This window comes from Primorskyibacter flagellatus, from assembly GCF_014638275.1.
In the GTDB taxonomy this organism is placed as follows: Bacteria; Pseudomonadota; Alphaproteobacteria; order Rhodobacterales; family Rhodobacteraceae; genus Pseudooceanicola; species Pseudooceanicola flagellatus_A.
On record NZ_BMFJ01000003.1, the window covers coordinates 110,831 to 167,747 of the forward strand.

At 63.0% G+C, this 56,917-nt stretch carries 55 protein-coding genes and 2 pseudogenes (2 of these 57 cut by a window edge); 33 read left to right on the plus strand and 24 right to left on the minus strand.

Annotated features, from left to right (window positions below; all coding sequences use genetic code 11):
- A protein-coding gene (locus IEV87_RS20035; RefSeq protein ID WP_188479593.1) for a L,D-transpeptidase family protein crosses the window boundary here: on the minus strand, positions 1-393 show its 5' portion. It extends 120 nt beyond the left edge of the window; the window shows 393 of its 513 coding nt (coding positions 1-393); it begins with the start codon at positions 391-393; its stop codon lies off the left edge, out of view.
- A gap of 63 nt (positions 394-456) precedes the next feature.
- Positions 457-2,805: a heavy metal translocating P-type ATPase gene (locus tag IEV87_RS20040; protein WP_188479594.1), complete on the minus strand. Its 2,349-nt coding sequence runs from the start codon at positions 2,803-2,805 to the stop codon at positions 457-459.
- Between the two features lie 182 nt (positions 2,806-2,987).
- Between IEV87_RS20040 and IEV87_RS20045 the strand changes: the two genes are divergently transcribed.
- Positions 2,988-3,272, plus strand: coding sequence for a hypothetical protein (locus IEV87_RS20045; protein ID WP_009503853.1), 285 nt, complete (start codon positions 2,988-2,990; stop codon positions 3,270-3,272).
- A 47-nt stretch (positions 3,273-3,319) separates the two neighbouring features.
- Here the strand turns inward: IEV87_RS20045 and IEV87_RS20050 are convergent, their stop codons facing one another.
- The 7 genes from IEV87_RS20050 to mntR all read right to left on the minus strand — a co-directional run bounded on the left by IEV87_RS20050 (position 3,320) and on the right by mntR (position 8,732).
- Positions 3,320-3,982: a L,D-transpeptidase gene (locus IEV87_RS20050; RefSeq protein ID WP_058249030.1), complete on the minus strand. Its 663-nt coding sequence runs from the start codon at positions 3,980-3,982 to the stop codon at positions 3,320-3,322.
- A 291-nt stretch (positions 3,983-4,273) separates the two neighbouring features.
- A complete protein-coding gene (locus tag IEV87_RS20055; RefSeq protein WP_188479616.1) occupies positions 4,274-4,795 on the minus strand; it encodes a c-type cytochrome in 522 nt (173 codons plus the stop codon).
- Complete coding sequence (locus IEV87_RS20060; RefSeq protein WP_188479595.1) at positions 4,788-5,282, minus strand: DUF411 domain-containing protein; 495 nt, start codon at positions 5,280-5,282, stop codon at positions 4,788-4,790. The genes IEV87_RS20055 and IEV87_RS20060 overlap by 8 nt, the downstream gene beginning before the upstream one ends.
- Complete coding sequence (locus IEV87_RS20065) at positions 5,282-6,211, minus strand: WD40/YVTN/BNR-like repeat-containing protein (protein WP_229737732.1); 930 nt, start codon at positions 6,209-6,211, stop codon at positions 5,282-5,284. The genes IEV87_RS20060 and IEV87_RS20065 overlap by 1 nt, the downstream gene beginning before the upstream one ends.
- A 17-nt stretch (positions 6,212-6,228) precedes the next feature.
- Positions 6,229-7,674, minus strand: a complete 1,446-nt coding sequence (locus IEV87_RS20070; RefSeq protein ID WP_188479596.1) for a multicopper oxidase family protein — start codon at positions 7,672-7,674, stop codon at positions 6,229-6,231.
- Positions 7,675-7,810: 136 nt separating this feature from the next.
- Positions 7,811-8,155: a hypothetical protein gene (locus IEV87_RS20075; protein ID WP_188479597.1), complete on the minus strand. Its 345-nt coding sequence runs from the start codon at positions 8,153-8,155 to the stop codon at positions 7,811-7,813.
- A gap of 124 nt (positions 8,156-8,279) precedes the next feature.
- Positions 8,280-8,732 (minus strand): manganese-binding transcriptional regulator MntR, encoded by a 453-nt coding sequence (gene mntR / locus IEV87_RS20080; RefSeq protein WP_009573580.1) that lies wholly within the window; start codon positions 8,730-8,732, stop codon positions 8,280-8,282.
- Positions 8,733-8,848: 116 nt separating this feature from the next.
- Between mntR and IEV87_RS20085 the strand changes: the two genes are divergently transcribed.
- A complete protein-coding gene (locus IEV87_RS20085) occupies positions 8,849-10,057 on the plus strand; it encodes a multicopper oxidase domain-containing protein (protein WP_229737734.1) in 1,209 nt (402 codons plus the stop codon).
- A complete protein-coding gene (locus tag IEV87_RS20090) occupies positions 10,054-11,235 on the plus strand; it encodes a metal transporter (protein WP_188479598.1) in 1,182 nt (393 codons plus the stop codon). The genes IEV87_RS20085 and IEV87_RS20090 overlap by 4 nt, the downstream gene beginning before the upstream one ends.
- 328 nt (positions 11,236-11,563) lie before the next feature.
- Here the strand turns inward: IEV87_RS20090 and IEV87_RS20095 are convergent, their stop codons facing one another.
- The gene (locus IEV87_RS20095) at positions 11,564-12,643 is read right to left on the minus strand and encodes a hypothetical protein (protein ID WP_188479599.1); all 1,080 of its coding nucleotides are present in this window, start codon (positions 12,641-12,643) and stop codon (positions 11,564-11,566) included.
- Between the two features lie 226 nt (positions 12,644-12,869).
- Between IEV87_RS20095 and IEV87_RS20100 the strand changes: the two genes are divergently transcribed.
- The 24 genes and pseudogenes from IEV87_RS20100 to IEV87_RS20215 all read left to right on the plus strand — a co-directional run bounded on the left by IEV87_RS20100 (position 12,870) and on the right by IEV87_RS20215 (position 37,943).
- On the plus strand, positions 12,870-13,754 hold the full coding sequence (locus IEV87_RS20100; RefSeq protein ID WP_188479600.1) for a recombinase family protein: 885 nt from the start codon (positions 12,870-12,872) through the stop codon (positions 13,752-13,754).
- A 143-nt stretch (positions 13,755-13,897) separates the two neighbouring features.
- Entirely contained in the window at positions 13,898-15,091 is a 1,194-nt protein-coding gene (repA, locus tag IEV87_RS20105; protein WP_132998387.1) for a plasmid partitioning protein RepA, read from the plus strand.
- Positions 15,075-16,007, plus strand: a complete 933-nt coding sequence (gene repB, locus IEV87_RS20110) for a plasmid partitioning protein RepB (protein WP_188479601.1) — start codon at positions 15,075-15,077, stop codon at positions 16,005-16,007. The genes repA and repB overlap by 17 nt, the downstream gene beginning before the upstream one ends.
- 214 nt (positions 16,008-16,221) lie before the next feature.
- Entirely contained in the window at positions 16,222-17,433 is a 1,212-nt protein-coding gene (gene repC / locus IEV87_RS20115; protein ID WP_188479619.1) for a plasmid replication protein RepC, read from the plus strand.
- Between the two features lie 168 nt (positions 17,434-17,601).
- A complete protein-coding gene (locus IEV87_RS20120; RefSeq protein WP_188479602.1) occupies positions 17,602-17,847 on the plus strand; it encodes a hypothetical protein in 246 nt (81 codons plus the stop codon).
- A gap of 388 nt (positions 17,848-18,235) precedes the next feature.
- Entirely contained in the window at positions 18,236-18,721 is a 486-nt protein-coding gene (locus IEV87_RS20125; RefSeq protein ID WP_188479603.1) for a hypothetical protein, read from the plus strand.
- 39 nt (positions 18,722-18,760) lie between these two features.
- Positions 18,761-19,492 (plus strand): annotated as a pseudogene (locus IEV87_RS20130) (ArdC family protein); the annotation flags it as partial.
- Positions 19,493-19,666: 174 nt separating this feature from the next.
- Positions 19,667-21,016 carry a tyrosine-type recombinase/integrase gene (locus IEV87_RS20135; protein ID WP_188479533.1) on the plus strand — a complete coding sequence of 450 codons (1,350 nt, stop codon included), beginning with the start codon at positions 19,667-19,669 and terminating at the stop codon, positions 21,014-21,016.
- A complete protein-coding gene (locus tag IEV87_RS20140) occupies positions 21,013-22,800 on the plus strand; it encodes a hypothetical protein (protein ID WP_043754032.1) in 1,788 nt (595 codons plus the stop codon). Before IEV87_RS20135 ends, IEV87_RS20140 begins: the two co-directional genes overlap by 4 nt.
- Complete coding sequence (locus IEV87_RS20145) at positions 22,797-25,001, plus strand: integrase (protein WP_188479534.1); 2,205 nt, start codon at positions 22,797-22,799, stop codon at positions 24,999-25,001. The genes IEV87_RS20140 and IEV87_RS20145 overlap by 4 nt, the downstream gene beginning before the upstream one ends.
- A 51-nt stretch (positions 25,002-25,052) precedes the next feature.
- On the plus strand, positions 25,053-25,955 hold the full coding sequence (locus tag IEV87_RS20150; RefSeq protein WP_188479535.1) for an ArdC family protein: 903 nt from the start codon (positions 25,053-25,055) through the stop codon (positions 25,953-25,955).
- A gap of 56 nt (positions 25,956-26,011) precedes the next feature.
- A pseudogene (locus tag IEV87_RS20155) lies at positions 26,012-26,218 on the plus strand (zincin-like metallopeptidase domain-containing protein); the annotation flags it as partial.
- 90 nt (positions 26,219-26,308) lie between these two features.
- A complete protein-coding gene (locus IEV87_RS20160; protein ID WP_043754039.1) occupies positions 26,309-26,698 on the plus strand; it encodes a DUF3768 domain-containing protein in 390 nt (129 codons plus the stop codon).
- A 148-nt stretch (positions 26,699-26,846) separates the two neighbouring features.
- On the plus strand, positions 26,847-28,820 hold the full coding sequence (locus IEV87_RS20165) for a ParB/RepB/Spo0J family partition protein (RefSeq protein WP_043754041.1): 1,974 nt from the start codon (positions 26,847-26,849) through the stop codon (positions 28,818-28,820).
- Between the two features lie 70 nt (positions 28,821-28,890).
- On the plus strand, positions 28,891-29,484 hold the full coding sequence (locus tag IEV87_RS20170) for a hypothetical protein (RefSeq protein ID WP_043754043.1): 594 nt from the start codon (positions 28,891-28,893) through the stop codon (positions 29,482-29,484).
- On the plus strand, positions 29,484-30,140 hold the full coding sequence (locus IEV87_RS20175; protein WP_043754045.1) for a DUF6927 domain-containing protein: 657 nt from the start codon (positions 29,484-29,486) through the stop codon (positions 30,138-30,140). Before IEV87_RS20170 ends, IEV87_RS20175 begins: the two co-directional genes overlap by 1 nt.
- A 112-nt stretch (positions 30,141-30,252) precedes the next feature.
- Positions 30,253-34,512 carry a strawberry notch-like NTP hydrolase domain-containing protein gene (locus IEV87_RS20180; protein ID WP_043754047.1) on the plus strand — a complete coding sequence of 1,420 codons (4,260 nt, stop codon included), beginning with the start codon at positions 30,253-30,255 and terminating at the stop codon, positions 34,510-34,512.
- A gap of 125 nt (positions 34,513-34,637) precedes the next feature.
- Positions 34,638-35,024: a DUF6878 family protein gene (locus IEV87_RS20185; RefSeq protein ID WP_009803668.1), complete on the plus strand. Its 387-nt coding sequence runs from the start codon at positions 34,638-34,640 to the stop codon at positions 35,022-35,024.
- Between the two features lies 1 nt (position 35,025).
- A complete protein-coding gene (locus IEV87_RS20190) occupies positions 35,026-35,466 on the plus strand; it encodes a DUF6915 family protein (RefSeq protein ID WP_043754051.1) in 441 nt (146 codons plus the stop codon).
- Positions 35,467-35,564: 98 nt separating this feature from the next.
- Complete coding sequence (locus IEV87_RS20195) at positions 35,565-35,744, plus strand: DUF5983 family protein (protein WP_043754053.1); 180 nt, start codon at positions 35,565-35,567, stop codon at positions 35,742-35,744.
- An 81-nt stretch (positions 35,745-35,825) separates the two neighbouring features.
- Positions 35,826-36,104, plus strand: a complete 279-nt coding sequence (locus tag IEV87_RS20200) for a hypothetical protein (protein WP_188479605.1) — start codon at positions 35,826-35,828, stop codon at positions 36,102-36,104.
- A 117-nt stretch (positions 36,105-36,221) separates the two neighbouring features.
- Entirely contained in the window at positions 36,222-36,950 is a 729-nt protein-coding gene (locus IEV87_RS20205; RefSeq protein ID WP_048534142.1) for a DUF736 family protein, read from the plus strand.
- A gap of 215 nt (positions 36,951-37,165) precedes the next feature.
- A complete protein-coding gene (locus IEV87_RS20210; RefSeq protein ID WP_043755226.1) occupies positions 37,166-37,396 on the plus strand; it encodes a hypothetical protein in 231 nt (76 codons plus the stop codon).
- A 40-nt stretch (positions 37,397-37,436) separates the two neighbouring features.
- Positions 37,437-37,943 carry a JAB domain-containing protein gene (locus IEV87_RS20215; RefSeq protein WP_081979737.1) on the plus strand — a complete coding sequence of 169 codons (507 nt, stop codon included), beginning with the start codon at positions 37,437-37,439 and terminating at the stop codon, positions 37,941-37,943.
- A 43-nt stretch (positions 37,944-37,986) separates the two neighbouring features.
- Here the strand turns inward: IEV87_RS20215 and IEV87_RS20220 are convergent, their stop codons facing one another.
- Positions 37,987-38,376: a thermonuclease family protein gene (locus tag IEV87_RS20220; RefSeq protein WP_043755224.1), complete on the minus strand. Its 390-nt coding sequence runs from the start codon at positions 38,374-38,376 to the stop codon at positions 37,987-37,989.
- Positions 38,377-39,000: 624 nt separating this feature from the next.
- Between IEV87_RS20220 and IEV87_RS20225 the strand changes: the two genes are divergently transcribed.
- The 6 genes from IEV87_RS20225 to IEV87_RS20250 all read left to right on the plus strand — a co-directional run bounded on the left by IEV87_RS20225 (position 39,001) and on the right by IEV87_RS20250 (position 47,290).
- The gene (locus tag IEV87_RS20225) at positions 39,001-39,930 is read left to right on the plus strand and encodes a DUF2493 domain-containing protein (protein ID WP_043755221.1); all 930 of its coding nucleotides are present in this window, start codon (positions 39,001-39,003) and stop codon (positions 39,928-39,930) included.
- Between the two features lie 179 nt (positions 39,931-40,109).
- A complete protein-coding gene (locus IEV87_RS20230) occupies positions 40,110-40,922 on the plus strand; it encodes a hypothetical protein (protein ID WP_188479606.1) in 813 nt (270 codons plus the stop codon).
- 662 nt (positions 40,923-41,584) lie between these two features.
- The gene (locus IEV87_RS20235) at positions 41,585-41,791 is read left to right on the plus strand and encodes a hypothetical protein (protein WP_028093953.1); all 207 of its coding nucleotides are present in this window, start codon (positions 41,585-41,587) and stop codon (positions 41,789-41,791) included.
- A 567-nt stretch (positions 41,792-42,358) separates the two neighbouring features.
- Positions 42,359-42,952, plus strand: a complete 594-nt coding sequence (locus IEV87_RS20240) for a hypothetical protein (RefSeq protein WP_043753561.1) — start codon at positions 42,359-42,361, stop codon at positions 42,950-42,952.
- Positions 42,939-45,266 carry a relaxase/mobilization nuclease domain-containing protein gene (locus tag IEV87_RS20245; RefSeq protein WP_043753564.1) on the plus strand — a complete coding sequence of 776 codons (2,328 nt, stop codon included), beginning with the start codon at positions 42,939-42,941 and terminating at the stop codon, positions 45,264-45,266. The genes IEV87_RS20240 and IEV87_RS20245 overlap by 14 nt, the downstream gene beginning before the upstream one ends.
- Positions 45,267-45,274: 8 nt before the next feature.
- The gene (locus IEV87_RS20250) at positions 45,275-47,290 is read left to right on the plus strand and encodes a type IV secretory system conjugative DNA transfer family protein (protein ID WP_043753566.1); all 2,016 of its coding nucleotides are present in this window, start codon (positions 45,275-45,277) and stop codon (positions 47,288-47,290) included.
- A 70-nt stretch (positions 47,291-47,360) separates the two neighbouring features.
- Here the strand turns inward: IEV87_RS20250 and IEV87_RS20255 are convergent, their stop codons facing one another.
- From IEV87_RS20255 to IEV87_RS20315, 13 genes are all read right to left on the minus strand, one after another.
- Positions 47,361-47,924, minus strand: coding sequence for a hypothetical protein (locus tag IEV87_RS20255; RefSeq protein ID WP_052418489.1), 564 nt, complete (start codon positions 47,922-47,924; stop codon positions 47,361-47,363).
- On the minus strand, positions 47,917-48,186 hold the full coding sequence (locus IEV87_RS20260; protein ID WP_043753569.1) for a hypothetical protein: 270 nt from the start codon (positions 48,184-48,186) through the stop codon (positions 47,917-47,919). The genes IEV87_RS20255 and IEV87_RS20260 overlap by 8 nt, the downstream gene beginning before the upstream one ends.
- A 313-nt stretch (positions 48,187-48,499) precedes the next feature.
- Positions 48,500-49,579, minus strand: coding sequence for a type IV secretion system protein (locus IEV87_RS20265; protein ID WP_028093950.1), 1,080 nt, complete (start codon positions 49,577-49,579; stop codon positions 48,500-48,502).
- 6 nt (positions 49,580-49,585) lie between these two features.
- Entirely contained in the window at positions 49,586-49,984 is a 399-nt protein-coding gene (locus tag IEV87_RS20270; protein WP_028093949.1) for a hypothetical protein, read from the minus strand.
- The gene (locus IEV87_RS20275; RefSeq protein ID WP_028093948.1) at positions 49,981-50,175 is read right to left on the minus strand and encodes a DUF4177 domain-containing protein; all 195 of its coding nucleotides are present in this window, start codon (positions 50,173-50,175) and stop codon (positions 49,981-49,983) included. Before IEV87_RS20275 ends, IEV87_RS20270 begins: the two co-directional genes overlap by 4 nt.
- Complete coding sequence (locus IEV87_RS20280) at positions 50,162-51,160, minus strand: ATPase, T2SS/T4P/T4SS family (protein WP_028093947.1); 999 nt, start codon at positions 51,158-51,160, stop codon at positions 50,162-50,164. Before IEV87_RS20280 ends, IEV87_RS20275 begins: the two co-directional genes overlap by 14 nt.
- Before the next feature lies 1 nt (position 51,161).
- Positions 51,162-52,544, minus strand: coding sequence for a TrbI/VirB10 family protein (locus IEV87_RS20285; protein ID WP_028093946.1), 1,383 nt, complete (start codon positions 52,542-52,544; stop codon positions 51,162-51,164).
- A complete protein-coding gene (locus IEV87_RS20290; RefSeq protein ID WP_035366665.1) occupies positions 52,541-53,209 on the minus strand; it encodes a TrbG/VirB9 family P-type conjugative transfer protein in 669 nt (222 codons plus the stop codon). The genes IEV87_RS20285 and IEV87_RS20290 overlap by 4 nt, the downstream gene beginning before the upstream one ends.
- 123 nt (positions 53,210-53,332) lie before the next feature.
- Positions 53,333-53,989 (minus strand): virB8 family protein, encoded by a 657-nt coding sequence (locus IEV87_RS20295; protein WP_121066915.1) that lies wholly within the window; start codon positions 53,987-53,989, stop codon positions 53,333-53,335.
- Between the two features lie 10 nt (positions 53,990-53,999).
- Complete coding sequence (locus IEV87_RS20300; RefSeq protein WP_229737738.1) at positions 54,000-54,827, minus strand: type IV secretion system protein; 828 nt, start codon at positions 54,825-54,827, stop codon at positions 54,000-54,002.
- A complete protein-coding gene (locus IEV87_RS20305) occupies positions 54,827-55,960 on the minus strand; it encodes a lytic transglycosylase domain-containing protein (protein ID WP_373284075.1) in 1,134 nt (377 codons plus the stop codon). The genes IEV87_RS20300 and IEV87_RS20305 overlap by 1 nt, the downstream gene beginning before the upstream one ends.
- A 10-nt stretch (positions 55,961-55,970) precedes the next feature.
- Positions 55,971-56,138: a hypothetical protein gene (locus tag IEV87_RS20310; RefSeq protein ID WP_185959040.1), complete on the minus strand. Its 168-nt coding sequence runs from the start codon at positions 56,136-56,138 to the stop codon at positions 55,971-55,973.
- Positions 56,135-56,917 carry the end of a type IV secretion system protein B4 gene (locus IEV87_RS20315; protein WP_043753576.1) on the minus strand. It continues 1,593 nt past the right edge of the window, so the window shows 783 of its 2,376 coding nt (coding positions 1,594-2,376); its start codon lies beyond the right edge, outside the window; the stop codon is at positions 56,135-56,137. The genes IEV87_RS20310 and IEV87_RS20315 overlap by 4 nt, the downstream gene beginning before the upstream one ends.

A 56,917-nucleotide genomic window follows, 5' to 3' on the forward strand; every position in this document is an offset into this window, starting at 1 on the left:
CGGGCGTGGACCACCATGGATGAAGATGTCGCCGCCGGGGGAAAGGCCCTGCGCTTCGGCAAAGGCGATGTCGGCCTCGTTCGGATAAGAGATACCAACTGAAAGATGATACGTACTTTGAGGGTTGCGCTTATCGACTATGTAGGTGCCCTCCGGGGTCCGGCCGTCTCCCTCGAATTGCTTGTGACCCTCAGGAGCGAAACCCAGCCCGACCGGATAGGTTTGCAATACGCGATCGGCTCCGTCGAGAACAAGCAAGCGCTGCCCCTTATAAAGCCGAACACGGGTCACCTCGGGTCCGCCATAGCTGCGGAACTTGCTGGCACAGCCGGACAAAAACGCTGCCAACCCGCCTAACAGGACGGCGCGGCGGGGAAATCGGATGGTTTTCACTGCTCGATGCCTCTTTCGTGAGGTCTGATATGGACATTACGTTACCTTGCAAATGCTGCGTGATCAATGTCCGTGGGCAAGCGCGGCCTTTGTCATTTGTGGGCCAACCTGTTCACCGCCGGACGGCGGCGCCTTGGCCTCTTGGCTGTTAAGCAGGCGCAGGGCGTTGGCCACCACCAGCAATGACACTCCTACGTCGGCTGCAATAGCGCCCCACATCGATGCCAGTCCGAACGCGGTAGCGACAACGAAAACGCCCTTGGTCGCCAAGGAAATACCGATGTTCTGATGGATAATCGACATTGTCCGGCGCGAATGACCGATCAGCCAAGGCACCTTGCCGAGGTCGTCGGTCATCAGGGCAATATCAGCCGTCTCGATTGCCGCGTCCGAACCAACAGCACCCATCGCGATGGCGTAATGCGCACGTGCCATGGCGGGGGCGTCGTTCACCCCGTCGCCGATCATGGCCACCATGTCATGCGTTTCGACCAGTTCTTCGATGGCTGTCACCTTGTCTTCGGGCAAAAGCTCGGCGCGGACCTCGTCGATGCCGACATCGGCTGCAACGGCGCGCGCTGTCCGCTCGTTATCGCCCGTCAGCATGACGATGGTCTTCACGCCTTGCGCGTGGAGCTGTGCCACGATGCCCTTGGCGTCGGGTCGGATACGGTCGCGCAATTCCAAGATGCCGGTCACGCCGGTGTCGTCGCCCACGGCAACAAGGGTGCTGCCAGCCCCTTCGATGCGGTCGCGCAAATCCTTCGGAATGGCGTCGCCGAAACCCTTCTCCTCGGCAAACCGGTCCGACCCTAGCCAGATCGACCGGCCGTCAGTGCGTCCTTCAAGTCCCCTACCAGGAACGGTTCGGGTATCTTCCGCGGCGGACACCTTGATGCCGTCGGCTTCTGCCCGCGCGAGAATGGCGCGCGCCAAGGGATGCGAGGAACGTGCCTCCAGCCCAGCGGCGAGGGTCATCAGATCCTGCGCCGATGCTCTACCCAGCGGATGCACCGCCGCCACCTCGGGCTCGCCCATGGTGATCGTGCCGGTCTTGTCCATGGCCAGTGCAGTGGTCTTGCCCGGTGCCTCAACATATGCACCGCCCTTGATCAGCACTCCGGCCCGCGCTGAGGCGGTGAGTGCGGCGACGATGGAGACCGGTGTCGAGATGACCAGAGCACACGGGCAGGCGATCACCAGCAGCACGAGTGCATTGTAGAACCAATAATCCCAGGCCCCACCGAAAATGAGCGGCGGCAACAGGGCAATTGCGATGGCGAGAGCCATGACGATAGGCGTGTAGATGCGGGCAAATTTCGCCACCCACTGCTCCACCGGCGCGCGGCGGGCATGGGCGTCACCGACCATGCGGATGATCTTGGCCAACACGGTGTCCGAGGCGGCCTTCGTGGCGCGCACCGTCAGTGTGCCTTGGCCGTTGATCGTACCGGCATAGACTTCGTCGCCCCGTTCCTTTGGGACCAGCGCACTCTCTCCGGTGATTGGCGCCTGATCGACGGCCCCTACCCCATCGACAACCTCACCATCCAATGGGATGCGGTCTCCGCCGCGCACGACGAAACGTGCGTTGATAGCAACCGCAGAAGCCGGAACGTCTGCTTCCGAGCCGTCATCATAAAGAACTCTTGCCGTCGGCGGCGCGAGGTCGAGCAGAGCTGAAACCGCATTCCTCGCACGCCCGACGCTCCAGCTTTCGAGGTAGAGCGAGAGCGAGAAGAAGAACGCGACCGTCGCCGCCTCGAAAAATTCGCCGAGGCCAATTGCACCCGCGACTGCGACGACCATCAGCAGGTTCATGTCTGGCGACAGCCGCCGTGCGGACGACCATGCCTTGGGTGCCACGAGCCAGACACCGAACAGGATCGCAACCGCGAATAGCCCTGCCTCGACCAGTGGCATCGGCGCTTCGCCGTGCCCTGCGAAGAGGCCGAGTGCCCCGCCCATGCCGGTCTCGATGATGTGCCATAAAAATCCCGCGGCCCAAAAGCCGCCACTGAGCGCCGTAAACAGCCGCTGGCGTGCAAGATGGGCCGCTTGGTCGACCGACGCGTTTTCGGCATCCCAGGGCTTGGCGGTCATGCCGGTGCTTGCGACCAGTTCTGCAATTTCGCCGTCCGATAAACTCTTGGCGCTGTCGAGAATAGTCATCCGTCCATTGATCACGTCGAACGCAAGATGCTCGGCCCCACCGATCTTCGGGCCGACCACCTTGTTCAGGATTGCTACCTCCTCGGCGCAATCGAGGCCGGACACCTGAAAATTGCGCCCGCCCGCTGGCGCGGGCGTCGTCGGAACGATGTCGCCGCACGTTCCGGCGCTCCCGCAGCAGCTGCCGCCGCTTGTCTGGGCATCTTCGGCGTGATCGTGACGATGGGTGTCGGACGGCATGAATGGACCTCTGGATTCGGGTGCTTTACCATGACATAGCCCCTACAGTAGCTAGAGCTTCAAGAGCAAAATACGGTGGTATTTCAGTTTGTTTTATTGCTAGAGGGTGCGGTGACCGGCTCTATCACGCCTTGAAGCATGAAAAGCCGATGCAAAGAAAAACAGACACGAAAGGAAGCTTGATGCGGGTTTTGATGCTGAAGCAAAAAATAATGGTTGCAGTGGCGCTGTCGCTTACGGCCGGTTGCGCAATCCAGCCGACTGGACCGGGCGACTCGGCAGACCGGCGGGGCAACGTTCCCGAAGCTGTGATTGCAATGGCTGCCCCGGATCAGGATGTTGCAACCGCGCGCTTGGTGCCGGAAGACGGGTGCTACTGGTACGAACACAGCGGCCCCGTTGAAACGACCTTGCTGCCGCTGCGCACGGCGAACGGCAATCCGATCTGCGTCGCGCGGGAAGCGTGACGACGACCCGCACGTCACATCATTTCGCTCAAAGCTAATTACCTCATTCAACTTCTCGCGGTAACACTGTCCTCAGCCGAATAAAGATGTGCTGTCGATCCAATCTCGACGTTCGGATAAAGCTCGTTGATGTGTGCCATAACCATCCGCACGCAACCCGAACTCGCGCGCCCTCCGATGCTTCTCGGATAAGGTGTGCCGTGTATCCGAAGATAGGTGTCGCGATCTCCGACATAGAGATAGAGCGCCCGCGATCCCAAGGCGTTTTGAGGGCCGGGTTCCATCCCGTCGGCCCATCTTGCGTTTTCGGGATCCCGCTCGATCATGTTCTGTGTCGGCGTCCAGTGCGGCCACCTGACCTTGCGCTTGATGTTATAAACACCTGGCTCGTAGAGGTTGCCCCGCGCGATCGCCACGCCGTAGCGCATCGCGGTTCCACCCTCCTCAATGTGGTAGAGATATCGCGCAACCGCATCGACATGGATGTCTCCCGGCACGAGGCCGTCCTTCGCGTCCACACGCTGAGGCAAGAAACGTGGGTGTAGTCCCCAAGGGTTTGACGTGGCCGGATCGAAGCCGGGCGGGCTGACTTGCGCGTCCCATTCAGCCTTCTGCGCCTCGGTGGGCCAGCTATCGGCAAACACAGGGTTGGCAACAGTCACAGAAAATAGCGCTGTTGTCGTTTGAATGAAGTGTCGTCTTGTCAGCATGTCGTACCCTTTCGGTTCCCACCGGCGATAAATGGCAAGAACGATATACATTCTCGTCGACTAGATAGGATTTCTAGTGGCTAGAGGTTCAAGGGCAAATTTTCGTGAACGCATGCACGCGACCCTGGTAGCACACGCTTGCCTTGCGGTCGGGTTAACGGCCAACCAGGTCAGGTCCGAAGAAGCCCTGCTACGCAGGAGTCTGGGCGCGGAATATGACAGATATGCCGAATTGGTCCCCCGGTGGATCGGCTTTCGTCGAAAGACACCGTCCTGACAACCAGTCGATCTTCACTCGCCCGTGTCATTGGCCGAAACTTCGGCTTGGAACTCACGTTGTCGCTCAGGCCAGGTGCTCTTGATGTAGACGAGGATCGCCTCGATCTCTGCGTCTGTCAGATCCTCTCCGAAGGCCGGCATGTCGCTCTCGTATCCCGGCACGACGGCACCGACCCCGCCTTTAGTGATCTGAAAAAGCATGCGGTCTGAATGGTGCCAGGTGTGGCCTGTGTCATCATGCGGCGGGGCCGGCATTCTTCCGGTGTCAAGACGACGACGCCAATCGGGCTGGCCTTCGAGGTTCGCACCATGGCAACTGGCGCAGTTGTCCGCATAAAGCTGTTGCCCTGCCGTGATCTCGGCTGCAAGCACGGGCTCTCCCAAAAACGTCAGTCCCTCGACACGCGGGTCCACCGGTTCCGATTGGGCCAGCACCACGAGGCCGGTGGCCGCGAGCGTGGACACTAGGGCAGCGAGGTGCACTGACCGCCTGACCGTACCCTTCGCCAGTCGGTTTCTCGGCCCCTTATTCATCGGCATAGATTGAGATCCCTTCAGGGCCGAAGGCGAAGGTCCTTAGCGTGCCTGACTTGACCGCAGCCATCCCGGGTGCATTCGCGGGCATTCCCGGCAAGGTGATACCCGTTATCGCCGGACGGGTTTCCAGCAGCCGCTCGATGATGTCGACGGGGACGAGACCGCTGACATAGTAGCCGTCGATCTCGGCCAAGTGGCAGCCGATGCCCTGGGCGGGCACACCGACTTCGACCGAGCGTTTGTCGAAGTCGCGGTCATCCACACGCGTTACGGTAAAGCCGTGTTCTTCGAGATAATCCCCATAGGCATCACAGCAGCCGCAGCCCGGATCGCGCCAGATGATGATCTGCCTTTCGCTGCCCGCCAGACCGGGTGCCACATCGCCTGTCGCTTGCGCCCAGGCCGATGTGGTCAGGCCCACCATTCCGACAATGCCGCTGCCAATCAGACCAAGCGCGTTTCTTCTCTGCATCCTTTTTTCCATCATTGTTCTCCTGTTTCGATCCAGGTTGCGCCGCCGTCACGGCTGATTTTCAAGATGCCGCCCAACAGGGCAGCGATGTAGGTCTCGTCTCTGGGATGAACCGCAACGGCGGTCGCAGCTATGCTGGCCCGCTTTTGCCAGATGACTCCGCCGTCCTGCGATGCCCAGAGGCCCGAACGCAGCGCGGCATACATCACTTCCGGCGCCGAGGGGGCACTGGCCAGCGACAGGATCGGTTGACCGCCTGGCAATGGCGCTTCGGACGGTGGGGCTTCACCCGCAACCAATGCGTCCATCGCGTTGCCTGGCTGCACGTCCTGCCAGCGACAAAAGCAATCGGGCACCCGCGTTAGGCCAACCTCGGTGCCCGCATAGATCCAGATACCGCCCATGCCGGTTTCAAGCTCGACCGAAGCCAGAGCAAGAGGTTCGCGCTCTGCGTCGTCGAGCCAGGGGCGGTCCATGGCGAGCGACCAGGTTGCACCGGCGTCCTCGCTCTTCCACAATCCGTCGCCGCGAACCGAGGCATAGATCATGTCCGAGTTCCGCGAGGCGATGGCAACGGCATTGATCTCTCCGTCAGGCAGCCCGGCGTCGCTGACGCGCCACGAAGCGCCCCCATCTTCGGAAATACTGACACCGCCCACGGCGAGCCCCGCAACCACACGGCCGGGCCGGTCGCGATGGGTCGCCAGCGACAGCACGTTCCCCGGTGTCTTTGCCGCAGTCCAAGTCCGGCCGTCATCGTCACTGACGAGCAGCCCTCGACTCGCCAGCAGAATGGTATCGCCATCAAAGGCAAGTGCCGCTGGATCACCATCGCTCGCCGCGAGTGCGAACCCCGGCAACATCGAAGCGACGCCGATACTGAGTGCCGCGGTGAGTACCTTGCGCCGGTTTGGCCGACATCCAATCTCAATCGACTTCAATCTGCATGCTCCTCTGCTCATGCGACGCGGATCACGCCCATCATCCCGGCCGCCTGGTGCTCGAGGATGTGGCAATGGAACATCCAGTCTCCGGGATTGTCGGCGACCAGGGCGATTTCGACCTGCTCGCGCGGCGCGATCAGCACGGTGTCCTGCCATTCACGGAATTCGGTCGGCACGCCATCGCGGCTGATGACGCGGAAGGAGTGGCCGTGCAGGTGGATCGGATGGTCGAACGCCGTGGCGTTCGTCATTTGGAGGATATGGCTCGCGTCGCGCTCCAATGTCAGGAAGGGATCGAGCATGTGCCCTTCGGCCGCGACGCCATTGACGAACCACATGCCGCCGCCCACAACGCCACCCATCATACCGCCCATCATGCTGCCTGACTGGCTCAGGCCCATCTGGCGCTCGACCATTGCTCCCATCATGCCCCCGGTGAACAGGATTTCGTGACGACGGGCTGCGTTCAGATCAGGTTCGATCAGCGGATTGGCTGGAAGGGCAATCTCCCAATCAGGCGGCGTGGCACGCAAGGGCGTGTCGTCAAAGACGACATCCAGCAGGTTGAATTCATTGTCACGATAGGCGCGGTCGATAATTTGAACGGTGGTTCCGGGGTCGGCAAGGCAATCGAGCATGATGTCCGCACGCATCGCCGGGCCCAGAACCACGACACCGTCAGGCGCGGCGTGCGGAGTGACCGGCTGGCCGTCGAGCGCGATGACGCGCGCGGAAAGGTCGCCGAAGTCGAGCGCGAAGATTCGGGCGTTGGCGGCATTGATCAGCCGCAACCGGATGCGTTCGCCTTGCCGCACCACGAAGACATCGGGAACACGCCCATTTATCGTGACAGTATTGCCCAGACGGCCCGCATGGCTCATGTCCATGGCTGCGCCGAAGTCATCCGCAATCGCCGCGTCCCGCGTCAGCCGCCAGTCGTCAAGCAGCCAGGTGACATCGCGGTCGACCCGCGGCGGGTTGGATTCGTCAATGATGAGCGGTCCGGCCAGCCCACGTCCGACCTGCTCGAAACTGCGCTGGTGGGGGTGATACCAGAAGGTCCCGGCATCGATCGCGTCGAACTCGTAGGTAAAGGTTTCTCCGGGTGCGATCGGCTTCTGCGTCAGGTGTGGAACCCCGTCCATCGCGTTCGGCAGACGAAGTCCGTGCCAATGGACGGTGGTTTCCTCGTCCAGACCGTTTGTGACGACGATGCGCAGCCGATCGCCTTGCCGAACCCGTAGCTCCGGGCCGGGAACCTGACCGTTGAAGCCCCAAACGGGGGTTGCGGGATAAGGTTCTGGGACCAGCCTTGCCTGTCCCGGCGCGGGGCGCAGCGAAAAGCTGCGGATTTGCGGTTCGGCGCGCAGGGGCTTTCCGAAGGCCGTGGCGCCGATGCCCGCCAAGGAGGTTGCAAGAAAAGATCGGCGACTGAAAAGGGAACTGATTTGGTAGGACATGAATGAACACTCTCTGATTTCACTCTACGCCGCCAAAGCAATTGCTCGGCGACGTTCATGGCCCCGCGCAAACGCCCTTTTAGGGGCGTCTGGCACGGGGAAACACACCAAGCGCAATCAAGCGCCGCGTGTCAGATCAGAGGTAGACTCGAGGAGGTTGTTTGGCCGGGGGGCCGGATTCTCCGTGCGGAACGTCCACGAGCTGGATTTCATGGGCTGCGGTGGCAGCGATCGGGCTGGTACCAGCCGGGATCGAAAGAAGAGCGGCCATTCCCGCAGCATTGCACACAAAATCACAGACGGAACCCATCTTGCCGTCTTCCAAGCTGCCGCAGGCGTCGCAATCGTCCATGGCCATCATGCCGCCGTCCGTGGAGACCATTGACGAGGCCATGGCAATTGAGCCCGCAGACTGCGCGACCGCGCCGATGGCAAAAGCCACCAGCGAGAGAATGCAGATAAGGCGCGCCCAACGTCTCATGATCTTGATCTACTACCCGCGCGATCCGAATGCCAGCGGCACAAAATCACGTTTCTTGGAACATCCAAAGATTGGCTCGTTCAAATCCTCGGCCAACCGACTTGTTGCAGCGGCAACCACCTGCCTATGACCGCTGGGCAAACGCCGCGAACAGGGCAAGCGTGCGCTCGCTCACATGATGCTCGATCCCTTCGGCATCGCGTTCAGCCGTCTCGGGGTCTAGCCCGAGGCTCAGGAGAAAGCGCAAGACGATCTCGTGGCGGTGCCTGCATTCCTTGGCAAGCGCCCGGCCTTCCTCGGTCAGAAAGACCGAACGGTATTTCGCGCGAGTGATCAGGCCGTCCCGCGCCAGACGGCCAAGGGTTTTGGCGACCGTCGGCGCGGTAACGCCCATCCGGGCCGCGATATCGACCGGTCGGGCTTCGCCGTTCTCGTGGATCAACTCAGCGATCAATTCGACATAGTCTTCCGCCACCTCGCTGCGCCGCGCCTCGCGCACACCGATGAAGGCCTCGGCGCGGGATTCGACCGCACGTGCCTCTGCCTCGGTTGATTCAAGGTTCTCATCATCCGTCATGCCGTCACCCTCGCACGATCAGGATTGACTCGTAAAGCCTGAGCGATGATTATTAGCCTATGCTAACTTTTTGCGCCGGGACTTTGGCCTGCGTGTCATCTGAAGGGACAACGTCCATGCCTGTCGATACCAGCAAGCGAGGGCGCGAGGTGTCGTCCGCCGTGGAGACATCGCTGCCCACAGCGCCACCTGGCGTCGTCACGGAGCCAGTTTCGGCGTCGCGACGCGCGTTGTTGGTCGGCGGTCTGGTGGCTGCCGGCGGAGCGGCCGTGGCCGCGAGCCGCGCGCAATCCCAGGAAACGCCCGACCCGATGGCGGGGCATGCGATGCCCGGCGGGGCGGTCGATCCGTATTCGGCCCATGACAGTGGCATGGCGCATGGCAACATGACTATGGTCGGCCAGGTGGATCACGCGGGGAACGGCTTTAACCCGACGGCCATGCTGACCGACTGGGAGGTCGGCCGGACCGAGATCATGCCGGATGGTCGCACCTTGCGCACCTTTGAGGTCGAAGCCATCGACATGGAAATCGAGATTGCTCCCGGCGTCTTCTTTCCCGCCTGGACGTTCAACGGTCGCGTGCCCGGCCCCGCCCTGCGCGCAAAGGAGGGCGAACGGCTACGGATCGTCTTCCGCAACCTCGGTTCACATCCCCATTCCATGCATTTTCACGGCATTCACTCGGCGCGAATGGACGGCGTTCAAGGCGCCGGGCTGATCGATCCGGGCGAGGAGTTCGTCTATGAGTTCGATGCCAAGCCCTTCGGCTGTCATCTCTATCATTGCCACGCGCTGCCGCTGAAACGGCACATGCACAAGGGCATGTACGGCCTCTTCGTGGTCGATCCAGATCCGGCGCGCCACCCCGAATTTGCGGCCGTTGCCGCGTCGCGTGTGCTGGGCAGCCCGGAAAACGCCGAATGGCAGGAACTGGCGATGGTGATGAACGGCTTTGACACCAATTTCGACGGCGAAAACGAGGTCTATGCCGTCAACACGGTCGGCCAGGCTTACATGAACGCGCCGATCCGGATCGACAAGTCGCGCCCGGTCCGTATCTACCTCATGAATGCGACCGAGTTCGATCCGATCAACTCGTTCCATCTGCACGGCAATTTCTTCGACTACTACGACACCGGTTCGCAACTCACGCCGACCCTGCGCACGGTCGATGTGATCATGCAGTGTCAGGCGCAGCGCGGCATCCTCGAGTTCAGTTTCGCTGACCACGAGGATGGATTGTACATGTTCCATGCCCATCAGGCCGAGTTCACCGAACTAGGCTGGATGGGCTTTTTCGACGTGCGGGAGGCCGGAGCATGACCGATCAGTCCGAACACAGCCGCCCGCCAATGACCCGCCTGCTTTTCGTTCTCGTGCCGCTGGCCGTCATGCTGGGGGCTTTCGTGTGGATTGCCTCGCTCGATCCGCTGCGCGGCTTCAACAATGGCGCGCCCCCGGTCGAGGCGTTGACCGTCGAACGGACGATCCTCGATGGGTCGGGGATTTCGCTCAGTGTGCGCGCCGGCGGATCGGAAGCAATGGTGGTCGCGCAGGTCGCAGTGGACGACGCCTACTGGACCTTCACGCAGGAGCCCGCGGGGCCGATTGCCCGCGGCGCAGCGGTCTGGTTGCGAATTCCCTATCCGTGGGTTCTCGGCGAGGCCCATCACGTCAACCTGCTGACCAACACGGGCGCGACCTTCGGGCATGAGATCGGGGTCGCCGTCTCGACGCCAAGCGCCACCTGGGGGCAACTCCGGCTGCAGGCAGTGATCGGAGCGATCGTCGGCCTATTGCCGGTTGCGCTTGGTCTCATGTTCTTTCCGGCGATGAAGGGCGTCGGGCGAAGCGGGATGAACTTTCTGCTCGCGCTGACGGTTGGGTTGCTGGCCTTCCTGCTGATCGACATGACTGCGGAAGCGCTGGAGTTGTCCGGCGATGCGGCGGCGATATTCCAAGGCTCCGCCATGGTCTGGCTGGCGGCGCTGGCAAGCTTTCTGCTGCTGATGGCGATCGGGCGCTGGCGCGGCAACCCGGAGGGCCTTGCGCTGGCGTTCTACATCGCCCTCGGGATAGGGCTGCACAACTTCGGCGAAGGGTTGGCGATCGGCGGTGCATTCGCCGCAGGATCGGCAGGGCTTGGCACTTTCCTCGTCTTGGGCTTCGCCTTGCACAATGTCACCGAGGGTATCGGCATCGCCGCCCCGATGCTTCGGGCCCGGCCCACGCTCTGGATATTCGCCGCCTTGACGCTGCTCGCCGGTGGCCCGGCCGTCCTTGGAATGTGGGCGGGCAGCCTTGCCTACGCGCCGCAATGGTCGGCACTGGCTTTGGCCGTCGGGGCGGGTGCCATTCTGCAGGTCATGGTCGAGGTCAGCGCCTACCTTGTCCGTCAAAACCCCGACCGGCAGGCGGCGCTGATATCACCCTCCGTTCTGGCCGGGTTTCTGGGCGGCATCGCCTTCATGTACGCGACGGCAGCACTGATCAAGATCTGAGCCGGTGGTTGGCTGTCTAGGACTCATGGTGCGGTCGACCGGCTCTATAAACTGGCCCCGTCTGTCCACGGGGAGATCGCAATTTTCGTGCCCCAGTTTGTGCGCCCAAGAGACTTATTCTTTCGTGATTTCGAAATAAAGAATTTGAGGCTAGAGCGACTAGAGGATCCCACAGATAGGTGAAAACACCGCAAATCCATCTGACTACTATTTCTGAGCCGCACGTCGAAATCGACTGTCTCATATTTTTGGTCTGTCACGATTCTGGTCCTCCGTTGAACTATCAACAGATGTTACGCACCAAAACGAGTGCTTCTTTAGAGGTGTTTCATGGCATCGCCCGCCACATGCGGAAACGCACCTGTTCGGTCACCTCGCGGATTAGACCTTGCGCTTCCATCCAAGCAAGGTTGCGCTGGACGGCGGCGCGGCTGGCACCGGTCAGGGTCTCGGCCATTGGAGCGGAGACGACGGGCCATTCGGTCAGCACCGCGCGCAATGCAGGTGGTGTCTTGCCAGAGAGCGGTGCCATCATGTTGTCCGCCCGCGCTGACCATGCCTGGATATCGTCGAGGTGCCGCATCGCGGTCAGGCATGCTGTTTCCATTCCCTCGAGCCAACGCTGCAAGCGCTCGGCAGGTGGGCCACTGGCGCGCAGCCCCCCTGCCCCGCGCATAGCCAGAGGCGCAAAGATGGCCCCCCCATTCAAATTCGGGCCTTCGCTCGCGGCAATGCGTGCGGCGGTAACCGCCGCTTCCATCCGGTCGTCCTGTTGCCCGAGGCCCGCAAGGTTCCAGAGGTGAAACCCCATGCAGGCGCGTGTAATCGAATGCAGGTGGGCGGCTTGCGCCATCAGGTCAAGCCAACCGACCGCGCGATCCGCAAAGGGCTCGGCTTCATTGGCCATATTTTCAGGGTCACGGCGATCGAGGAAAGCGGATAAGTCCACCTCTGGACCGGGACCGCCTGTCAGACGGCGCACCGCCCATCCGACACGCGCGAGCGCTGCGATGTCGTCCTGCACCCCGGACAAGCGCATGGATATCCAAAGCGCCAGCCGATCCGGGCCAATTCGGTCACCCACAAACCAGCTGAGGTCTGCCGCCTCCATCAGGGCGAGCCTGAGCCGCCAGCCTTCCGGGCCACGGTGCAGACGGTCATCCAGCGCGCCAATCCGGCTAGCCACACGGGCAAGACGGGCGGCATTACCTGCCTCCGCCTTCCGCCAATCGTCGAGGACCGCGGTTTCACGCAACTCTGCCCTCGGTCCGGGCGGCAGATAATCCGGCTCCACTTCTATTGGACCGGGCAGGAACCACAGGTCGTCCTCGGACGTCTCTTCAATCCCCTCCGCATCAACTAGAGGACCGTCCAATTTACTATACTGCGTAGGTACTTGAGGCTTCATATGTGCAAAATATGGCGCTTTTGCATTTTACCAAAGTGTTTTGTTGGGGTGCGCCTGCACACCTTATATAGCACGCGCGCGCGGTGGTCTGCGATATCTCTCTGATCGCGCTCAGCATATGAAAACCAAGGGGTTTTTGATTTGCAGCACCACAAAGAGCGCCCTTGCCTCTGTTTACAAACGGTCGTTTATTGGCGGTATATGAAACTGCAAACGGCCTGTTTTGATGCCCCTGATAGGTTATGCCCGCGTATCAACCGAGGATCAGACCCCCCTGCCCCAGTCAGAGGCTCTGAAGACTGCAGGTTGCGTCGAGATATTTGAGGAGCAAGCCTCGGGCGGCAATCGTGCGCGGCCGGTGCTTGCGCGGGTGTTGGAACGCATCGGCAAGGGCGACACGCTCGTTGTCGTGCGGATCGACCGCCTGGCGCGGTCGTTGTCGCATCTGCTGGAGGTGATCGAGCGGCTCGAGGCCAAGGGTGCGTTCTTCCGTTCTATTCAGGACCCGATCGACACCGGATCCCCGCAAGGCAAGTTCACGCTGCAGGTTCTGGGCGCTGCGGCCGAGTTCGAGCGCGCCCTGATCCGGGAACGCACGAAGGCCGGCCTCGCCAGTGCCCGAACAAAGGGCCGCGTGGGCGGAAACCCTGGGCTCCGGGCCAAAGACCCAGCCGCTCTTCGCAAGGTCCGGCTGGCCCGACAGGACGGCTACATGGAGCGGTTGAACCAGACGGCGCAGGACTGGGTGCCCCACGTGCGCCGCTTGCGCCCCGAAATGGCTTGGGAGGACGTGCTGCGCGTCGTTAACGGCCCCCTGCCCCACGACCGACACTGGACGCAAAGCCGCCTGCTGCGCGCCGTCAACGCCTATGTCCGGGACGGCTTCCTGCCTGCCGAGGTGCTAACCCGCGCCGGGCGCCGCGAAACGGACGACCGCCTGCCCGCAATCGTCGCGGCCATCAAGGGCGCGGATCCCGACATCACGCTTCAGGCGATCTGCAGCCGCCTGGAGGCGATGCGCGAACGCACGCCCCGTGGGAGGACAAGCTGGCAGCCGTCTTCGGTGAAGATGCTGCTGGAACGAGCTGAAAGGTTGGGTCTGCTGGATTGAATTCAGCGGCCTCGGCTCTTGTGCCTGCTGCGATCAGCCACACTAAATCTAGAAAGAGCTTGCGCGAATCTCATCGCTCGGGCAATAGTCTCGAAAAATACCGCGCAATCACATAAAAAACGCGCCCACGGATCGAGGCATACATGAGCGAAGCTGAGCAGGACCTAGACATTGCCATCGGGCAGTACGCAGAGCTTCTCGCGTCGAACCTTCATGCGCAACGTGCCGCCCACTTTCCCCCAGACGCCAAAAAGGTCATGCGCACCTTGACCAGCGGTGAAGCCGCAGAGTTGCTTGGCGTTGATCATACCTACCTTCGCAAGCTTCATCGAGAAGGAAAGATCGCTGACGTCGAAACCACCGCTGGCAGCCACAGGCGATATACCCTCGATGATATCTGGGAGATTCGCCATGCCCTTGAGAAAAACGCGAAGAAGCCTGGAACCTACGTTCCGGGTCGCCGTGCCGGTGACGAGCTTCAAATCGTCTCTGTTGTGAACTTCAAGGGCGGAAGCGGAAAAACGACAACATCGGCTCACCTTGCACAGCGCTTGGCTCTCAAGGGATATCGTGTCCTTGCGATCGATCTGGATCCGCAGGCATCTCTCTCTGCGCTGCATGGTATCCAGCCCGAGCTGGACCTGATGGAGGGTGGCACACTGTATGACGCGGTTCGCTACGATGAACCGGTCCCGATCTCAGATGTGATCCGCAAGACCTACATCCGCGGTCTTGATCTTATTCCGGGCAACCTCGAACTCATGGAATTCGAGCACGAAACACCCGCCGCCATCCAGCGCGGTGGCGCCCGCGCCTTCTTCGCCCGTGTACGTGACGCGCTCGACAGTGTCGAAGCGGACTATGATGTCGTTGTCATCGACTGCCCGCCGCAACTTGGCTTCCTTACCATGTCCGCCCTCTCCGCATCCTCTGGGGTGCTTGTAACCGTTCACCCGCAGATGCTCGATCTGATGTCCATGTCGCAGTTCCTGCGCATGACCGCCGATCTGCTTGGCGTCATCCGAGATGCCGGCGCAAACCTCCGCTTCGACTGGCTGCGTTTTTTGCCAACCCGATACAAGGTGGGCGACGCCCCACAGACCGAGGTGATTGCCTTCATCCGGGGTCTGTTCGGCAGGTCAGTCCTGACCAACCACATGGTCGAGTCGACGGCTATCTCTGATGCAGGGCTGACGAAGCAGACGCTCTACGAGGCTGACAAGAAGGACTTCACGCGCCAGACTTTTGATCGCGCGATCGAGTCCATGAACGCCGTAAACGACGAGATCGCTGCGATCATCCAGAACACGTGGGGACGCAATGGCAAGAAAGCCTAAATTGGGTCTGCCCCTGCAGACACTTCGCAATGCTCCCGACGCTCTTGAGGGGCGCCGGCTACGCGGTGGTGTGTTTGAAATTGATCCTGGCCATATCGAGACAGCTGGACGGCTAGACGACCGTCTGCAAATTGAGATCGAGGGTCTCAAGGCGTCGATCTCTAAAAATGGTCAGCGAGTTCCGATTCTTGTCCGTCCGCTTGAAGATGACCGATACAGCCTGATCTATGGCCGTCGTCGGCTGGAAGCTTGCAGAGAACTTGGCATCAAGGTCCGCGCCATCGTCACCGAGATGGAGGGTGACCAGGCCCTTCGCGATCAGCTTTTGGAGAACCAGGAGCGGCGTGATCTAAGCTTCATTGAACGTGCGCTCGTGGCCTCCGCCTTGCTCGAAGGTGATCATCTGAGCCCTTCTGAACGGACCAACAAAGGTGTCGCCGAGGTTCTCAATCTGACCGAGGCCGGGGTGTCTCAGTTGTTGAGCGTGGTCCGTACCGTTGGAGAAGAACTGGTACTGGCCATCGGTGCCGCGCCAGGTATCGGGCGGCCACGATGGGAAGAGCTGAAGAAGCTGATCGGAACTTCAGAGGCTGATCGCGAACTGCTCGCTGCCTTGGCCAGTGAGGCAAAGAGCGCATTCCCTGGCGGCATTGATGAGAAGTCCGATCAGGCATTTTTGGCGGCCCTGTCCGCAGCCGGAAAGCCCGATAACTCCGAATCCGCACCTCGCCCGCGTGGGCGACCCGCCACGGTCATTCCGGGCGTTGGGGCGGCGACAGTTACGACTGGACGTCGTGGCAAACAACTCAAACTCGAGCTGAAGGCCGAGGACAGCGATTTTGTCAGCTGGTTGGAAGGCAATGCCCCACAGCTGCTTACCGAGCTTCACGAGCGCTGGAAGCGTTCGGAAGACTGAGGAAGAGCAACAAACAAAAAGGAGGCACGATACAGGCAAAAAAGAAAAAGGCCCCGAGAAGCTAACTTCACGAGACCTTTCTTAGGTTTCGCACGGGACCAGCCCGCTACAAAACTTCAGTTTTCGCACCTCTGAATGTAGCGTTCTGGCCCCTATCCCGCAAGCGCAAAGCGATTCGCGGGCCCAGTAAAATTTTGCCTTCGTGAATGACATCATGGAGTACACACCGATTTCACCGTTTATGCGGTCGATCTCGCACGCTCATCTGCGTGTGGTCGAGCAGCCCGAGGCGTCTGTTCCGGGCAAGCCCGTCAACAAGTGGGAGCTCCTCCGCGAGCTGTCCAAGGCCCAGGCCGCCTTTGGGATTTCCGAGCGCGATCTGACCGTTCTTCAGGGGCTTCTCAGCTTCTTTCCAGACGACAAGCTTGGCGGGAACGCTGAAATGGTCGTCTTCCCGTCCAACAAGGCCATTTGCGAGCGGCTGAACGGTATGCCCTGCTCGACGATGCGGCGCCACCTCGCGCGTTTGGTAGAAGCTGGCTTGCTTGTGCGGCGCGACAGCCCCAACGGCAAACGTTACGTCCGCAAGCATGGCGAAGAACGCGTGGCCTTCGGCTTCGATCTCTCCCCGCTTTACTGCCGGGCAGAAGAGGTCGCGCGAGCCGCAGAGGCCGTGCGTGAGGCTGAGGAGCGTGTCAGGCGTCTGAGAGAGGTTGTGAGCCTCATGCGGCGCGATCTCGCAGCCTTGGCGGAGTTTGGTGAAGAAGTTCAGCCTGGGCTTGGGCTCTGGGATCAGCTTCGCGATACGGCCGTCCTCACGGCCCGGGCCCTTCGCCGCAAGCTTCCACTCGAGGATCTCGCAGCCCGTCGCGCGAACCTAGAAGCTCTTCTTGACCAGGCACGCGACGCTATTGATGGCCCTGAAACAGAAGAAATGAACACCAGTGATGCCCGTTTCGAGCGTCACCATCATAATTCAAATAAAGAATCTATAGATCTTGAACCTGCCTTAGAAAAAGGCGGGGCGGCGGCCGATGTTCCAGAGAAGGATAACGATGAGCCTTTGGCTGACGTTGAAGGGCCGGACACACAGCGGGTGCCCAGGATCCCACTTCATCTGGTGATTGCGGCCTGTCCTTCGCTCAAAACTTTCTACCAAGGGGATGTTCGGCACTGGCACCAACTTTTCGACGCTGCCTGCCATGTGCGGCCAGCAATGGGCATCAGTGCGTCCGCCTGGGAAGAAGCGCAGCGGTTCATGGGGCCCGAGCAGGCGTCGATCGTTGTCGTTGCCATGCTGGAACGCTTTGCCGACATCAGATCGCCGGGTGGATATCTCCGCGCGCTGACATCGAAGGCAGCGGCGGGCGAGTTCTCCTGCGGGCCGATGGTCATGGCGCTGATCGGCCGACGGAGCGCGGCTTAACAGCTGTTAAGTGTCCGGTGAAAGTGGGCCGCTCTGATGTGACTTAACAGCTGTTAAGTCTGGTCTGACCGCCAAGTACTTTTTAGCAGATCAAGGACTTGAGGTTGTTGGACACCGGTGAGACAGATTGGGAAAATGGGTGTCGGCGGCTGTCGTGGAGAACATCTGATGATCAAGGCGGCTCAGAAAGCCACCCTGTTCCAATCGTGGGACAACCCCTTTGACAAGCGTGTGCAGAGCCAGCCCAACGTCTGGCGCATCAAAGTCGGAACATCGCTGGAAGGATGGTCTGGAGATATCGTACACTGGGGTCCACTGCAGGGCTTAAGCTTGTTGAATACCTCGATCAATTCGCGCGAACGGCGCTGTGTCTTGTCTGAGCTCATACGCGCCGCCCGTTGCAGTGCGTCCTGACAACGCCCAACTGTCATAGCGATCCGCGGACACGTGCGCAGCGGTGTCGTGATTTTGCTTGGTTCGAACTGGCCGGCCTATGCGAAGTTCTTGATGTGCCTGAGGACGCAAGCCTCGCAAAATCCATGATATCATATAAGCCATTGATAATAATATGAAACAAACGAATGTATTGGCTACATTCACCGATATTACTTGCCGATCCGGGGGGGCGATCCGGACATGCTGGATAGGATCGCAGTTATTGGCGGATATGTCGGGGTTTCCGGTCTGTTTCTGCTTACTGCCCGCAGAAAGTGAAAGTGTCCTTCGGGTTTTGTGACTGACGGATGAGGGCCCTTGGGGTCCCTCGGATGGGTCCGGGCCGGGTTCCAGTCTGCCGTTTCTGATGAAGGGCATTCCCATGCAAACAGGTGTCTTGCGCGTGTTGCGCGCAACCGCTGCCTCCTGGTGGCGGCTTAGAGAACTGCGCCGAACCGGCGAGACGGAGCTGGCCCGGCGGCTCGAGCGGAAAGCCGTTCTCCGCGATCTCGGCTATCTCAGGCAGGCTGCGACTCTGCCAAACGCGCACGTGATCTGCGGGGAGGGTGGGACGTTCCTCCATCTCGGCTGGACCACCGTGTCGACCTTTGCGCCGATCGAGCGCTTTCCCTTGGCCGCACTTGCGGTCGCACGAGGAACCCCGTTCATCGATATCCGACACGACACGGATGTCATCGCCTTCGCGAACCTGCCGTGCGTGACGCGTGACGGATCGGTCGACCCTGGCCATTCGGGTGCCGGCAAGTCTGTCTCGCTGAGCACCTACATCGACATGGTCGAAAAGCTCGGTGCGAGGATTCTCAATGATCCGCGACCCCGTCGGTCAATCTGATCCCCAAACTTCTCACCCACACACGAAAGGAGGCCAGACATGGCCCGATCCCGCACGCCCAAATTTGATGCCTCCGAGGTCATCACGAACGAAATCATCCGCATCATCGAGCGCGGCGTCCTGCCATGGCGCAAGCCCTGGACGGCAGGCGGCAGCTCGCGCCCCCTGCGCGTAGGCGGTGAACCCTACCAGGGGGTCAACAACTTCCTGCTGACCATGCGCACCGTAATGGCGGGCCACAGCTCGCCTTTCTGGATGACGCTGCCGCAGGCCAATGCCTTGGACGCAAAGGTGCGCAAGGGCGAGAAGTCCTCTGTCGTCGTCTATTACGGCCAAAGCCGGAAAGACGCGGGCGCAGATGAGCATGACCGCAGCGACGGGGATGATCACTCCGAGGAAGCCCGTATCTTCCGCTTCCAGAAATCCTACCGTGTGTTCAATGCCTGCCAGATCGAGGGTTTGCCCGACAGCTTCTACCCTGACCCGGAGCCCGCGCCCGAGCATCCGCAGTCCGAGCCCATCCCGCACATGCAGGCGTTTTTCGATGCCATCGACATCACAACCGTCTTCACGGGCACGGAGGCGTACTATTTGCCGCCCGTGGACAAGGTTTATATGCCGTCCATCACGCGGTTTCAGGACCCGCGCAATTTCTACGGGGTCTGGGCCCATGAGCTGGCCCATGCCACGAAAGCCCCCCATCGACTGAACCGTGATTTCGGGTTCTCGAAGTTTGGCAACACGTCCTATGCGCGCGAGGAGATCGTCGCGTTATCTTGACAGTCTGCACCGCATGTCACCTTGCCGTAGGATGGGTGACAGGCGTCGACGGTAGGCAGTTTTCAGGCTGGCCGCCGCGCTTACCAAAGAGCTGGCGGCGGCCAGCCTGAGAACTGCCGGGCCGAAGCGTGCACGGGGTGGGGGCATGGGGAGGGTTTTGCGCTGGTGTCGATTATTTCAGTTTGCGAGCGTCGCGAGGCCGGGGGTCTCGACGCGCATGTGCCGTTGATCCTGCGCGGCGACACGCTCTACGACCCCGATCTGGATCGCTTCTTTCTCGACCAGCCGCTATCGGGGATTCGATCACGGCATTCGCTTCGCGCCCAGGCCTATGATGTGACGGTCTGGCTTCGCTTTCTCGATGCCTGCGGCAAGACCGTATGGGCTGCGACCCGCGACGATGTCGAGGCTTATCATCGTGCGCGCCGGCGCGGCGATGCTGGTCAGCGGATCACGGCGGCAAGCTGGAACAGGGCCGTCGCCAGCCTTGATCGCCTCTATCGCTGGGGCGAGCGGCAAGGGCTGATCGCCGATGCACCGTTCAACCGTCGTGCCGTGTGGCGACCGGCGCAGGGTGGACGTCGCGGAATGATCGCCGCGCGCAACGATGCCTATGAACGTGTTGTGAAGCGGTCGGATGTCCGGTTCGTCACGATGGACGACTACCGCATCTTCCGCGAGGTCGGTCTACGCGGCCTCGCGCCTGACGGCAGCGAACGCCCCGGCGCGCGTGATCGGAACGGATTGCGTAACGCGCTCTTCGCTGATCTGCTCGTCACGACAGGTTTGCGACTGGAAGAAGCCTCAGGTCTGCTCGCCGGTGATCTCGCGGTCATCGTTCCGGACGGCGATGAGAACCGGCAGCTCTGGCTGCGCCTGCCGCCGCCGCTCACCAAGGGCGATCGCGGACGAAGTGTTCTGGTCCCACGCCGGCTGCTTCGTCAGATCGCGGCCTATATCGATGTCGAGCGCGCGGCAGGCGCGGCCAAATTCGTCGCGCGCGATGGCGCGGCGCGCTTTGACCGGCCGATCCATATTACCGACGCCGGTCTCGACCGCATGCGCGATGTCTGCACGCCAGAGGAACGAGGCCGTCTGATTCTGTGCAACGAGAACGGAACGCCGCGCGAGCCCGCGGCGCTATGGCTGACCGAGGTCGGACAGCCCGTTCGACCCAATTCCTGGGAGGTGATCTTCGCCCGCGCCTGCAAGCGCTGTAGAGACTATGGTTTCTCGTTGTCGATCAGCCCACACCAGCTGCGCCACACCTTCGCGGTCCATATGCTCGCTTTGCTGATCCAGGAGCGTCTGCGCGAAGCCGCATTGCCGGCGGGGCCGATGGAGAGCTACCGGCTGATCCTGGGCGACCCGCTGCAGCAGGTGCAACGCCTGCTCGGCCACGCGAGTCTCGCCACCACCTATATCTATCTCGACCATATCGCGACCCGCGCCGATACGGTGGATTCGGCGGTCGAGGAGTTGCTGGCACTGCTGCCGGGACCGCAGGGCGCATGAGCGGGCGTCCCCGCAAGGGCAGGCCCGTCGCTTTCGCACCCGTCACGCCGGAGCGAGCCAAGCCCGATCCGGTGCTCGGCCTCAGGTTCGTCATCGAGGCGCGGCATGGCGGGACCGTCCTGGTCGACATGACCGATCTCGATCCTCGTCCGCTCGGTATCGCCTTTGCCAGCGCGTTGCGCCGGTCGGCCGCGCTCGGCGGCCGGATCGGTGCGGCCAGCGTCATCAAACAGTATGTAAACTCCTATCGCCGTTTCTTCACCTGGCTTTCCGATGAGGCGGGGGAGGTGGACGGGCCCGAAGACGTGCGCGCAGCCCATGTCGACGGTTTCGCATCGGCACTCGAACGCGGGGGAATGGGCGCGATCTACCGGCATGTGACGGTCAGCAAGATCGTCAATACGCTGCGTGCGATAGAGGCGGATCGGCCCGACAGGATCACGCCCGACCTCCATGAGCGGTTGCGCTATACAATGGCGACCTCGGCGGGACGCTCGACCCCGCGTGATGCCTACAGTCCCTTCGTCGCCCGCGCGCTGCGCGACGCGGCCCGTACGGACGTGGAAGCGATATTCCGCCGGATCGGCGCCGAGGATCGGACCGATGAGGGCGATCCGGTCATTGCCGGAGCGCGGGCCGATGTCGAAGCTCTCATCGCGCGCCATGGAGCCGTTCGGACCGAGAGCGTCGAGCTGCGCCGTCTCTATTTCATGCGCTTGCGGCGCGGCTTGCCGATCAGCACGCTGATCGACGACCTGCATCGCCGACATCATCTGCACGTCACCGATCTGCCGCCATTGCTCGTGCTGCTTGCTCTCGATACCGGCCTCGAGCCGGAATGCCTGAAGGCGCTGACGGTCGATTGCCTGGACAATCCCTCCGCCGGAACCGTCGAACTGCGATACCTGAAACGACGCGCCGGCGCCGCCGGGCACAAGAGCATGCGCGTGCGCGACGGCGGCCTCGGCACGCCGGGTGGCCTTATCCGCCGGCTGATCGAGATCACGACCGTCGCCCGTCAGCATCTGCCCAACGATTGTCTCTGGGTTTACCACAACGTCGGCGGTCTCCATGCAGGCATCCGTCATCCGCGCGAACGCCTCGACGCCTGGGTGGCACGGCACCGGATTGTCGATGAGGACGGCAAGCCGCTCCATCTTCTGCTGTCCCGGCTTCGCAAAACCCACAAGGCGCTGTGGTACACCAAAACCGAAGGGTACATCGCCCGCTTCGCGGTCGGCCACACGCCCGAGGTCGCGGCGCGCCACTACGCCGATCTGCCATCGCTGCGGCCCCTGCACGAGGCCACCGTCGCCGATGCCTTCCGCGACGCTGTCGTCACCGCGATGCCGACCATCCTCGCGCCAGCAGCCGAGAAGACGCTGCGCGAAGCGCCCGAACAGGCCGGGCCGCTGATGCCGCCGGATGCGGTCGGTTCCATTCTCGATGGGGAGCAGGATCTCTGGCTCGCCGCCTGCGCGGGGTTCCATAGCAGCCCCTTCGCCGAGGCCGGCTCGCCATGCCAGCAGCCGTTCTGGGGGTGCCTCCATTGCCCCAACGCCGTCATCACCGCCCGCAAGCTCCCCGCGATCATGGCCTTCCTGTCCTTCGTCGAAGACCAGCGGCAGGGGCTTCCCGGTCCCGACTGGATGGTCAAGTTCGGGCAGGTTCATGCCCGGATCGTCCATCAGATCTTGCCCGCGTTTTCCGATACCGTTGTCGCCGAAGCGCGGTTACGCGCCGTGGAGGAGCGCCTCTATCTGCCTCCCGAGGCGCGCGCATGACCGCGCCCGCCCTTGCCCGCGCGCACGCGTTCGATGATCGGCCCGTGCTGGCGTGCGCGCCGCTCAAGCCGGGCCATGCCCGCGAGGACCTGTCGCGCGTCGGCGATCCAAGCTGGAATCTGGGTCCCGCCGTCTTCCGTGAGAACGCCCGGCGCTGCCACGTCACCGTGTATTTCGACGTGCTCGAAGATGCCGATGTGCAGGCAATGATGCGCGCCTATCTCTATGCGCGTCTCAATGTCGACCTTCCCGGCCATCGTCCGAAGCTGCCGCCCAGCTGCGTGCGGCAGGCGTTCAACCGGGCGCGGCGCTTCTTCGGCTTCGTCCGCGAACGATTGGGCGCGCTGGACCTTGCCCGCATTGATCCTCCGCTGATCGACGCCTATGCGCGGCATCTCCGAGAGGACCCGGCAAGGCGGCCCGTCATTGTCGGGCAGCTTCTCGAGGTCGTCATCGACTTCTATCTCTACCGCGAGCACCTTCCCGGCGGCGGCTTGTCGTTCGAACCGTGGGACGGGCGGCCACCCGCGCGCGTCGCGGGCTATCGTCATGTTCCCGAGAACCGGACCCCGCGCATCCCCGAGCCGATCATTGCGCCGCTTCTGGCATGGTCGCTGCGCTACATCACGGTATTCGCAGGGGACATTCTCGCCGCCCGGCGTGAGCTTTCCCGGCTCGAAGCGCGCCGCGACCGGCTCTTCGTCGCGGAACAGGGATTGCCGCATGCGGAGCGCCGCCGCCGGCAACGGCAGCGACTGGCGCGCTATTTTCGGTCCCGCGCGCGGCAGGGCCGGGGCGTGCCGGTCTGGGCAAGCCCACCCAACGGTTCCGCATCCGTCGATCCGGTAAGCGGGGAGCTTCTGCCCGTCGTCAACGTGCAGCTTCTGCATCTACACGTCGGCGTCGATGCCGCCAGGGAGCCGGCGATGCATCTCGCTCTCGCTGGCGGCGCGTCCGATCTCATCGCTGCCGCCATCGCGGATATCGGGATCGAACCCGGCGGCATGGATACGCCAATCTCGGTCGATGCCGATCTCGGCCGGCCATGGCGGCACCGCTTTGATGCCAAATCCCTCGTCCTGGAAGAGCGCATGCTGCAGGCAGCGGCTTATGTGGTCTGCGCCTATCTGACCGGTATGCGCGATTGCGAGGTGCAGGCGATGCGCCGGGGATGCCTGACGCTTGCGCGCAGCGAGGACGGCACCGTGTCACGACACCGCGTCCGTTCCACTGCGTACAAGGGAAAGGGGGGCCGGGGAGCGTCGGCGGAGTGGGTGACCATCGAGCCCGTCGCCCATGCGATCGGGGTGCTCGAACAGTTGACCCGGCGCGCGGCTGTTGCCCATGGTCTCGATACGCTCTGGCCCGTGCTGTCAGTGACGCGAAGTAGCAAACCGCACGTCTCCGCCGAGATCGTGCGCCAGTTAAACGCCTATCGTGACCACCTGAACAGGCTGTTCGGGACGGAAGAGGCGCCCGCCATACCGCCCGGGCCGGACGGTAAGCCCTGGCGGATCACGACGCGCCAGTTTCGTCGCACGATCGCATGGCACATCGCCAACCGTTCCTTCGGAACGGTGGCCGGCATGATCCAGTACAAGCATGCATCCGTCGCCGCGTTCGAAGGCTACGCGGGTAGCAGCGCCTCGGGTTTCCGCGCCGAGGTCGAGGCGCAACGCCGGCTCGGCCAGATCGATGATCTGCTCGAGTATTTCGACAGGCGGCGCGGCGGAGCCGACCTTGGTGGGCCGGCCGGTCTTCGTGTCGCGCGTACCCTCGACGAGACAGCCACCGAGCTTGGGCCATTGCCGCCGATGATCGCCGACCGGTCCCGTCTGCGCACTATGCTCGCCAGTCTGGCCCGCACCCTGCATGTCGGACCGCTTGCCGATTGCTTCTTCGATCCGGCAACCGCCCTGTGCCTCAAGCGCGTGACGGATGCCGCGGCAGACCGCCCGCTGACAGCGCTTTGTGAACCGACCCGCTGCCCGAACGCCTGCATCGCGCAACATCACAGGCCCGTGTGGGAGCGGAGTGCCGATGAGGCACGCATGTTGCTGCGCGAGAAGCGGCTGCCCGGATTGCAGCGGGCCGCGCTTCAGCAGGAAGTTGACCGGATCGAGGGTGTGCTGGCCCGGATCGCGCCGCCGCCCGTTCGGTCGGCGGTAAAGGGAGAGGAGGCTTGGGATCGGGGTGAGTGACGGGATGAGGAGAGCGGGAAAGGCCTGTTCCGCCCGTCCTGGAGACCTGTCATGTCCCGATCTTCCTCATCGGCCGGGCGCGCCGATGTTTATAACCGTATCACCACCGAGATCATCGCCGCCATCGAGGCAGGCGCCGGCGACTGGCGTGCGCCCTGGTTCCACGACGGGAGCAGCATCGCGCGTCCGACCAACGTTTCATCTGGCAAGCGCTATCGCGGCATAAACACCTTGGCGCTCTGGGCCACGGGCTTTGCCGCCGGATATTGCGACGGTATCTGGGGAACGTACAAGCAATGGCAGGATGCCGGCGCGCAGGTGCGTAAAGGAGAACGCTCTACCACGGTCGTCTTGTGGAGGGAGATCAAGGTTTCCCAGCAGGCCGACGACGAAGACGATGATGACGGGCATCGACGGATGTTCGCCCGCGCATTTTCTGTCTTCAATATCGCTCAGGTGGACGGGTACGAGCGCCCGGCGACCCCTGTGCTGCCCGAGGCTGAACGCCTTGCCCATGCGGAAGCGTTCATCACAAACCTGGGCGTCAAGACGGAGTTCGGTGGATCGGAAGCCTATTACCGCCCGTCGACCGACACCGTGTTCATGCCGCCGTTCACTTCGTTTCGCGATGCCGCGTCGTTCTACGGTGTCTGGCTACACGAGAATGGTCACGCCAGTGGCGCAAAGCACAGGCTCAACCGCGACCTTTCCGGTCGCTTTGGTTCGGCCGCCTATGCCGCCGAAGAATGCTGCGTGGAAATTCTCAGCGGGCTGGTCCTGGCAGACCTCGGGATCGCCCACCATCCACGCCCCGATCATGCCGCCTATATTGCCTCGTGGCTCAAGGTCCTGAAAGACGACCCCAAGGCCATCTTCACCGCCGCCAGCAAGGCGCAGCAGGCGGCCGACTGGATGCATGCGCAGCAGCCCCATGCAGAGGAGGTAGCGGCATGACCAAAACCGTTCTCATTGCCGAAAAATTTCAGAATGGGGCTGGACTGTCAGGATATGTCGCGGAGCTCTGTACGGTGTTTTTGGGTCAGAAGCTGGGGTTTTCGGCGCATACGCTGGAGCTGAATGCGGCCTATCTCAGCAACTGGGTCCGGGTGCTCCGCTCAGACAAGCGGGCGATCTTCAAACATGCGGCGGACGCGCAGCGCGCCTGCGACTATCTCGTCGCCGTGTCGGAGGCGGGGCAGGGGGAACAGGCCGCATGACGTCCGAGGCTGTCCGGGCTGGTAGGGCGTGTGAAAGGAAAAGCTGGCTTTGGGTCTGGTGGTTTCAACACATCCCGAAAGGACAGCCCCATGAGCCATGCCGAACCCGCAGAGTATCCCCGACCGAACGCCACCGTCATCGCCGCCCATAACGATGCCTTCCGCAGGTTTGCCTGTCTGGGCATTGCCCCGGATCAGGCGATCCAGGGCCGCCTCGTCGTGACCCAGTCCCTGATCGAGGCCGGCGATGGTTTCGTGACGGAAGCCGTGAAGGCCACCGGTGCGTTCGATACATTCGAGCCCGACAATGACCCTGACGGCTGGCACGATTTCGGGGCGGTGACGATCCGCGGCGAGACTGTGTTCTGGAAAATTGACCTCTACGAGGCCGGTTCCGACTTCCGCTACGGCGCCGAGGCTCCCGACAATCCAGAAACCACCATGCGCGTTCTTACCATCATGATGGCGCGCGACTGGTAGGGCAGGCCGCACCCCAACCTTACATCACCGACAGGCCCGCTGACCCTCCGAAAGGGAAAGTGGGCCTCTTGTCCTGTTGGTTCCCGGATCCGGGGATCGGTCGCACGGAAACTCGCGGCCCTCTCAATCACGTCGAGAAGGACATGCCATGACTCAGTCGTTCAAACCCACCACCGTCGCCATCGGCGATCTTGTCGCCCATCCCGCAAACGTACGGACCAATTCCCCCGAGACCTACGCCTCCGAGAATATCGCGCATCTCAAGGCCAGCATCGCCGTATTGGGCCTCCTGCAACCGCTGCTCGTTCAGAAGATCGACGGCAAGTTCGGGGTGCTCGCCGGTGGCCGTCGACACGCGGCCCTGCTGGAACTTGCTGCGGACAAGGCCGCCAAGGGCTTCACCAACAGCACGAAGATCGATTGCCGACTGGTCTCCGAAGATTGTGATGTGACCACCGCGCTCTCGCTCGCCGAAAACATCACCCAGGCCCCGATGAACGCGATCGACGAGTTCGAGGCCTTCGCCCGGATGATGGAGGTCGATGGTCAGACGCCGGAAACCATCGCCAAGACCTTCGGTACCACGGTCGCCGCTGTCAAAGGCCGTCTGCGCTATGGGCTCATCCATCCCGACATCCGCGCCGCGGCCCGCGCCAAATCGATCACGCTCGATACGATGAAGGCTTTCGCCGATCATCCCAGCCAGGAGGTGCAACGCGAGGTCTTCGAGGCGCTCACCAAGGAGGACAACCATGTCCAGGCCTACACCGTGCGGAACGCGCTGAAGTCCCGCGGTGTCCAGGTCAGCGACGATATCGGGGCCTTCGTGCGTAAAGACTACGAGGCGCGCGGCGGTGCCATCGCGGCCGATCTGCTGGACGAGCATTCCGTGCTCGAGGATTCCGCGCTGGTCGAAACGATCCTGCTGGAAAAACTCGCCGCCGCCGCCGAAGAGGCTCGGGCAGAGATCGGCTTTGCCTGGGCCGACGCGGTCATTCAGTACGACTATGCCGCCATGGCGGATTATGGTCGGGTCTATCCGGGTCCGGTCGAGCCCGACGAGAAGGGTTCGAGGCGCGTCGACGAGATCACCGCCGAGCTTGAGAAACTCGAACACGAGATGGAGAACGAAGAACTCGAGGACGAGGCGTACAATGAACTCTACGAACGCGTGGACGCGCTGGAAGCCGAGGCGCGGGACCTCCGGGAGGCCTATAGCACCGAGGATCTTGCCAGCTCCGGCGTGATCGCGTCCTGGTCGCATGGCAAGATCTCCCTGCATGTCGGGATGGTGCGCCCTGAAGACAAGACAGAGCGGTCTGGCAAAGGCACCGGCGCACCGAGTGACAAGGGCGCCGCAGACGGCGATGAGATCACCTATCCCGCCTCGCTCACCGAGGATCTCAAGACCGAACGGGCAATGGCGCTCGGCGCGGCCATGGCCAAGCACCCGGAGGCGACGCTTGATCTCACGCTCTTCAAGCTGGTTACGGATGTGCTTACCAGCGGTTTGGGCGTCACCCAGGCGATCAAGGTCGACGCGCGACAGGAGTATCGCACCCACGCGAAGATGGACGAGATCGACGGCACATCGCTCGAACAGGTGGCGGCAGCGCATGACGCGCTCAACCTCTCCTGGGCCGATGACGCGAAGTCCCCTGCCGACCAGTTTGCGCTCTTCCGGGCCCTTGACGCGGGCGAGAAGGCGAAACTCGTCGCCTACGCTACGGCCGCGACCACGCAATCCTGTTTCGCACGGGACAGGCAGCGCGACAGCTTGATGCATGACTTCGAAGTCGAGATCATGCCGGACATACGGGCGCATTGGACGCCGAATGCGGCGCTTTTCAACCGCTTCAAGAAGGCCTGGCTTCTGAAGATTCTCGGCGAGGAGCTGGGGCTCGCACAAGAGGCGGTGACATTGGCCTCTTCGACCAAGAAGCAAGTCGTCGAATTCTGCGAAAAGCTCTTTGCGGAGCCTTTCGCCACGCTGACGGAGGCGCAGCGCGCGGCGGTCGCGGCCTGGTGTCCTCCGATGATGCAGACGGCAGGTGTCGAGCCGGTTGATGCTGGCGAGTCCGAGACACCCGTAGACGCAACCGGGGTCGCCAAAGCGGCCTGATCGAGCAGGCGGCCCGCTCGGCATGTCCGGCGCGGGTCGCACCCTTCCCTCCATCTTACAGGTAAATCCCATGTCCCTTCTTAGCTTCACTGCCGCGAGCGTCGCGGCGCAGATCGCGCATGCGCGCGGCTGCTCCACCTTCCTTCCCAACTGGAACGGGCCGGTGGGCAAACCCGCCCTGATCCTGATCGTCGGCACTGGTGTGCATCTGCGCTCCAATGGCATCGACGGTTCGACCACGCGGATCGTCACCACCGAACGCGCCGATCCCACATATGCCTTCGCCAAGGGCATCAACCCGTTCCGCGATCCGGATTGGATGGCGGCGCGGCAGGCGGCGTTTCGCGATTTGACGGGCCAGTTCTACACCGACATTCTCGATGACGTGCAGATGCTGATCGACCGCGGTCACGACACTATCCGGCTGGCAACCGATGGCCACACGATCTGCGTTTTCCTGCGCCGCGCCGCTGACTACCTGATCGGCGGCACCTACGACGTGCCCTCCGGTCTCGGCGGGACGTTCCGGGTGATCCTGAAGGACGCCACCGACACCCACGCCCTCGTGCAGAATAGCGGCAATTGCGAGGATTTCGACGATATGCTGCCTTACCGCGTGCCGCTCGATGCGCTCATCGAAATCGATGACCGGAGGGCGGCATAGTGGGTTGGCTCTTCTACACCGACCGCCGCGTCAAAACCTACGCGGAGGAGAAGGCAGAAATCGCCCGGCTCTGCACCTTCGAGACGGATACCCGCAAGACATTGTTGCTCAAGGCCTGCAAGGTCGGCTCGACCTGGTATGCAGCTTTGAGGCTCACCAACATCGATGGCGGGCCGGTTGAAGACAGAACCTACGTGACCGATGCCGACGGGTCGATCACCTTCGGCGCCGTCTTCCTCACCCGCTATGACGAGGGCTGCTGGGGCTACAAGGACATGGAGGAGAGCGTCGGCCCGGTCGAGTCCCGCGCGCCGCTCAGCCTTCTGGTGTTGCTCTCCGAGTTGAAGGATCCCGACAGCTATGCCCATGCTTGGCGTCAGCGCTGCCGCGATTGGGCGGCAATCCCGGACTACGACGAGGGTGACAAGATCAAACTGGCCTCACCGGTAACGCTGACCGATGGCAGCACCTGCCAGATCGTGACCGCCACCCATTACCGGCGCGGAGGGCAAAAGCGTCGCTGCTACCGCATCGAGGAGACAGGCGACCTCGTGCGTCTGTCGAAAGCCTCGCTCGCCGGGTCCGAACTCCTCAGCTCGGCGAAGAGTGCGGCGAGTCCGGTTCTGGCCGAATTTTTCGCCGGGAAGGGGTCCTGACCGCCGGCAGCGACGTCATCTGTCCGGCCTTGAGCCGCCTCCGCGCGTTTGAAAGCGCAGAGGCGGCTTTCTGTCCTGTCGGACCCACAACCTGACTCAAAGGACAGACGATATGGACAACCGAAGCCTGGCACTCGCACGCGATTTCCCATCGAAACCTCACCTTCTGCAGGCCATTCGCCTGATCGGCAGCGAGATTGAGAAGCAACCGCTCAAGAGCTCATCGCTCGCTCGGATCATGCGCGAGACTTTCGGTGGCAGCGATGCCGGCGGCGCGTGGTCCTGGCGCATGGCCTATGACCTGATGCAGGCCGCCACGGTGACGACGATCATGCAGGACAGCGGTTCGGACGTGCTCGCGACGGCCAGATTGCTCGCCTCACGGCTCCTGACGGAGACCCGGCGCTCCGAGCAGCAAATCCGTCTGCAACAGTTCTCGACGCCGCTGCCCTTTGCGGCACTGGTAATACGCGCAGCCGCCATTCGCCCCGGCGAAACCGTCCTCGAACCTTCCGCCGGGACCGGCGCGCTGGCTGGTTTTGCCGTGCGCGCGGGTGGCAAACCGATGCTGAACGAGATCGATCCCTTCCGCAGGGCGCTTCTCGAGGCGACCATTGACACGCAGGTGACCGGCTTCGACGCGGAACATATTGATGATCTCCTGACGGTGCCCGACCTTCCCGGTGTCATCGTGATGAACCCACCCTTCGCCTCTTCGGTCGATCGCTCGCGGGACAGGCACATCGCGGCGAAACATCTGATCTCCGCGGCTAAGCGCCTCGCGCCGGGCGGGCGTCTCGTGGCAATCATGCCGATGGGATTTTCGCCGGAACGGGACGCGGCCCATTGGTCACGGGCCTCGGCCATCGCAAAGCCGCGCCTAGCGCTCACGATCTCTGGCCACGTTTACCGCAAACTCGGCACCACGGTGGAAACCCAGCTCATGGTCTTCGACAAGGTGCAGGAGGAGATCGAGATCGTCCGTGCCATGGTCGACGATCTGGACGCGGCGCGCCAAATCATCGATGACATCGCCGCAACCCGCACTGCCACTCCCTCGATCCAAACCGGTGCGCAGTTTCGGACTGGGTCGCGCCGGGTCGGTGTCCCAGTTGCACGTCAGCGCCCAATCGCCCAAGCGGCGTCTGCCAAACCCAAATCGCATGCCGCCATCCCGCTGGCCTTCACCTGCCTCGACACACCCCGCGAAAACACCCCGGTCTCGGACATCTACGCTCGCTACCGCCCGCAGCGGATTGAGATCACGGGGGCTCAGGAACATCCCACGCCGCTCGTCGAGAGTATTGCCATGGCCTCGGTCGCGCCCCCGGTTCCGTCGAATGAAGCCGCCTCGGACCTGCGGCTGCCTGGCCATCTGATCGAGGGGGGTCATCTTTCCGAGGCCCAGCTCGAGACCATCCTGATGGCAAACGACGCCCACGGGCGCGACCTGCCGGGCAGGTTCACGATCGACGAAGACCAGTCCCGGATGACCCGCGCCGATGATAATCCAGAGGCGTACGCCTATCGGCTCGGTTACTTCCTCGGCGACGGCACCGGCTGCGGCAAGGGCCGCGAATGCGCCGGGCTCATCCTGGCGAACTGGCTCGCGGGTCGGCGCAAGGCGGTCTGGATCTCCAAATCCGCCACGCTCATCGAGGACGCAGTCCGCGACTGGACCGACCTCGGCGGCTCGCCCGCCGACATCCAGCCGCTCTCCAAATGGAAGCCTGACCAGCCTATCTCCATGGGCGATGGCATCCTTTTTGTGACCTACGCGACACTCCGGTCCGCAGGCAAATGCGGGACGACCCGGTTGAGCCAGGTTCTGGGCTGGATGGGCGAGGGTTTCGACGGCGTGCTGGCTTTTGATGAGGCCCACGCCATGCAGAACGCCGCGGGGTCCGACGCGGGCAGGGGGGTCAAACCCTCCCAGCAGGGTCTCGCCGGGCTGCGTCTGCAGCTCGCCACGCCCCGGGCGCGGGTCTTTTATGTCTCGGCGACCGGGGCCACCAGCGTGCAGAACCTGGCCTATGCCTCCCGCCTCGGACTCTGGGGTCAGGGTCCGGACTATCCCTTCCCGAGCCGGGAGAGCTTTGTCTCGGCAATGGAGGCCGGAGGCGTTGCCGCGATGGAAGTCGTGGCGCGCGACCTCAAAACGCTCGGATTCTACACCGCGCGGGCGCTCAGCTTCGATGGTGTGGAATATGACGTGCTCGAACATGCGCTGACACCGGCGCAGATCGAGATCTATGACGCCTATGCCGGGGCATTCCGGACGATCCACCATAATCTCGAGGCGGCGCTGACCGCGACCGGGGTCAATGATGCCTCCGGTCAGACGAACGCCTCTGCCGCGAAGGCCTCGGCCAAATCCCGCTTCGAGAGCACCAAGCAGCGCTTCTTCAACCACCTTCTGATGGGCATGAAAGCCCCGACCGTCATCCGTGCCATTGAAGATGATTTGGCCGAGGGATTTGCCTGCGTCATCCAGGTGGTCTCGACGGGCGAGAGCCTGTTGAAGCGACGGCTCGAGGCGATGGACCCCGAAGACGAGCTGGTCGAGGGGGCGTTGACGCCTCGGGATTATGTGCTCTCCTACCTCGAACAGGCCTTCCCGATCCATGCCCAGAAGATCGTGGAGATCGACGGGAACATGGTCGCGGAGCCGCTGCGGGATGCGAATGGCGCCCTGGTTGTCTCCCGCGAGGCCGAGGCCTTGCGCGATGAGGCAATGATAGAGCTGATGTCCCTGGCGCCGATCCCTTCGGCGCTGGACCAGATCCTCTGGGCCTTCGGGGATGAGGTCGTGGCCGAGGTGACAGGGCGCTCCATCCGCCCCCTGAAAGCCAGCGAAGGTGCCCTCTTCATCGAGAAGCGGTCCGCCAGCAGTAATTCTTCTGAAACCCGGGCCTTCATGGATGGCGAGAAGGACATCCTGATCTTCTCCGATGCCGGCGGGACGGGCCGGTCCTATCATGCCGCTCAAACGGCCAAGAACCAGAAACGGCGACGGCACTACCTGCTGGAGCCCGGTTGGCGGGCCGATGCCGCGATCCAGGGGCTCGGCCGCACGCATCGTTCGGCTCAGGTCAGCGCGCCTTTCTTCCGGGTCTGCACCTCGGATGTGCACGGCGAGAAACGCTTCACCTCCACGATCGCCCGACGGCTTGATCAGCTGGGCGCCCTCACCAAGGGCCAGCGCGAGACCGGCTCCCAGGGCATGTTCCGCGAGGAGGACAATCTCGAAAGCCCGATCGCAAGGGGTGCGCTGCGAGGCTATTACGCCGATCTCGCCGCCGGGCGCGCGGCGGCCATGAGCTACGAACAGTTCAGCGATTGGACAGCTCTTCGACTGATCGACCAGGACGGCGTGCTCCTGGAAGAGTTGCCGCCGATCCAGCGCTTCCTCAACCGTGTCCTGGCGCTGCCGATCCACATGCAGAATGCACTTTTTGTCGAGTTCATGAGCCGGATTGCCGATCAGACCGAGCGGGCGCGGGCTGCAGGCACACTCGATCTCGGCGTCGAGACATTGCGCGGCGAGAGGATCGAGCAGGTCTCGACCGAGGATCTCTGGACCTGTCCGCGCTCCGGAGCGGTGACACGGATCATCGGACTGGAGGTGACGGACCCCGTCCATATCCTCTCCGCAGAAGAAGCTTTGGACCGGAACCCCGACAAGCTGCCAATGATCAACAGTGCCTCGGGACGTGCGGCGCTGATCTCCTCGCGTCCGATGCAGATGTATGACGAAGAGATCGTCACGCTCATGCGCAAGGTGACCCGGCCAAGCGGGTCCACCTATGTCGAGGAAGGGAAGTTCCAGGCCTCCGCCTGGGAAGAGATCGAAAAGCCCGAGTTCCGCCGCCTCTGGGACGAGGAGGCCAACAGCCTGCCGAAGGTGACCACGACGAAGCTATACCTGCTGACCGGGCTGCTGTTGCCGATCTGGAAGGATATCCCCTCGGGCAACGAACGCATCTACCGCGTCACACCTGAGGCACAGACAGCGATGATCGGCCGGACCGTCAGCGAGGACGGCGCCGCGGCCCTGCGTGCGCGGTTCATGGTCGGCACCCCGAAAACCCCGCGGGACATGCTGACGGCCGCGCTCGGATCCACCGCGCCGGTCGATCTGGGACGCGGCCTCACGCTCACCCGCCGCCGGGTCGCGGGCGCGGCCCGTCTCGAGATCGACGGGGCCGACCGGGGCACGATCGACGGGTTGAAGGCCCTGGGGTGTTTCACCGAGATCATCGCCTTCCAGCTTCGGGTCTTCGTGCCCCACGGGGAGGGCGTCGATACCGCTGCGATCCTCGGCCGGATCGTGGCGGACGGATCAGCCTCCAGGGCTGATCGCGCCGCCTGAAAGGAAAAGCGGGCCTTGGGTCGGGGGAACGCGGAAGGGTGCTTTGCCCCCTCGCGTTCCGCCGCCGTGGCGTGTCTCCAGACCCCTCGGCGCCTTCCCCAATCCCAGACAAGAGGACGAGACCCATGACCAACTCCGAGACCACCTTTGCCGAGACGATGGCAAAGTGGCAGGCCGAGCGCGAAGCCGCCAACAAGGCCACCCGAAACGAGCTGCTCCCGCAATTGCGAGGCCTCGGCATCACCGAGGTCACCGCCGAATACGAAGGCTACGGCGATTCCGGCAATATCGAAGACGTAACGGTGCAGCCCGCAGGCATTGCGCTCCCTGACGAACTCTGCACGAAGGTTGGCGACTTCGCCTGGTCCGTCGCCTATCACCAGCATCCCGGCTTCGAGAACAACGAGGGCGGCTACGGCACGCTGACCTGGGATGTCATCGCCGACAGCATCACCCTCGATCATGCCGACCGCTACGTTGAATGCTCCCACAGTTTCGATGAGGGCCTGTGACATGGCCCATCCCCTCCATCATGCCGAAAGTTCCGCCCGGAAGTATGGCGGAACGCCATCCGACTATCAGGCCGTTCACGACTGGTTCGATGCCTCAAAGGAGCATCTCGCCATCTTCACCCACCGTGCTCTGCGCCATCACACGCAAGGCATCTTCGAGGCCGAACGTGTCTTCGGGCTCTCCCTCACCAACGGGGCGGGGCGTGAGATTCCCATCCGCTGGATCGGCGAGCAGCATGTCCGCGAAGACTGTCAGGGCCGCATTCCGAGCCTCGCCGACTGGCTCGGACGGATCCAGCCCGAGCCCTGGATGGCCAACGGGCAGATCGACCGGCAAGCGCATGAGCCCGTCGGCGATCCGCGCACGAAATGGCTGGCCGAGGTGGCTGGGGGCAAGACGATCCTCGGCCTCAAGGACTGGATGGAGGCGAGGGGATCATGATGCGCAACGTTCGCAGGTTCTACGATTGCAGCACCGCACATCTGCCTGAATAAACCGTCCAGGCTATCGAGAACGGGCTCTTTGCCAAATCGCCGAGCATGCAGAATGAGTATGGCTGGCTGTTCTCCGTCCCTGTAACCCTCGCCGACATGCCGGAAGGCGTCGACTGCGACGCCTTCAAGGCGGTCATGGCGTTGGCGATGGATGCCGGGTGTGACTACGTCCTCTTCGATCGAGACGTCCCGCCAGCCCCCTATCTCGAGGTCTTCGACTGGTAGGTCAATCGCGGTTGCACAGAGGCCCGATCCACGGATCGGGCCTCTCTTGTTTCCAACACCAATACTGAAATGGAGATCCGGATGAACGTCGCGGAGATAAAGCTCGCCGTGGATGCCGGCAAATCCGTCCACTGGGCGAATGAGGGGTATCGGGTGCATCGGGACGGCCTTGGCCAATACCTCATAACCTTTGTGCCGAACGGCAGCACGATCGGGTTGACCGACCGGAGCGGCCGTAGGCTGAACGGAGCCGAGGCCGACTTCTTCATATCGGAGCCGGGCCATGATGGCGCGACAGCGCAGGGGAGGGTGGTGCGCGGGGCGACGTCGGACACCTTGTCTACCGCCGGGCCGGGCTGACGGGCAGGAGAGAAAGGAAAGAGGGCTTTGTGGTTTTGCGATCCCATGAGGGGTCGAAAAGCAATCCCGCGTGCTCTGGCCAAGTGCCGGGCAGCGGCAAACCCAAGGAGAAGACCTATGTTCGCAGGAACCCTGACCAAGAATGCCGAAACCGCAGCCACCGCCTATTCCGGCATGATCCATTCGACCCGGTTTGACATCGCCATCCAGCTCGAGACTCGGACGAAGATGTCCGAGCGAAGCCCGGACTATGATGTGACGGCGGTGAACAAGTCGGGCCGCAAGGTGCGCATCGGCACGGCCTGGAACGAGACCGGCAACACCACCGGTAACCATTACATCTCGATGCAGATCGATGTCGGCCTCGGGCCCTTCCGGGTCAACGCCGTGCAGACCAAGGAAGCACGCGAAGCGATGACCGGTGAATTCGAGATCATCCCGCTGGTCTCGAACGGTGCGATGAAGTCCGGTTCGATCTCGGGCGAGTTGACGGCGATGGATGCAGACAACGCCTTTGCCGGTTACATCGCCAACATGATGTTTGACCTCGACTTCATGCTCATCGAGAACGAGTTCAAGACCGAGGAGACCCATCCCGACTACCGGATCGAGGTCAGCTCGCCCAAGGGCCACCCGATCCGCGTCGGCTCGGCCTGGATGGCGAAGAGCAACCGGACCGGCAACGACTATGTCTCGCTCCTCATCAACACGCCCGATGGCGATCTGCGGGTGAACGCCGTGCAGAACGAGGAGCAGCGCGGCGGCCAGACCTTCTCGATCATTCCCTTCGTCGAGAGTGCAGGCCAGGACCGGTCGGACAACGCCGGGCTCGCCCTGGTCGGCTGACAGGCAGCGACTGCTACAGAACTGGCGCCCCGGGCAACCGGGGCGCTTTCGCCCGTGCAGGCCTGATCCTCCTCCCAAAACGGCCTGACGGGGTGGTGCCGGTCCTGTCTCCGACCGGCCCGCGCCTCCTGTCCCCAAGAGGCAGGTCCCGCGAGGGGAGCCGCAGTGACGCGGCTCCCCTCTTTTCGTATCACCTCATCAGTAGGACTAGACGCATGTTCAATCTCACCCATCCCAAGCTGGTCACGCTCGCCGAGGCCGAAGGCTACGCAGAGGTCGTGGACTTCCTGGAGGACTATGCGCAGGGCAGCATCGTGCCCGCGATCTGCATGGCACCCGATTGCGACCACACCGCCGATCTCGAACCCGACCAGCGCGCCGGCTTCTGCGAGGCCTGTGGCCGCCCCACCATGAAATCCGGCCTCGTCATCGCAGGCATGAACTGAGCGGCGCTGGCCGCGATCCTCTCAAAAGATTGGAAACGACATGATACAGCACGATCCCAAAAAGATCGCCGAACGAGGCGCATCCGGTTTCTCCGAAGCCGAGATCGCGACCATCGACGCCGCCCGCATCATCCTGCGCAGGCATGCCCGCTCGACCTCCGCACTGCAGTCCTGGACCATGCTGACCGACTACCTGGCTCTGAACGCCGTTCATGAACGGGTCGAGGTGTTTCGGGTGCTGCTTCTGGACCGGAAGAACAGGCTGATCCGCGACAGGGTCATGACTCGCGGCAGCATCGATCACGTCCCGGTCTATGTCAGCGAGGTGCTCCGCGCCGCCCTCGTTCTCGATGCCTCTGCCCTCATCCTCTGCCACAACCACCCCTCCGGCGATCCGCATCCGAGCCAGACCGACATCGAGCTCACCCGCAAGATCGTGGAGGCCTGCAAGGTGATGGAGATCGTGGTCCACGATCACATCATCGTCGGCTTCGGGCGGGAGAAGAACGCCTTCAGCATGCGGGCGGCAGGGATGTTGTCGGATTAAATTCGCGCACTGAACGTCGCGCAGCTCCCTGGCAGTCGTATCGCTAGCAGTATCTCGCCCGCCTGATCCGCGACCGCGCCGCCGGCGTCTCCAGATGGGCATACCGACCTCCGGAATATCTCCGACAATCGAGCGCGTGACCGGCCGCGATCAGCGCGGCGCCTATGTCCTCACCATCGGCGTAACAAATGCCCACCCATCGGTCATGGGTCCGCTCGCCGTTGAGCTCGCATTCTATCGAACGGCCATCGAGGTAGTTCACCATCCAGCGCCGGGCATCCCGGCCCGCCCGCGTTCGGAGCTCGGGAGCATCGACGCCATTCAGACGCACAGGTGTGCCGGAGACGACGATGGTGTCGGCGTCCCGGATCTGCACCTGCGCGATGGCTGGTGATGTCAGCAGGATCACGACGATCGGGATCAGATATTTCAACTTCCGCCTCCTCTGCAGGTGGGTTCACATTCTTCCGGGCGTAACACTCTCAGACCCTTATCGCATTAATTGGCCCGAAGCGCCCACTGCCTGACGGCCTCCCCCGCTCGGCTTCGCGTGTCGCAGGCGAGAACGGCCCTGCGGTCCGTCGCGCATTCGGCCATGCGGCCTCACCGCGGCGCAGCACTTGGCATCCCGGTTTGCCCGTCTCGCGAGCAGGCCGCGCCCCGGCCGCTCCGCCGGATTGCGCTCCGGTCTGTTTTGCGGGGCAAAACGATCCCGCCGCTCCATCCGTCTCCCGCGTCCGGTCGCGCCCTTTGCCTGCTCGCGTCGGGCAAACCTACCGTCAACAACACACACATGAGTGCGGAAGCATATCCTCCGGATGGCCCCCAAATCAGCCCGCGTCAAGGATCGCAAAACTTTTCGGCGAAGGCGGCGCGGGTCGAAAGGGCGGTCCAGTTTTCGATGACGCGCCCGTGGTGGGCGATGCGCCCGGAAAACTTTTGCGCCCGGCACGCCGGCGGCTTCGCCGTCCCTGACCCGGACAGATTCGGTGAACCAGACGTACGGCCATGCCACCACACTCCCGTGGTGGTTCCCCGAACATCTGGAGACACCAACATGACTTACGAGAACGCGAACGCCTACGAGACCATCGAACTTTTCGGCCTGACGGAGAAAGACGCGGAGCTGCCCATCCCCGAGGATCACATCCTGACCGACAGCGTCGTCCGCGAGACTTTCGAGGCCCTGCTCGGCCAGCTGCGCGGCACCGGTCTCGAGACCGAGATCGAACCGCTCGCGCACGGGCTCGCCACAATCCTGCAGCGCCGCAAGATCGCTCTCGGCAAGGAGCTCGACCGCACCGCCGACAAGATCGGCGCCCTGGCAAAATCCCACGACGGATCGGAGATCGCCGAGACCGCGCTCGAAGAGGCGCAGGCCCGCTTCCTGCAGGTCCGCGAGATTGTCGCGGCCATCGAGGTGATGAGCGAGGCGGCGGCGGAATGCTACGAGGTCGAGACCGGCCATGCCTTCATCCCGGCCGCGGGATCGCGCGCCAGCGCTCGCGCTCAGGAGACCGGAGCGGTCTTCGAGGCCCGGCAGTTGCTGGAACAGCATGATCGCGAAACGGCCGCGAAGTCGAAGGTCGAGGGGGTTCCCCTGATCGTGTCGGGGGCGACCGACTGGACCGATATCGACGTCATCTTCTCGACACTCGACAAGGTTCGCGAACGCATCCGGCAGAACCGCAACCAGGAGATCTTCCTCTGCCATAAGGGTGGCAAGCACGGGGCCGAGATGATCGCCGCCCGGTGGGCTCGGGCGCGCGGCGTCGCGCAGGCGCGCTTCGATCCGCGCTGGTCCGCGCATGGGCGGGCGGCACCCTTCAAATGCAACGATGAGATGCTGGACGACAAGTTTGCTGCGACGGGAGTTGTGCTCTTCGGTGGCAACGGGGTCGCGCTGAACCTCGGGCAGAAGGCCGAGGCGAAGGGGCTCACCGTCATGCGGGTCGCCGATCCGGCGAAGAAGTCGGCAGACGCGTGAATGAGAGAGGGTCGCCTTTGGGCGGCCCTTTTGTCGTTTTCACGTCGGCCTCTAAATGCGACCAAGCGGACGTATCGAACTCACTAGATGCAGCTTTTCGCCGATGACACCGTTTGCAAGATTCCCCTGAGACGCTAGACGGGTAAGCCAGTTGGCAACTGTCACAGGTCCCCAGAGAAATGACTATTTACTACGATCAGTTTGAGACCTGGGAGGGGTCTTTCCGCGAACTGGCAGTTGATCTGGTAGGCAAGGAAGCGATCGAAACCCTCGCTTCATCGAATTTTGAATTCATCGAGGATGCGGGCGACTCCGTGGTTCGGCATACGGACATCGAAACGGCGTCAGACGCGATTTACGATTGGCTGCAAGCACATGAATTCTGCGTCTTCCATGGTACACGTTTGCTGCCGGACGAAATCCTATCTGTGCAGCAACTTGGTCTGCGTCCATTGGTGGCCGCAGACCGCAGGCAAAGACTCACAGAAATTCTCAAGACCCATCCTCAGTGGCATCATCTAGAACACCAACTTGCCGAGGTACTTGAAGATGTCGGCCCGAAAAACAAGCAAGGCCGACGGGAAGGACAAGTTCATTTCAGTCTATCTCGATCGGGTCTCGCGAATGGTTTCGACCACTATTTGAGTCACGGCTCTGAGTTTGATCAGCATGTCGTGCAGCGGTTGTTCGGCGATCAATCGGGCCTTCACCTGCTCCACTCGGAAACCGTTCCCATCATCGTACATGTCCGCATTGGTGGCGAAGAACTCGTGCGAGGTGCTCATCCGCACTTCAGCTATTCTGACATCACCGGCATGGGCGAAATTCCTGGGATTGCACGCGTCTTCCTGAACAGCTGGGCATTCAAGGTAGCGAACCCCAGCTTCGATATTGCCAAGCTGCGAACTGACTGTTGCATGATGCAACGGGTCGCCACTCCGCCCGAACGGATCATCGATTTGGAAAAGTTCGGCGAGTTGGACGCAAAATGAGTGTCGAGCAACAAGTCGATAAGATGATCTCGTCAGCCCCGCCAAACCGAGGCCCGGCTGGACAGCTCGCCCTTCCAACTGGACAAAATACTGCGGTCTGATCACACGATGATCCGTGACTGGTTCGGTCAAGACGGGCCCCTGCCGGCGGGGTTGCCCTCATGCGCGCCTGAAACCCCGCGATCCGGCCGTGCGGGTGCAGATCGCTGGGGCGGGCGCAGCGCATCGACTGCGCCGCCCGATGGCGGCGACCCGTCCGGGCGGGCAACGCTGCTGCCAGGCCCGCGGATGCATCACCTCCCCGGATCGCGAGACTGCGACGGGGAAGTCGAGTTTGAGGCAGACGATCGCGGTCGTGCCGATCGGGCTTGGGCGAACCATCCCGCCGCCGCGTTGGATGAGAGCGGCGCGGACATGGTCATGTCTGACATAACTCGACAGGACCGAAAACGGCTGAGGGGCGGGGTGCACATCCGGGTCTCCCCTCTTTGCTCATAGATGTGGATCGCACGGGGTCGGGCGGTCCGTGCCCTCCGCTCACGCTCCGGCAAACACAAATACGGTTTCCACGCGCGGGGCGCGCGGACCCTCCGCATTTGTGTTTGCGGACCTCCCTTGCCCCCCGTGCCGGGTGATCCCCATCGCAAAAAGGAGAGACCCAAATGACCAACCACTACGTCGCCACCGTTCCCGTCAAGTTCACCGACAACGAAGGTCAGGAGCGCACCCGCTTCCAGCGCGTCGGCGCGATGTTCCGCAACACCCGCAACGGGGACGGCTCGGAGTTCTTCAGCCTCAAGCTCGACTTCCCCGTCGCGGTCCAGGAGCTGGTGATGTTCCCGCCGAGCTCCAAGGAACCGCAGGAGTAATCCTCCCAGGAGGATGGGCCGCCCTAGAGGCGGCCCTTTCCCTGTCTCAGGGAAGGCTGCGCCAAGACCGGGGACCCCTGCTTTCGGCCGGTGTCCCCGATAAGGTGTCAGGACCGTGCACGGTCCTGACGGGGGATTTCAGAGATCGCCTGGAACAGGTCTGCCGGCCAGCCTCAAGGGGGCCATCCGGAATAACAGTCGGGCTGAAGCCCGCCGGTTTTTCCGGCAGAGATTTGGGCCAAGCCAAATCTGGCCGCCCTTGACCCTGTCCGTCAGCCCCGTCGGTGAAGAGATGCGCCGCCCCTCGCTTCCGTCCGAACACGGGTCCGTGTTCGGCCAGACCCTCGGGCGCGGGCATGACAACAGGTGGCCGAGGTGCGGTTGGAGATGGTCGGTGTTGCTGGGCCCTTCGGGCCGGGCCTCGCACCTGCGGTGCTCGGCTTGAAGCGGAATTCAAGGTCGCCTGGGGGCAATCTACAATAATATTGTATTGACCGCAACATATAGTTTCGTATGATGAGGGCGACCTTGAATGAAGGTGGCAGGAAATAGGGGGGCTTTCTTCGTATGAGCCGGACCAGGAGACTGACACAGACGGAGCGGGCGGAGATTATCCGTGAGGCCGGAGAAGGTGTGGGGACGTCTGAGCTCGCGGAGCGGTTCGGGGTCACGCCGCGGGCCATCCAGTACACGTTGAAGGCGGACGAAGATCGCCAGAAGGATGCGGCCGTGGCCACGGCCGCCGTGACCGTGAAACTGACCCCCGAAGAGCTTAGTGCGCTGGATGAGGTCCTGGCCGCGGCGGGGATCGAGACCCGCACGGAGGGGGTCCGGCGGCTGATCCAGGCGGCGGGGGGAACCTTCGTTCCGGACGCGCAGCTGGCGGCTGAGATGGCACGTTACCGGGCCTCCCTGCACGAGGTCGGTAACGGCGTCGTACAGGTCGCCAAGCAGATGATGAAAGCCAGCCGGGCGGGGCAGGGGGAAGGCTCCGCACCGAACGCAGAGTTGTCCGAATTGCGCCTCGCGCAGATGCGTGGTCTGGCGCGGTTCATCCTTGATTCCGCTGACGAGATCGATCTGCTGCTGCGCCGTCGTCGGGATGCCATGCAGCTCGCCGCCACTGCCGCTCTGAGGGAGTTTGCCCATGCGGCTGAATGATGCCGTCCATGACGTCACCGGTGAAATCTTCCGGGACGGTTGGAGCCGCATTCGGGGCTCGATGCAGGGGCTGCAGGCGTCCCGGCAGAGGCAGCTCGTGCGGGCCGCCGCCGGTCACCGTGCAGCGGTCTTCAAGGCGATCCGGGGCGGGGGCACGCATACCAAATCGCAGCTGATGAACCAGCTCGATTACCTGACGACGAAGTCCTCGCATCTCGTGGACAGCAGCGGCTTCCTGGACGGGAAGACGAAGCTCGAGGCATCCGAGATCAAGGACCTGACGGAGCGGTTCGCCAAGCGCTGGAGCGCGGGGTTCAAGCCCAAGCTCGGGCAGACGACGCATATGCTCATGTCCTACCCGATCGGCACCCGGGGCGAGGACGTGCGCGACATCACCGCCAATGTCGCGGAGCGGTTCTTTCAGTCCGACGAGGGGCATTTCGACTACATCATCGCAGTGCATGAGGATCGCGATCATCCCCACGCGCATATAGTATTGAACCGCCGGTCCCAGGAGGGCGAGTTCTTCTTCCTGGGTCGCGATCACAGGTTCAACTATGACGACTTCCGCCTCGCCATGGTCGAGGAGGCCGAGAAATTCGGCGTGCGTCTGGAGGCCACGCGGCGGCTCGACCGAGGTGTCGTGCACTACCCGCCGCGCACCCGCGAGGTCTATGCGGCCAAGGTTGAGGGGCGGGCCGCGGAACCACGGCCACGGGTCGGGGCAGACTTGGATCGCGCTCTCGAAGAGATCGCCAATACACGGATCATCTATCACTCGCTCGCAGCCGAGGCCTCCGCGGACAACCGCGAAGATATCGCCGATGCCCTGTTCCGGTCCGGAGAACTGCTGGCGAAGGGCGGCAAACTCACATCGGAAGGAGGGGTCTACATGGCTGAGGAGCAATCGTTCGACGACCTGAGGACCCGCTATGCCGATCAGGTCGCGCGCGTGCAGGGCATGATTGATGCGAAGCCGGAGGCCGAACGGCCGAGGCTCGAGCGCAGCCTCAACGAGATCCAGTCGCGGCTCGCGCATATGCAGCCCTTGGGTCTGCGCTCCGTGACACTGACCGAGAAGCCGTCCGACGGCGGGATCTATTCCGAGACCAATATCGATGCGGCCCGGCTCGACCGGTTGCGCGACCCCGAGGTGCGGGCGCATGTCGACACCGCGCTGCGCGGAACCGGGATCAGTTCGTCCGTGGTGGTCGCGCGGATGGAGACGGGCGCGCAGAACGCGGCGCTCGAGCGGCAATGGATCGCTGACGATCTGGCGCGGGTGGCCGAGAGGGACGGTCTCAACCTCGAGCGCCGCGCGGATCTGGAGACGGCGCGCGAGACCCTCAACCGGGCCCATGTCCAGCTCGGCGTCGCGCTGGAGCGGGCAGGGGTCTTGCGTGAGGACGGTGTCGTGGAAGATCGCACCGTGACGGAGAGGGTCCATTATCATCGGGACGCCACTGAGGACATGGAGCGCGCCATCCGCCAGGACATGCGTTCGGAAGGTCTGACCGAAGACCAGATCGAGGCGCGGGAGTCGGAGATCGTCTCCCGCGCGGAGCGGCGTATCGAAGAAGAGCAACGCAGCTACCTCGATGCGCATCCGGAACTCCTCGCGCGCCCCGGTGACGTGATCGACCGGTCCGTACCCTACCGGGAGCACATCACCGACGAGGATCGGGCCCGCGAGATCACCCGCGAAGTCGACCGGATCATGGAGGGTCGCGACGCGCGGACCCCCGTTGCGGAGGCCGTCACGGACGCGTTCCGCGCGCGCTATCCCGACATGCCGTCGCATCTTGCCCGCGGGCTTGGCGCGACCTATGCGGCCGTCACCGAACTGCGTGACACCGAGGCCATCGCCCAGGTTCGCCGCGAAAACGAATTGCAGGAGGTGGCGCTCGACCTGCGCGACGGGCGGCTTTCGGACGTGCGCGAGGGGGACGCTGTCGAGGGCGCGCCGATTGCCGATCCGGACATCCGGCGGGTCGTCGACCATGAACGGGCCGGCAATCTGCATGGGCCGTTCCAGGATGACGGTCAGCGACTGGCCTATCGCGCCGCGGTCGAGCGCGAGCTGGACGCGGCGCAGATCGACCGGCTGCGGGACGGTGATGTCGACGTGCTGAAGACCCAGATCGAAGACCGTCTCGACCGGCTCTACGCCGCCAAGACCTACCTGCAGACGGATCCGGCCACCGCCAACAGCGAGGCGACCCGCGCCGTGGTCGAGGAGATCGCCGACCGCGAGTTCGAAATCCACCGCGCCGATCTTGTCGATGGTGAGACCGAGCGCGGGGAGACCCACTGATGGGAGGGATGGGGAAAGGCCGCCTCGCCCTCGGCGTGGTGCTGGTCACACTCGTCGCCATCGCGATCGGCTACGTCATCGCCTCGGCTGTCGTGACGTTCCGGGACCTGGGTTTCCAGGCCGAGATCGATTTCTTCTACATCGCGCAGAACTACCGGGCGATCGGTGCCGCCCGCCCCGATGATTTTCGCCTGATCAACCTGATCATGGGCGGGGCCGGGCTGGCGGGCCTCATGATGAGCCTGGCGATGTCGGGCTCGGCCCTCACCCGCTTCGGCTACACCCATTGGCAGACCCGCCGCGAGATGAAGCGGAACGGCTTCTTCGGCGCGCCCGGCACAGGTTTCGTGATCGGCAAGTTGGGCAAGCCCGGTTCCCGCGCGCCCTTTCTCTGCTCCCGGACCTTCCCACACGCGCTCATCGTGGCACCGACCGGGCGCGGCAAGACCACCGGCTTCGTCATCCCGAACCTGCTGACCTGGCAGGGATCGGCGGTCGTGCTGGACGTGAAGGGCGAATGCTTCGAGGCCTCGGCCCGCCACCGGGCGGCACAGGGCGACGAGGTGTTCCGGTTCGCGCCCACGGATTGGGAGGACCGGCGCACCCATCGCTACAATCCGCTCCTGCGCATCTACGAGTTCAAAGACCCGGCCCGCCAGCAGATGGAGCTGCAGCTCCTGGCCACGCTCTTCCTTCAGAACGACAACGACCGCGTGCAGGGCCTCCTGAAGGGCGGGATCGATCTCTTCGTCGCGGCCGGGCTACTCGCGTTCCAACGCCGCAGGCCGACGCTCGGGGAGATCTACCGCATCGCCGCCTCGGGCGGGCAGAAGCAGAAGGAGTATCTCGCGCGCGCCCATGAGGTCCAGAACGCCGCGGCGCGGCTGATATTCACGCGGCTGGCCTCGACCAACAACGACACGCTGACCTCCTATGTCTCGCTCCTGATGACCTCGGGCCTCGATCAGTGGCAGAACCCGGCGATCGACGATGCGACGGCGGTATCGGATTTTGACTTCCGGACGATCCGCAAGACACCCTTCAGCGTCTATCTCGTCGTGCAGCCCCTCATGGTGAAACCGCTGGCGCCGTTGATCCGACTGTTCTTCTCTGATCTTCTCTCCGCCCTGCAGGACAAGGAACCGGGCGCCGACGAGCCCTGGCCGGTCATGATCATGCTCGACGAGTTCAACCGGCTCGGAAAGATGCCGATCGTGGCCGAGAGCATCGAAGTGCTGCGCGCCTATCGCGGGCATCTCGCGGTGGTCACCCAGACCATCCCGGCCATCGACGAGATCTACGGCGAGAACACGCGGCGGGCGCTGCAGGGCAATGCAGGCATCAAGCTCTACCTCACGCCCTCGGACGAAAAGACCGTCGAGGAGCTGAGCAAGGCCGTGGGCAAGACCACCAAAACCGTGGTCACACGTTCCCGCGCGGTCGGCAAGAACCCGTTCGAGGGCCGCAGCCAGTCCGAGCGGACGGAGGAGGTCGCGCTCCTGCCGGAAGATGAGGCGCGACGTCTGCCGCTTGATGAGATCGTGGTGGTCGTGGACGCGCAGATGCCGGTCCGGGCGAAGCGGGTCGTTTACTACGAGGATCCGTTTTTCAAAGGCATCCACGCGGCGCAGGAGGGGGATCTGCCGTTTCCGAAGGGGCCGGTCCCTCCGATGGGAGAATTGCCCCTGAGTGTCCGGGCGATGCCTTCGGCTCCGCGTGGGTCAGGTCTCTCGGAACGCGATTTCGAGGCCAGGATGGGGCTTACGGAAACCGGAGGGAATGCACCCATTGAGCCCGGTCCGGCTCAAGCGCCTCGGCGCGGTCGTGCCGCAGTCCTTGCGGACGATCAGCGGCAGTTGGAGATGGAGTTCGGGAGGCAGGCAGATCTGGAGGTGGAGGCTGCGACAGAAGACGATGTCGTCCGGGTACAGGACGCCGTAAGTGATCTCGAGCGGTTGGAGGCGGAGATGTCCGGTTCGGAAGCAAAAGTCAGCGAGGCGGGCGAGAAATTCGGGCTTGGCTAAGCCGCCATGCGGGCGACACGAAAGCATGCCGCGATGGCGCCTTGTGCCCGCGCCCCGGAATCGACCATTGTCACGGGTGAAGAAAACCAGGATCGTCGCGCTCTGGTCGAGGGGCTCGCTCAATCGTCGCAGGGTCGATCTCACGCATCGTCAACTGGGCGTTCACCCTGCGGGCCGCGGGGCCCGCACGAAACCACTTCGCGGCGGAAGCCAGGTTAAAGCGCGGACGACGCTGCCCCTTCGCCGGCTTTGAGGCCTCCATCAGAACCTCGATCATTTCATCGATGCGGTAGAGGCCACCGGCAACGGGGAGGGGCATCTTGCGCTGCTGGAGCGCCTGTCGCTTCACCTCGAGCTTCTCGGCGACATCCGCGAGAGACACCAGGTCGGGACGGACCTCGCGCAGGACAGTGCCCTGCGGCAACGCCTTGATCAGCGCCCGCGCCGCTTCAAGGATCGCGCTCTCGGCCTCATCCCCTTCAAGTTCCAGTTCTACACCCAGGAGACCGGTGTGACCGGTGCCCACGAGCGCATCTTCAAAACCCGCCTCGAAGACCGCGTCAGAGAGCGCAAACGCATCGTGCTCTCCGTCGGGGAGCGCAAAGACCAGTTCGAATTCGAATTCTTCAGCCATCGGCATTACCTTCGTCGTTCTTCTGAAGCTTCACGCAGGCCAGAGCCTTCTGTCGGATCCTTTTCGCGAACTGCTGTGGATTCTTCGGGGTCGACCAGACAGACATCTGACAAAACTCGCCACAGCGGCAATCCTTATCGTTGGCCGGGCATCGGAGGATCCTCCACGCGTGCCCCTTGCCCTCAATAAGGTCCCATCCCAGCTCTTCGAGCTCCTGGATGACGGCCTCGATTTCCTTTGATGTGTGCTTCTTCCTTGGCACCTTAGATACTCCACTCTCTTAAATTGTCAAGTGACAAGTTAAAAATTCAACGAGAACATCGCGGCAATTTACTGCCCGCTACCGGCAATTTCCCAAAGGAAGCTTGCCGTCGAATGCTTTGATGTAAGAAGGGGATACAGGATAGACGTCCCAGACAGCAACACCGGCGCCGATGCCGTTCCACTTCACCCGGACATGGCATGATGGTGCCAAGGTAAATCCGTTCAGGCAGTTTGCCGCGAGCTCTGCTGAAGGCAAAGGTATAGGCTCGCAAAGAACATGTTCCCGCTGGTGAAGCCTTTGACGGTCAATGCTACCTTCGGCCCAGCCTGCTTAGGCGGGCCAACTGTGCCAGCATTCGCGCGCCTGAACTGCCCGAACCAGTGTCAGGGTTCGTCGGAACGGTTTGGCTAACACCCGGCCTCTGCGGCATTGTCTGCACCCCGAAGAACTGCCGCGCACGCAGCGCAGCATATTCAGCGCCAGTCGCTCCTCCAATGAGATACCGATTATAAGCCTGCTGACTGCCGCCAAGCGCCCGACCGAACCCGTATGTACCGCCAAGGCCTGCTGATAGTGCTGGCATCATGATGTTCCCCGAGATCGCGCGGACAATGAACGGCGTCGCGATGATGAACCCCTTGGCCATGAGCACCATCATGAAAAATGGGATGAGGGCCCCGATGTTGGACGCGCCCTCAGGGTCGCCGAGCTCGCCGATCAATGCCGAACTGACGCCGGTGATTGTCGCGAAAACGCCTGCAACGACGATCGGATAGAGCGCGAAGGAGATCAGCGCCGAGAGCCAGCGCGCGAAATAGTCCTTGGTCACCTCGAAGAGGGTGAGGAAGATCATCACCGGCGCGATGCCTATCAGGAGTGCGATCATCAGCCGGGATGCCACGAGAATGAATGCGGCGAGCCCGCCCAGGATCGAGAGCAGGAGTACGCCAAGAACGTCAAGCAACGCCCCGGCCATCCAGTTCAGTTCAGAACCGGCCGCATTCAGGTATTCACCCAGTTCGGCGATCAGCCGGTCGAATTCCTCGGCGAAGGTCCCCGACGGTCCGGGCGTGCCGCCGCCGACCGAGGCGACAAGCGATCCGGCGATGCTGTCGATGCCGTTTAGGACAGCGGAGGAGAAGGCGTTAAATTGCACCCAATTTGTCGCGAAGACCCCTATGAGGCCGACTTTCACCGCGAGCCAGAACGCAGTGCGTCCATCCATGGAGCGGTACTGGTAGATCATGTTGACGCAGACCAGAATGACCACAAGCGTCGTTCCGAGAACCAGCATCGTGCCGACTGTCGCCGCCACCGCGCCGAACTGCGTCTCTGCGGCAGAATCCAGGTAGCCCTGGGAGGTCTCGACGAAGTAGGTGACGACGCTCATAATCTGCTACCAGTTGCCCTCGGCTTCGCAGATTGCCATCGCGTCAGGTCTCAACGCGTTGGCGCGCCGGTTGTAAGTGTCCGAGGCCTCCAGCATTTCCCATCGTTCGGCTGTGTTGAAACGCTCCCGAAACTCCGTTTCCGCCGCTTCCCAGGACGGGAAGCGTGTGTCGCAGGTGCAGGATCCGGTTTCGACGATACGTTCAAGGTTCTGAGCACGGTAAATGTCTTGCACCAGGACACGTCTGTAAGCCTCTCGCACGGTGATGTTCTGCATCCACTCAGGCTCAGCGGGCCGATCGATGCAGACATCCGACGTGCTGTCGAGAGAGGGGACGAAGTCGCGTTCGGCGGCAGCCGGAAACCCCACAACGGTGATCGAGATGCAAAGCAAGGCGTTTCTCATTTCGCGCCAGCTCCTTCGGCAATCTCGCGCTTCAGAAACGCGGTGTGGCCAAGATGCGCGAACTCTGACGAGCTGACCGATACGACTTCCCAGCCTTCTTTCCCACGTGCGTTCAGATCGTCCTGCATCGCGATCAGGCTGGTTTTCTTGTCCATCGGATAGGTGATGATCTGGTATTCAAACCGCTTCATGGGTCATGCCTCCGCTGAGATCGGTTCCGGGGAGATAGAATTCGGTGATGCCGCGTTGGCCGTCCTCGCGGCCCGCCTGGATGATCACGTCGATCGAGCTTTCGATGTATTGGACCATGTCCTGGTAGGTCATCGGGATCTCGGTCTTGAGCGCGGCGATGGCGAGACGCTGGACGGCGAGCTGCGGGGTTTCGGCATGGAGGGTTGTCATCGAACCGCCATGGCCGGTATTGATCGCCTCGAGGAAGGTCATGGCCTCCTTGCCGCGCACCTCTCCGAGGATGATCCGGTCGGGCCTCATGCGCAGCGTCGCGGTTAGAAGCACGTCGGCGGATTGGAACTCCGCATCGCGGTTGGCGATCAGGGTCACCGCGTTCGGCTGAGCGGGGAGAAGCTCTGCGGCTTCCTCGATGGTGACGATCCGTTCCTCATCGGGAACGTAGGAGAGGATTTTTCGAGCCGCGACTGTCTTACCGGTCGAGGTGCCGCCGGAGACGATCATGTTGAGCTTGTTCTCGACGCAGAAGCGGATGGCCGCGTAGATGTCACCGGCGGCAACGACCTCGCGCAGCGCGCGGTTTTTCTCCTGGCGCAGTTCCTCGAGCTTGCGCTCTTCGCCATAGAGGAAACGAAGCTCGATATGGTCCAGCGGTAGGCTCGAGAAGAACCGGAGCGAGATCGACATGCCCGAGAGCACCGCGGGCGGGGTTACGACTTGGGCACGGATGGGGCGGCCCCGATAGGTGATCGAGACCGAGACGATGGGCTTGTCCTTGCTCATAGTCGTGTTGGCTGAGGAGGCGATCTGGTTGCCGAGATCGCGCACCTCCGTGACCGTCAGACGCTGATCCAGTGCCCGCATGAAGTGATCCCCCTGGAACTCACCCCAGCAAGAGCCATCCGGGTTGATGCATATCTCGATCACGTCATCGCGGGCGGCGTCCTTCAGCTTATCGAGCGAGGTCTGGAGGTAGGAGAGCGTCATCTCAGAAAATCTCCAGATCCCGGTCGACCATGACGGTGACGCGTGCGCCCTGGTCGACGTAGATGACGGGACCGATGGAGAGATATTCACCGATCACACTGTCGGTGGCGTTGGCCAGGTCGTCGCCCACATCTTCAAGTACGTCCGCGGTGGTCTCATCCTCGACCTGGGCGGCGGCCACACTCGGGGCGGCGGAGATAATCGAAATCAGTGCGGCAGAGCCGAAACGCTCGTCGAAGCGCGTGTCCACGAAACCGGTGACGCCCGAGCGCCCGAGTTCGTCGCCGCCGAAGGAACTGATCTGAACGGTCTGGTTGTTGGGCAGGATGATCCGGTCCCAGGCGATGGTGACCCGGCGCTGCGCGATCTCGATGCCGGAACGAAAGCGTCCGATGAGGCGCGAGCCGCGCGGGATCAGGAGCCGTGAGCCGTCATAGCTGAAGACGTCTTCTGAGATGATGGCACGGGTCTGCCCAGGGAGCGAGCTGTCGAGTGCGGTCTCCATCACGGCCTGGATCATCGTGCCCTGGATGACGGTGTTCGAGGGATTTGCGATGACTTCGGCTTGTGTGATGGCGCTCGGCAACGCGCCGTTCAGCACGAAGTCTGTCACCTCGCCGAAGGTGCGCTCGGTAAGTTCTGTCTCGCCCGCATTGGCGCCGCCCGTTCCGCCGAAGGCGATGACGGGGGAGGAAATCCGCCGTTCCTGGAAGGCACGCTCCTCCTCGGCCCGGCGTTGCAGTTCGGCCAGCCGTCGCGCCTCTTCCTCGCGCCGCAGCCGCTCTTCTTCGCGGGCGCGCAACTCTTCGTCGGTGGGTCCGAGCGGGGCGGGCGTCGGCTTGTTGGCCTCCAACCGCGCGAGGTCCAGGTCCATACGCAGCTGTTGCAGCTCTCGATCTCGTGCGGCGAGTTCGGCCTGGAATTGTTCCTGAGCATTCTCGGAGGCGTCCTGTAGGTCGGCGATCCGTGCGGTCAGCGCATCGATCGCCTCGGCGGCCGCGCTGTCCGCCCCGGCGTCGGAGTCCGGCGCATCGCGCAGTTCTTCGATCTGGGCCTGGAGCGCGGCGATCTGCGCCAGAAGTTCGGCGTTGGGTTCTGGTTCGACGAGAACGATCTCGGGTTCCGGGGCGGGCGGTGGCACGAAGAGTTCGATCTCTCCGAACCCGTCACCCTCGGTTTGGAACTCGTCCGGGGTGGCCGTCGGCAGGGCGACCTCTTCCCCAGGGCCCGAGAATAGCAAGAGGACCAAGCCGCCCGCAAGGATGAGCCCTGCGAGGAGGAGGGCGAGGAGCGGCGAGCGGCGTTTCGGAGCGGGTCCGAGGCGCGGGTTGCCCCGTTCAAGCGCAGCGAGGCGCTGTTCGAGATCCGGGTTGTTGTCACTCATGAGGCGGCCTCCGCGGGCGGCGTCGCCTCGATACAGACCACGTCCTCGCCCAGACGCAGCACCCATTGGCGCCCCACGCCCGAGACACGGATCACACCGTCTTCGACCGGGCCTGTGTTCACCGTGCGCTCGCGCCCGTTCGTGTACCGGAAGATCGCCGGGACGGGTGCGTTCCGCGGGAAGGCGAAATAGGTGAAGGTGCCGTCGTCCCAGACCCGGGTCGGCGTGAACTCCGTCCGTGCGCTGGCCGCGTAATTGGTGTTCGGTGCGGCGCGCGCGATGGCGTTGGAAGGGCGGCGATTGTCCTCGGGGTAGCGAAACTGCACGACATAGAAGGTCGGGCTCGAGACCTCGTTCACATTAAAATAATAGCTCCGTCTGTTGGTGTAGACGGTCACGTTGGTATGGACGCCGCGGGCAACGGGTTTAATAGCAAAGGCCCGCCCGCCGGGCACACCGTCGATCTCGAAGCCTTCCGTGTCGCCGGCGATGATTGAGCGGATGCTCTCGCCTGTCCCGAACTCGATGGTCGTGACATGGGTCAGGGAAACGTTCAGCCTGTAGACCTGGCCTTCCTGGTAGGATGCGACCCGGACGCGGTGGTCGTTGGGTCCCCCGCGCGGGATCGCCTCGGCTGACGCGTAGGACGCAAACAGTGAGACCATCAAAAAGGTCGCGAGGAACGCCTTGGCGTGTCCGGCGTGTTTCGCATTGCAAAAAGCCTGGCGCCTCTCGCGCTTTTGGGACGCTGGCAAGGCGTTCCCTGATTTCTTGTTCCGGAAGCGCACTTACTGGTTCTCCAATCTGTCCGAGCGGATCGCGTATTCGACGACCGTGAAGCCAAACGGGTTGGTCCAGACCTGGTCGATGGAGCGGCTCTCTTCGGGGCGGAACTCGAAGAGGAGCGTCGCGGTGAAGAGGCCCGCTTGGACCCCCTGGATCGAGGTCAGGCGCTTGCGAAGCCGCACCGTGGCCCGGTTGTTGCCGATCAGGTTGATGCTGAGAATCTCGACATCGAGCCGTGCATTTGGCCCGTAGACTGACGGCGGATACTCTGCATTGGCCGAGTTCCAGATCTGGCGCAGTGAGGCCCCTGCTGCACGGTCCGAACGGCGCAACACGCTGCGGATGCGCACGTCATTGTCGAGCTGGTTGTAGACCTCGCGGTCCGTCACGTAGCGGAAGACCTCCGCCTCGATAATGGCGCGGTTCTCGGTGACGGTGGTGGCCCCGACGGTGGCTTCGGGGAGGGCGAAGCCGGTGGCGGGATCGTAAGGCACAACAACTGGGGGCGGATCGACATCGAGGATGGCCACGGCGGCCGCGCTGAGGCAGCCCAGGATGCCAAAGCCGAGGCCGATGAGCCCCAGGCGCTGCCAGAGCCGTTCCCGTCTCAGTGCGCCGTAGACCAGTTCCTCCTCGATGATGGCGGTTTCTTCGTCCAACAATCAGTCCTCAATCCGCGCTCAGTTCCGGAAGCGTGAACTCCATGAAGCGTTGTTCTTCGGCGATGGTGGCGGCATCGATCACGCCGCCGGTGCCATCTCCTACGGTCTGGATCGCTTCGAGCTGCCACATGGCGACGAGCGCGATGGCGAGCTCTGCCGTCACCCGCGTGTTGAGATCGACGCTCTCCTTGAGCTCATCCATGTCGTCGATGAGCCCGACGAGCCGGTCGACACGTTCGAGCGACTGCCCGGCATCCTCATAGCTGTTCTGGGCCGCGGCCGAGACCAGCGCGCCGGTCGTGGCCTGTGTCGCCACGCGCACGGCCCCGGGATTGCCGCTGCGGGCCATTTCCGAGAGCGTGTCCTCGTCGAAGCCGAGATCGGCCAGCACCCGGTCCATCTGGGTTTCGATCCCGACGGCGCCGGATCCGGTGAGCCCGGAAAAATCCCCCGTCTTGATGGCTTGAATCGTGGCGATGATGTCGCCGAACTCCTGGTCCAGGAGACCGTTTAGTTCGTCTTCCATCTGTGTCCGGATGATCTCGGGCAACTCTGCGAGACGCGTTAACGCCTCATACGTTCGTTGTAGCTCGGCGAGCTGCTCCGTGAGCGTGGCAAGCTGTTCGCGGAGCTGCACGAGTTGCTCGTTTTGCAGGATCTCGTCCTCGATCATCTGCCGGAGCTGCTGGATGTTTTGGGCGATGTTCTGGGTGTCCACGACCGGCACGCCCTGGGCCAGGGCGGGGGCACTGGTCACGAAAGGCGAGCAAAGCGCCAAGACGCTGGCCAGGGTCAACGCGCGAAATGGTGCTGAAATGAACATTCTGCGGGCCATCAATCCAGATCCTCCAATGTGAACTCCATGAATTCGTTCTCGACCATGCGGGCCGCGGCCTGGGCCAATTGGGCCGCACTGAGCGGTTGGGTCCGTGCGGCTTTCAGGCGAATGCGCGCGGCCATCAGCCGGACCAGTTCGGCGCGGGCATAGGTGTTGAGCGCCATGCTCTCCTGGATGTCCTGGGTCGCGCCGATCATGGTGACGATGTCCTGGACGCGCAGGGCGGCCTGCCGGATGGCGGCGGGGGAATTGCTGCCGTAGAAGGCGGCGCCGAACCCGCTGAACGAGAGATTGGCGTTGGTGAGAAGCGCGGGGTCGATCGTGCCGAGCGCTTCGATGCCGCCGATCCGCGCGAGGTAGAGATTGTAGCGTTCGGGGATGACCCTGATGTAGTGCTGGGTCTCCTTGAAGGGCGGTACACCGCCATATTCGAACACACGGCCAGGCCCGGCGTTATAGGCCGCGAGCGCGTTGACGACGTTGCCGTCGAAGGTGGTGAGCTGGGCCGCGAGGTAGCGCGCGCCGCCCTCGACCTGCAGGTAGGGGCTGTCATAATATTCCGGGTTGATCCCGAGATCGCTTGCGGTGCCCGGCATGATTTGGGTGAGGCCGAAAGCGCCCACGGGCGAGCGTGCGCCGATGGAGAAGCGGCTCTCCTGCCAGATGAGCGCCTGCAGGAGGGCGCGCCATTGCACGACGGAAAGACCGGCCCGCCCGACCCCGGGCCGCCCGTGGGTCTCCTGGGCGACCCGGATGATCAGCTGCTCGATGTTTTCTGCCGCATCCCCGAACATACCCGCGCCGCCGGGGTTGGGATCGACATCGCCGGAGCCGTAGACCGCCGCTGCGGATCGGTCCGGATCGCCGCCGCCGCCCTCGAGGTCTGCGACCATACCCGGCAGCCCCTGGCCGCCGAAGCTCGTCTGCGCGTCGAGGATGGCGCGCAGCGTGGCGAGCTGTTCCCGTTCGATCTCGGTCAGCAACTCTTCGACGGTGAGTTTCTCACGCTGGACGGCGAGGTCAGCGTCCCGGTCGCCCGTCTCGACGATATCGCGGGCCGTCAGCCCGGAATCGTTGGTGGGAACGCCCTGGCCGAGCGCGGCTGCCGGCAGGAGAGCCGCAAGGAGGATATGTGCGACCCTAGGCCTCAACGCTGTCGTCCGGGTTTCCGATGGGTGTGAAAATGCAATCCGGCTCGGCGCGGTCGAGCGAGGCGCGGAAAGCGAAACAGTTGGCCTTGGGTTCGCGATATTCGGCGCAGGAAGAGAGAACGCCGAGCGCGGCGAGGAGGATAAGGGGTCGGATCATGATAGCCTCCAGAAATCAGGACGGTCGCGGTAGTCGGGGCCGACGAGGGCCTCGCCCTTTTCCATGCCGCCGAGGATGGTGAGGAGGGGGCCGAGGGCGGAGAGGTCGGCATCGACCACCACCGAGCCACCGTCGTCACGGATGAGCGCGAGGCGGCTGTCGCTGCCGGTGTTCAGGAGCACGTCGAGTTCCTTCTCGAAGAGGTTCAGCATCGCGTAATCCGAGGCGTGCGCCCGGATGTTGGGGAGCAGGATCTGGGTTGGCACCGCCTCGACGATGGTCTTGCCGGTCCGCGTGCGTTCGAGCTGGCTCGCATATTGCGTCATCATCACCGCGACCGTGTTCTGTTTCCGGGCGGTCACCAGCCAGTTCGAGAGCCGTTCGGCAAAGTATGGGTTGTCGAGCGCCTTCCATGCCTCGTCGATCACGATGATGGTGGGACGCCGGTCCTCGATCTCTCGCTCAATCCGGCGGAAAAGATAGGAGAGCACCGCCATGCGCTCCTTCTCGCTTTCGCTGTCGAGAATGCCGGTCAGGTCGAACCCCACGACGTCGCCATCAAGCGAGAAAGTGTCCTCCAGGCTTTGGCCGAAAATCCAGCCGTATCGCCCATCCTCGGTCCATTCGAGAAGCCGCTGGTGAAGATCGCCATTGTCGTCGGTCGAGACAAAGAGCGAGGCGAAGTCCTTCCAGTTCCGCAAGGCCGGGTTGGTGGCTGTGGAGTTCTGGCGGACCACCTCCTTGATGCGGTTCGTTTGCGCCGGGGTCAGGGGCTTGTC

Excerpts from the sequence above, each read along its gene's own strand:
- IEV87_RS20070 (WP_188479596.1), bottom strand. The coding sequence starts at position 7,674 with ATGTCCTACCAAATCAGTTCCCTTTTCAGTCGCCGATCTTTTCTTGCA.
- IEV87_RS20075 (WP_188479597.1), bottom strand. The coding sequence starts at position 8,155 with ATGAGACGTTGGGCGCGCCTTATCTGCATTCTCTCGCTGGTGGCTTTT.
- IEV87_RS20310 (WP_185959040.1), bottom strand. The coding sequence starts at position 56,138 with ATGATCCGACCCCTTATCCTCCTCGCCGCGCTCGGCGTTCTCTCTTCC.
- IEV87_RS20165 (WP_043754041.1), top strand. The coding sequence starts at position 26,847 with ATGACTCAGTCGTTCAAACCCACCACCGTCGCCATCGGCGATCTTGTC.
- repA (WP_132998387.1), top strand. The coding sequence starts at position 13,898 with ATGAGCGAAGCTGAGCAGGACCTAGACATTGCCATCGGGCAGTACGCA.
- IEV87_RS20140 (WP_043754032.1), top strand. The coding sequence starts at position 21,013 with ATGAGCGGGCGTCCCCGCAAGGGCAGGCCCGTCGCTTTCGCACCCGTC.
- IEV87_RS20210 (WP_043755226.1), top strand. The coding sequence starts at position 37,166 with ATGTTCAATCTCACCCATCCCAAGCTGGTCACGCTCGCCGAGGCCGAA.
- IEV87_RS20050 (WP_058249030.1), bottom strand. The coding sequence starts at position 3,982 with ATGCTGACAAGACGACACTTCATTCAAACGACAACAGCGCTATTTTCT.
- IEV87_RS20225 (WP_043755221.1), top strand. The coding sequence starts at position 39,001 with ATGACTTACGAGAACGCGAACGCCTACGAGACCATCGAACTTTTCGGC.
- IEV87_RS20085 (WP_229737734.1), top strand. The coding sequence starts at position 8,849 with ATGCCTGTCGATACCAGCAAGCGAGGGCGCGAGGTGTCGTCCGCCGTG.
- IEV87_RS20275 (WP_028093948.1), bottom strand. The coding sequence starts at position 50,175 with ATGAAGCGGTTTGAATACCAGATCATCACCTATCCGATGGACAAGAAA.
- IEV87_RS20095 (WP_188479599.1), bottom strand. The coding sequence starts at position 12,643 with ATGAAGCCTCAAGTACCTACGCAGTATAGTAAATTGGACGGTCCTCTA.
- repC (WP_188479619.1), top strand. The coding sequence starts at position 16,222 with ATGGAGTACACACCGATTTCACCGTTTATGCGGTCGATCTCGCACGCT.
- IEV87_RS20290 (WP_035366665.1), bottom strand. The coding sequence starts at position 53,209 with ATGGTCTCACTGTTTGCGTCCTACGCGTCAGCCGAGGCGATCCCGCGC.
- IEV87_RS20145 (WP_188479534.1), top strand. The coding sequence starts at position 22,797 with ATGACCGCGCCCGCCCTTGCCCGCGCGCACGCGTTCGATGATCGGCCC.
- IEV87_RS20215 (WP_081979737.1), top strand. The coding sequence starts at position 37,437 with ATGATACAGCACGATCCCAAAAAGATCGCCGAACGAGGCGCATCCGGT.
- IEV87_RS20060 (WP_188479595.1), bottom strand. The coding sequence starts at position 5,282 with ATGGAAAAAAGGATGCAGAGAAGAAACGCGCTTGGTCTGATTGGCAGC.
- IEV87_RS20245 (WP_043753564.1), top strand. The coding sequence starts at position 42,939 with ATGCGGCTGAATGATGCCGTCCATGACGTCACCGGTGAAATCTTCCGG.
- IEV87_RS20045 (WP_009503853.1), top strand. The coding sequence starts at position 2,988 with ATGCGGGTTTTGATGCTGAAGCAAAAAATAATGGTTGCAGTGGCGCTG.
- IEV87_RS20230 (WP_188479606.1), top strand. The coding sequence starts at position 40,110 with ATGACTATTTACTACGATCAGTTTGAGACCTGGGAGGGGTCTTTCCGC.
- IEV87_RS20195 (WP_043754053.1), top strand. The coding sequence starts at position 35,565 with ATGCAGAATGAGTATGGCTGGCTGTTCTCCGTCCCTGTAACCCTCGCC.
- IEV87_RS20180 (WP_043754047.1), top strand. The coding sequence starts at position 30,253 with ATGGACAACCGAAGCCTGGCACTCGCACGCGATTTCCCATCGAAACCT.
- IEV87_RS20185 (WP_009803668.1), top strand. The coding sequence starts at position 34,638 with ATGACCAACTCCGAGACCACCTTTGCCGAGACGATGGCAAAGTGGCAG.
- IEV87_RS20120 (WP_188479602.1), top strand. The coding sequence starts at position 17,602 with ATGATCAAGGCGGCTCAGAAAGCCACCCTGTTCCAATCGTGGGACAAC.
- IEV87_RS20235 (WP_028093953.1), top strand. The coding sequence starts at position 41,585 with ATGACCAACCACTACGTCGCCACCGTTCCCGTCAAGTTCACCGACAAC.
- IEV87_RS20190 (WP_043754051.1), top strand. The coding sequence starts at position 35,026 with ATGGCCCATCCCCTCCATCATGCCGAAAGTTCCGCCCGGAAGTATGGC.
- IEV87_RS20150 (WP_188479535.1), top strand. The coding sequence starts at position 25,053 with ATGTCCCGATCTTCCTCATCGGCCGGGCGCGCCGATGTTTATAACCGT.
- IEV87_RS20100 (WP_188479600.1), top strand. The coding sequence starts at position 12,870 with ATGCCCCTGATAGGTTATGCCCGCGTATCAACCGAGGATCAGACCCCC.
- IEV87_RS20270 (WP_028093949.1), bottom strand. The coding sequence starts at position 49,984 with ATGAGAAACGCCTTGCTTTGCATCTCGATCACCGTTGTGGGGTTTCCG.
- IEV87_RS20090 (WP_188479598.1), top strand. The coding sequence starts at position 10,054 with ATGACCGATCAGTCCGAACACAGCCGCCCGCCAATGACCCGCCTGCTT.
- IEV87_RS20255 (WP_052418489.1), bottom strand. The coding sequence starts at position 47,924 with ATGGCTGAAGAATTCGAATTCGAACTGGTCTTTGCGCTCCCCGACGGA.
- IEV87_RS20280 (WP_028093947.1), bottom strand. The coding sequence starts at position 51,160 with ATGACGCTCTCCTACCTCCAGACCTCGCTCGATAAGCTGAAGGACGCC.
- IEV87_RS20300 (WP_229737738.1), bottom strand. The coding sequence starts at position 54,827 with ATGGCCCGCAGAATGTTCATTTCAGCACCATTTCGCGCGTTGACCCTG.
- IEV87_RS20265 (WP_028093950.1), bottom strand. The coding sequence starts at position 49,579 with ATGAGCGTCGTCACCTACTTCGTCGAGACCTCCCAGGGCTACCTGGAT.
- IEV87_RS20125 (WP_188479603.1), top strand. The coding sequence starts at position 18,236 with ATGAAGGGCATTCCCATGCAAACAGGTGTCTTGCGCGTGTTGCGCGCA.
- IEV87_RS20055 (WP_188479616.1), bottom strand. The coding sequence starts at position 4,795 with ATGAATAAGGGGCCGAGAAACCGACTGGCGAAGGGTACGGTCAGGCGG.
- IEV87_RS20170 (WP_043754043.1), top strand. The coding sequence starts at position 28,891 with ATGTCCCTTCTTAGCTTCACTGCCGCGAGCGTCGCGGCGCAGATCGCG.
- IEV87_RS20205 (WP_048534142.1), top strand. The coding sequence starts at position 36,222 with ATGTTCGCAGGAACCCTGACCAAGAATGCCGAAACCGCAGCCACCGCC.
- IEV87_RS20240 (WP_043753561.1), top strand. The coding sequence starts at position 42,359 with ATGAGCCGGACCAGGAGACTGACACAGACGGAGCGGGCGGAGATTATC.
- IEV87_RS20285 (WP_028093946.1), bottom strand. The coding sequence starts at position 52,544 with ATGAGTGACAACAACCCGGATCTCGAACAGCGCCTCGCTGCGCTTGAA.
- IEV87_RS20160 (WP_043754039.1), top strand. The coding sequence starts at position 26,309 with ATGAGCCATGCCGAACCCGCAGAGTATCCCCGACCGAACGCCACCGTC.
- IEV87_RS20250 (WP_043753566.1), top strand. The coding sequence starts at position 45,275 with ATGGGGAAAGGCCGCCTCGCCCTCGGCGTGGTGCTGGTCACACTCGTC.
- mntR (WP_009573580.1), bottom strand. The coding sequence starts at position 8,732 with ATGACGGATGATGAGAACCTTGAATCAACCGAGGCAGAGGCACGTGCG.
- IEV87_RS20040 (WP_188479594.1), bottom strand. The coding sequence starts at position 2,805 with ATGCCGTCCGACACCCATCGTCACGATCACGCCGAAGATGCCCAGACA.
- repB (WP_188479601.1), top strand. The coding sequence starts at position 15,075 with ATGGCAAGAAAGCCTAAATTGGGTCTGCCCCTGCAGACACTTCGCAAT.
- IEV87_RS20200 (WP_188479605.1), top strand. The coding sequence starts at position 35,826 with ATGAACGTCGCGGAGATAAAGCTCGCCGTGGATGCCGGCAAATCCGTC.